At 60.4% G+C, this 57,671-nt stretch carries 48 protein-coding genes (2 of these 48 cut by a window edge); 17 read left to right on the top strand and 31 right to left on the bottom strand.

All coding sequences use genetic code 11. The features are described from left to right. The 4 genes from cmoA to lon all read right to left on the bottom strand — a co-directional run. Positions 1–573, bottom strand: partial view of a carboxy-S-adenosyl-L-methionine synthase CmoA gene (gene cmoA / locus PFEN_RS14325; protein ID WP_191487460.1) — the 5' portion only. It extends 171 nt beyond the left edge of the window; the window shows 573 of its 744 coding nt (coding positions 1–573); it begins with the start codon at positions 571–573; the stop codon falls past the left edge of the window. 190 nt (positions 574–763) lie between these two features. Beyond that, positions 764–1,399 carry a lysoplasmalogenase gene (locus PFEN_RS14320; protein ID WP_191487459.1) on the bottom strand — a complete coding sequence of 212 codons (636 nt, stop codon included), beginning with the start codon at positions 1,397–1,399 and terminating at the stop codon, positions 764–766. A 1-nt stretch (position 1,400) separates the two neighbouring features. Then, positions 1,401–1,793 carry a protease inhibitor I42 family protein gene (locus PFEN_RS14315; RefSeq protein ID WP_191487458.1) on the bottom strand — a complete coding sequence of 131 codons (393 nt, stop codon included), beginning with the start codon at positions 1,791–1,793 and terminating at the stop codon, positions 1,401–1,403. Between the two features lie 292 nt (positions 1,794–2,085). Beyond that, positions 2,086–4,518, bottom strand: a complete 2,433-nt coding sequence (gene lon, locus PFEN_RS14310; protein WP_224770959.1) for an endopeptidase La — start codon at positions 4,516–4,518, stop codon at positions 2,086–2,088. Between the two features lie 379 nt (positions 4,519–4,897). On the opposite strand from lon, the gene PFEN_RS14305 reads away from it, so the two are divergent. The 7 genes from PFEN_RS14305 to PFEN_RS14275 all read left to right on the top strand — a co-directional run bounded on the left by PFEN_RS14305 (position 4,898) and on the right by PFEN_RS14275 (position 12,932). Continuing rightward, complete coding sequence (locus PFEN_RS14305; protein ID WP_191487457.1) at positions 4,898–7,261, top strand: putative bifunctional diguanylate cyclase/phosphodiesterase; 2,364 nt, start codon at positions 4,898–4,900, stop codon at positions 7,259–7,261. An 83-nt stretch (positions 7,262–7,344) separates the two neighbouring features. Next, the gene (locus PFEN_RS14300; protein WP_191487456.1) at positions 7,345–7,986 is read left to right on the top strand and encodes a Pr6Pr family membrane protein; all 642 of its coding nucleotides are present in this window, start codon (positions 7,345–7,347) and stop codon (positions 7,984–7,986) included. A 152-nt stretch (positions 7,987–8,138) separates the two neighbouring features. Beyond that, positions 8,139–8,792: a Pr6Pr family membrane protein gene (locus tag PFEN_RS14295; protein ID WP_191487455.1), complete on the top strand. Its 654-nt coding sequence runs from the start codon at positions 8,139–8,141 to the stop codon at positions 8,790–8,792. A 378-nt stretch (positions 8,793–9,170) separates the two neighbouring features. Continuing rightward, the gene (locus tag PFEN_RS14290; protein WP_191487454.1) at positions 9,171–10,628 is read left to right on the top strand and encodes a hypothetical protein; all 1,458 of its coding nucleotides are present in this window, start codon (positions 9,171–9,173) and stop codon (positions 10,626–10,628) included. Positions 10,629–10,724: 96 nt separating this feature from the next. Next, a complete protein-coding gene (locus tag PFEN_RS14285; protein ID WP_191487453.1) occupies positions 10,725–11,687 on the top strand; it encodes a DUF2599 domain-containing protein in 963 nt (320 codons plus the stop codon). 346 nt (positions 11,688–12,033) lie between these two features. Continuing rightward, positions 12,034–12,264 carry a VF530 family DNA-binding protein gene (locus PFEN_RS14280; protein ID WP_040070571.1) on the top strand — a complete coding sequence of 77 codons (231 nt, stop codon included), beginning with the start codon at positions 12,034–12,036 and terminating at the stop codon, positions 12,262–12,264. A 62-nt stretch (positions 12,265–12,326) separates the two neighbouring features. Next, positions 12,327–12,932, top strand: a complete 606-nt coding sequence (locus tag PFEN_RS14275; protein WP_191487496.1) for a Pr6Pr family membrane protein — start codon at positions 12,327–12,329, stop codon at positions 12,930–12,932. Between the two features lie 154 nt (positions 12,933–13,086). Here the strand turns inward: PFEN_RS14275 and PFEN_RS14270 are convergent, their stop codons facing one another. Together PFEN_RS14270 and PFEN_RS14265 are read right to left on the bottom strand one after the other, a co-directional pair. Then, on the bottom strand, positions 13,087–13,869 hold the full coding sequence (locus tag PFEN_RS14270; RefSeq protein WP_191487452.1) for a siderophore-interacting protein: 783 nt from the start codon (positions 13,867–13,869) through the stop codon (positions 13,087–13,089). Further along, positions 13,866–14,450, bottom strand: a complete 585-nt coding sequence (locus PFEN_RS14265) for a PadR family transcriptional regulator (protein WP_191487451.1) — start codon at positions 14,448–14,450, stop codon at positions 13,866–13,868. Before PFEN_RS14265 ends, PFEN_RS14270 begins: the two co-directional genes overlap by 4 nt. 308 nt (positions 14,451–14,758) lie before the next feature. Here PFEN_RS14265 and PFEN_RS14260 point away from each other — a divergent pair, with 308 nt between their 5' ends. Beyond that, entirely contained in the window at positions 14,759–15,205 is a 447-nt protein-coding gene (locus PFEN_RS14260) for a C40 family peptidase (RefSeq protein WP_412071443.1), read from the top strand. A 16-nt stretch (positions 15,206–15,221) separates the two neighbouring features. On the opposite strand, the gene PFEN_RS14255 is transcribed toward PFEN_RS14260, so the two are convergent. Beyond that, complete coding sequence (locus PFEN_RS14255; RefSeq protein WP_191487449.1) at positions 15,222–18,323, bottom strand: transglycosylase domain-containing protein; 3,102 nt, start codon at positions 18,321–18,323, stop codon at positions 15,222–15,224. Positions 18,324–18,496: 173 nt separating this feature from the next. Beyond that, complete coding sequence (locus PFEN_RS14250; RefSeq protein WP_191487448.1) at positions 18,497–19,621, bottom strand: OpgC family protein; 1,125 nt, start codon at positions 19,619–19,621, stop codon at positions 18,497–18,499. Between the two features lie 323 nt (positions 19,622–19,944). On the opposite strand from PFEN_RS14250, the gene PFEN_RS14245 reads away from it, so the two are divergent. The 5 genes from PFEN_RS14245 to PFEN_RS14225 all read left to right on the top strand — a co-directional run bounded on the left by PFEN_RS14245 (position 19,945) and on the right by PFEN_RS14225 (position 25,893). Further along, positions 19,945–21,369: a UbiA family prenyltransferase gene (locus PFEN_RS14245; RefSeq protein WP_191487447.1), complete on the top strand. Its 1,425-nt coding sequence runs from the start codon at positions 19,945–19,947 to the stop codon at positions 21,367–21,369. Positions 21,370–21,457: 88 nt separating this feature from the next. After that, positions 21,458–22,774, top strand: a complete 1,317-nt coding sequence (locus PFEN_RS14240) for an FAD-binding oxidoreductase (RefSeq protein WP_191487446.1) — start codon at positions 21,458–21,460, stop codon at positions 22,772–22,774. Continuing rightward, positions 22,771–23,499, top strand: coding sequence for an SDR family oxidoreductase (locus PFEN_RS14235; RefSeq protein ID WP_191487445.1), 729 nt, complete (start codon positions 22,771–22,773; stop codon positions 23,497–23,499). The genes PFEN_RS14240 and PFEN_RS14235 overlap by 4 nt, the downstream gene beginning before the upstream one ends. Beyond that, positions 23,496–24,443 carry a lysylphosphatidylglycerol synthase transmembrane domain-containing protein gene (locus PFEN_RS14230; protein ID WP_191487444.1) on the top strand — a complete coding sequence of 316 codons (948 nt, stop codon included), beginning with the start codon at positions 23,496–23,498 and terminating at the stop codon, positions 24,441–24,443. The genes PFEN_RS14235 and PFEN_RS14230 overlap by 4 nt, the downstream gene beginning before the upstream one ends. 43 nt (positions 24,444–24,486) lie before the next feature. Further along, positions 24,487–25,893, top strand: coding sequence for a glycosyltransferase family 39 protein (locus PFEN_RS14225; protein WP_191487443.1), 1,407 nt, complete (start codon positions 24,487–24,489; stop codon positions 25,891–25,893). A gap of 185 nt (positions 25,894–26,078) precedes the next feature. Here PFEN_RS14225 and PFEN_RS14220 read toward each other — a convergent pair whose 3' ends face one another. The 6 genes from PFEN_RS14220 to PFEN_RS14195 all read right to left on the bottom strand — a co-directional run bounded on the left by PFEN_RS14220 (position 26,079) and on the right by PFEN_RS14195 (position 36,250). After that, the gene (locus PFEN_RS14220) at positions 26,079–27,698 is read right to left on the bottom strand and encodes an FMN-binding glutamate synthase family protein (protein WP_191487442.1); all 1,620 of its coding nucleotides are present in this window, start codon (positions 27,696–27,698) and stop codon (positions 26,079–26,081) included. 156 nt (positions 27,699–27,854) lie between these two features. After that, positions 27,855–29,261: an ATP-binding protein gene (locus PFEN_RS14215; protein ID WP_191487441.1), complete on the bottom strand. Its 1,407-nt coding sequence runs from the start codon at positions 29,259–29,261 to the stop codon at positions 27,855–27,857. Further along, a complete protein-coding gene (locus PFEN_RS14210) occupies positions 29,261–31,072 on the bottom strand; it encodes a DAHL domain-containing protein (protein ID WP_191487440.1) in 1,812 nt (603 codons plus the stop codon). The genes PFEN_RS14215 and PFEN_RS14210 overlap by 1 nt, the downstream gene beginning before the upstream one ends. Then, entirely contained in the window at positions 31,069–32,040 is a 972-nt protein-coding gene (locus PFEN_RS14205) for a cytochrome-c peroxidase (protein WP_412071442.1), read from the bottom strand. The genes PFEN_RS14210 and PFEN_RS14205 overlap by 4 nt, the downstream gene beginning before the upstream one ends. Before the next feature lie 38 nt (positions 32,041–32,078). Beyond that, complete coding sequence (locus PFEN_RS14200; protein WP_191487438.1) at positions 32,079–33,953, bottom strand: putative bifunctional diguanylate cyclase/phosphodiesterase; 1,875 nt, start codon at positions 33,951–33,953, stop codon at positions 32,079–32,081. Next, positions 33,950–36,250 (bottom strand): EAL domain-containing protein, encoded by a 2,301-nt coding sequence (locus tag PFEN_RS14195; RefSeq protein WP_412071434.1) that lies wholly within the window; start codon positions 36,248–36,250, stop codon positions 33,950–33,952. The genes PFEN_RS14200 and PFEN_RS14195 overlap by 4 nt, the downstream gene beginning before the upstream one ends. Positions 36,251–36,444: 194 nt before the next feature. Between PFEN_RS14195 and PFEN_RS14190 the strand changes: the two genes are divergently transcribed. Continuing rightward, positions 36,445–37,800 (top strand): HD domain-containing phosphohydrolase, encoded by a 1,356-nt coding sequence (locus PFEN_RS14190; RefSeq protein ID WP_191487437.1) that lies wholly within the window; start codon positions 36,445–36,447, stop codon positions 37,798–37,800. A 4-nt stretch (positions 37,801–37,804) separates the two neighbouring features. Next, on the top strand, positions 37,805–38,221 hold the full coding sequence (locus tag PFEN_RS14185; RefSeq protein ID WP_191487436.1) for an NUDIX hydrolase: 417 nt from the start codon (positions 37,805–37,807) through the stop codon (positions 38,219–38,221). Between the two features lie 91 nt (positions 38,222–38,312). Here PFEN_RS14185 and metR read toward each other — a convergent pair whose 3' ends face one another. After that, the gene (gene metR / locus PFEN_RS14180; protein ID WP_191487435.1) at positions 38,313–39,230 is read right to left on the bottom strand and encodes a transcriptional regulator MetR; all 918 of its coding nucleotides are present in this window, start codon (positions 39,228–39,230) and stop codon (positions 38,313–38,315) included. A 329-nt stretch (positions 39,231–39,559) separates the two neighbouring features. Between metR and PFEN_RS14175 the strand changes: the two genes are divergently transcribed. Continuing rightward, entirely contained in the window at positions 39,560–40,552 is a 993-nt protein-coding gene (locus tag PFEN_RS14175) for an alpha/beta fold hydrolase (protein WP_191487434.1), read from the top strand. A gap of 156 nt (positions 40,553–40,708) precedes the next feature. Here PFEN_RS14175 and PFEN_RS14170 read toward each other — a convergent pair whose 3' ends face one another. From PFEN_RS14170 to PFEN_RS14145, 6 genes are read right to left on the bottom strand one after another with little or no spacing between them, the layout of a single operon-like run. Further along, the gene (locus tag PFEN_RS14170) at positions 40,709–42,106 is read right to left on the bottom strand and encodes a sigma-54-dependent transcriptional regulator (protein ID WP_191487433.1); all 1,398 of its coding nucleotides are present in this window, start codon (positions 42,104–42,106) and stop codon (positions 40,709–40,711) included. Beyond that, positions 42,096–43,889, bottom strand: a complete 1,794-nt coding sequence (locus PFEN_RS14165; protein ID WP_191487432.1) for a sensor histidine kinase — start codon at positions 43,887–43,889, stop codon at positions 42,096–42,098. The genes PFEN_RS14170 and PFEN_RS14165 overlap by 11 nt, the downstream gene beginning before the upstream one ends. After that, positions 43,889–45,013 carry a GNAT family N-acetyltransferase gene (locus PFEN_RS14160; RefSeq protein ID WP_191487431.1) on the bottom strand — a complete coding sequence of 375 codons (1,125 nt, stop codon included), beginning with the start codon at positions 45,011–45,013 and terminating at the stop codon, positions 43,889–43,891. Before PFEN_RS14160 ends, PFEN_RS14165 begins: the two co-directional genes overlap by 1 nt. Before the next feature lie 10 nt (positions 45,014–45,023). Continuing rightward, on the bottom strand, positions 45,024–45,890 hold the full coding sequence (locus tag PFEN_RS14155) for an alpha/beta hydrolase (protein ID WP_191487430.1): 867 nt from the start codon (positions 45,888–45,890) through the stop codon (positions 45,024–45,026). Next, positions 45,887–47,281 (bottom strand): aspartate aminotransferase family protein, encoded by a 1,395-nt coding sequence (locus PFEN_RS14150; protein WP_191487429.1) that lies wholly within the window; start codon positions 47,279–47,281, stop codon positions 45,887–45,889. The genes PFEN_RS14155 and PFEN_RS14150 overlap by 4 nt, the downstream gene beginning before the upstream one ends. After that, on the bottom strand, positions 47,274–47,978 hold the full coding sequence (locus PFEN_RS14145) for an MtnX-like HAD-IB family phosphatase (RefSeq protein ID WP_191487428.1): 705 nt from the start codon (positions 47,976–47,978) through the stop codon (positions 47,274–47,276). Before PFEN_RS14145 ends, PFEN_RS14150 begins: the two co-directional genes overlap by 8 nt. A 231-nt stretch (positions 47,979–48,209) precedes the next feature. On the opposite strand from PFEN_RS14145, the gene PFEN_RS14140 reads away from it, so the two are divergent. Then, positions 48,210–48,983 (top strand): MipA/OmpV family protein, encoded by a 774-nt coding sequence (locus PFEN_RS14140; RefSeq protein WP_191487427.1) that lies wholly within the window; start codon positions 48,210–48,212, stop codon positions 48,981–48,983. Between the two features lie 87 nt (positions 48,984–49,070). On the opposite strand, the gene PFEN_RS14135 is transcribed toward PFEN_RS14140, so the two are convergent. The 10 genes from PFEN_RS14135 to glpD all read right to left on the bottom strand — a co-directional run. Further along, positions 49,071–49,472: an EamA family transporter gene (locus tag PFEN_RS14135; RefSeq protein ID WP_191487426.1), complete on the bottom strand. Its 402-nt coding sequence runs from the start codon at positions 49,470–49,472 to the stop codon at positions 49,071–49,073. A gap of 31 nt (positions 49,473–49,503) precedes the next feature. Further along, positions 49,504–49,878: an EamA family transporter gene (locus PFEN_RS14130; RefSeq protein WP_191487425.1), complete on the bottom strand. Its 375-nt coding sequence runs from the start codon at positions 49,876–49,878 to the stop codon at positions 49,504–49,506. A gap of 159 nt (positions 49,879–50,037) precedes the next feature. Beyond that, positions 50,038–50,367, bottom strand: a complete 330-nt coding sequence (locus tag PFEN_RS14125) for a GlpM family protein (protein ID WP_191487494.1) — start codon at positions 50,365–50,367, stop codon at positions 50,038–50,040. 24 nt (positions 50,368–50,391) lie between these two features. After that, the gene (locus PFEN_RS14120) at positions 50,392–51,717 is read right to left on the bottom strand and encodes a sigma-54-dependent transcriptional regulator (protein ID WP_191487424.1); all 1,326 of its coding nucleotides are present in this window, start codon (positions 51,715–51,717) and stop codon (positions 50,392–50,394) included. Continuing rightward, positions 51,714–53,615, bottom strand: coding sequence for a sensor histidine kinase (locus PFEN_RS14115; protein ID WP_191487423.1), 1,902 nt, complete (start codon positions 53,613–53,615; stop codon positions 51,714–51,716). Before PFEN_RS14115 ends, PFEN_RS14120 begins: the two co-directional genes overlap by 4 nt. 232 nt (positions 53,616–53,847) lie before the next feature. After that, the gene (locus tag PFEN_RS14110; RefSeq protein WP_191487422.1) at positions 53,848–54,582 is read right to left on the bottom strand and encodes an amino acid ABC transporter ATP-binding protein; all 735 of its coding nucleotides are present in this window, start codon (positions 54,580–54,582) and stop codon (positions 53,848–53,850) included. Then, positions 54,579–55,250: an amino acid ABC transporter permease gene (locus tag PFEN_RS14105; RefSeq protein WP_191487421.1), complete on the bottom strand. Its 672-nt coding sequence runs from the start codon at positions 55,248–55,250 to the stop codon at positions 54,579–54,581. Before PFEN_RS14105 ends, PFEN_RS14110 begins: the two co-directional genes overlap by 4 nt. Then, on the bottom strand, positions 55,250–55,996 hold the full coding sequence (locus tag PFEN_RS14100; protein WP_191487420.1) for an amino acid ABC transporter permease: 747 nt from the start codon (positions 55,994–55,996) through the stop codon (positions 55,250–55,252). The genes PFEN_RS14105 and PFEN_RS14100 overlap by 1 nt, the downstream gene beginning before the upstream one ends. A gap of 199 nt (positions 55,997–56,195) precedes the next feature. After that, entirely contained in the window at positions 56,196–57,110 is a 915-nt protein-coding gene (locus PFEN_RS14095; protein WP_191487419.1) for a glutamate/aspartate ABC transporter substrate-binding protein, read from the bottom strand. 554 nt (positions 57,111–57,664) lie between these two features. Beyond that, on the bottom strand, positions 57,665–57,671 hold the 3' portion of the coding sequence (gene glpD, locus PFEN_RS14090) for a glycerol-3-phosphate dehydrogenase (RefSeq protein ID WP_191487418.1). It continues 1,532 nt past the right edge of the window; only the last 7 of its 1,539 coding nucleotides appear in the window; its start codon lies beyond the right edge, outside the window; the stop codon is at positions 57,665–57,667.

Below are 57,671 nucleotides of genomic sequence, written 5' to 3'. Positions count from 1 at the left end.
GCGTTTGAAGGCGACGTGCAGGTCGCTGAGCAGCGCCTGTTCTTCGCCGTCATTGAAGCGCAGTTTCTCCGAGAGGATCAGCGCGCCGCCGGGCAACAAGGCCTGGCGGATGCGCCCGAGCAGGGCCAGGCGTTGTTCGGGGGCGATGAATTGCAGGGTGAAGTTCAGCGCCACCACCGAGGCTGGCTGGAATTCCAGGGCGAGGATATCGCCCTCGATCACCTCCACCGGCAGCAGCTCCTGGAACATCGAGTCCTGGCCGTTGAGGTATTGGCGGCAGCGTTCGACCATGGCCGCGGAGTTATCCACCGCGATGACCTTGCAACCATCGCTGCGCACGTGGCGGCGCAGGGCTTGGGTCACCGCGCCGAGGGAACTGCCGAGGTCGTAGAGCACGCTGTGCGGCTGGGCGAACTGTGCGGCCAGCACGCCGAGGTTCTCGACAATGGTCGGGTAGCCGGGCACCGAGCGCTTGATCATGTCCGGGAAGACCCGCACCACGTCTTCGTTGAAGACGAAGTCCGGCACCTGGGCCAGGGGTTGGGCGAAAAGGCGATCGGGTTCTTTGCTCACGACGGTTCCGGCGGATACTGAAAAGGCCGGCATTTTAGCCAAGTTGGCGTCGCGATGCGCGCTTTGTCGGATAAAACGCCAAGCCAACTGTACTGCCATTCAGCTAAGGAAATTTAAAGCCGGGTGCGGTCCTGTGGCGTCCCGACAAGCCCGCTCGCCACAAGCCCGTGCTAGACAGCAAATGGCCCGCTCAGCGCGGCTTTTGGCTGAAGGCAGAGGCCGCAATGCCCCACTGTCCCAGCCAGTAGGCAATAATGATCAGGTGCGGCGCGGCGGCGAACTTGACCACGAAGCGATCAATGCCGATCAGGCTGTCGGAGAAGACGAAGCTCAGTGCGCCAGCGGCCGCCAACAGGGCGGAGCGCCTGGGCACGTCGGTGCCCAGGCGGGCCAGGGCGCGCCAGAGCATGGCGCTGATGGCCAATGCATAAATCGTGACCGGGATCAGCAGGTCGCCCAGGCCCTTGGACATCAGAATGCCGAGCAACCCGGCGCCGATCAGCAGGGCCAGCAGCAAGGGCAGGGGCGCCAGCCGCCGACAGTCGCTCAAATAGGCCTTGAGATAAGCCAGGTGCGCGACCAGGAATGCCGCCAAGCCGAACACGAACAGATCCCCCGGCCAGGCCAGCAGTACATCTCCCAGCAGGGAAAAGATCAGGCCCAGGCCGATCCAGCGGCGATAGTCACCCACCGGTGCATCGTGCAACCAGCCGAGCAGGGCCAGCACCGGCACCGGTTTGGTCAGCAGACACAGCAGTGGCGACTCGATGCTGACCCCGTAGAGGAACGCGGCGGCGCCCATCAGGGCGAGGATCAGCCAGGGCATGTCAGTTCACCGTGATCGGGCAGTCGAAGCTTTGGGCCGGCTCCGCTTCCGGTTCCCAGGGTTGCTGGTAGGTCAGGCGCAAGCGCCCGGTGCCGGCGGCAAAGGCCTGGAAGCGCCAGCTCGATTGGCCTCCGCTGCCCACCAGGCCGCTGTCGTCCGGATTATGGTAGACCTCCGGCCCAAGGCTTTTCAGCACTCCGCCCGCCGAATCCTGGATGGCCCAGCGATAGCCGGTGGTGGGGTTGCTGGGCAGGCTGAGGATCATGGTTTGCCCGGTCTTGAGTTGCATCGGGCAGTCACTTTGTTTATCCAGCGTCACGTTCTGGCGCGGTTGCTGGGCACAGGCGGCGAGCAGTGCAAGGCTTAACGGCAGCAGCAGGCGAGTCGGGGTCATAGTGTCTCCAATCATTACAACGATGACCGAGCATAACCTGTGGAGCCGAACTTGCACCAATGCCTGTGAATCAAGACTGAATAGGCTCCTGTAGGAGCGAGCTTGCTCGCGAAGAGGCCCGTGAGGCCGCCAAAAGCTTCGCGGCGGTGCGGCGATCCGACGAGCCCTGCTCCTGCAGTTCACTGTCGAACACGACATCCGCGCACGACATCATCCTGTAGGAGCAGAGCTTGCTCGCGAAGAGGCCCGTGAGGCCGCCAAAAAACTCGCCGGCAAGCCAGATGCCTGCTGCTTAGAACAAGATCTTCGCCACATCCGAGAAACGCTTGGCGAAGTGCACCGTGATGCCTTCCTTCAGGTAATCCGGCAACTCCTCGAAATGCCCACGGTTGGCGTCCGGCAGGATCAGTTCGAAGAGCTTCTGCCGCCGCGCCGCAATGACCTTTTCCCGCACCCCGCCAATCGGCAACACATGCCCGGTCAACGTCAGTTCGCCGGTCATCGCCACGCCTTTTTTCGGCGGCTGGTTGCGCGCCAGGGACAGCAGCGCGCTGGCCATGGTCACCCCGGCGCTCGGGCCGTCTTTCGGTGTGGCGCCTTCCGGTACATGCAGGTGCACGAAAGCCTTGTCGAAGAACTCCGGATCGCCGCCAAACTGCTTGAGGTGCGAGCTGACATAGCTATAGGCAATCTCCGCCGACTCCTTCATCACCTCACCCAACTGCCCAGTGAGTTTGAAGCCACGGTTGAGCGTGTGGATACGTGTCGCTTCGATCGGCAAGGTGGCGCCGCCCATGCTGGTCCAGGCCAGGCCGGTGATCACGCCGACCCCGGACAGTACCTGCTCGTTGCGGAATACCGGCATGCCCAGCGAGGCTTCGAGATCCTTGTTGCCGATCTTGATCGCCGTGTCCGGAGCATCCAGCAACTTGACCACGGCCTTGCGCACCAGTTTGCCCAGTTGCTTCTCCAACTGACGCACCCCGGCTTCCCGGGCGTAACCGTCGATCACCGCGCGCAAGGCTCCGTCGCTGATGCTCAGGCGGTTTTTGTTGACGCCGGCCTTTTCCAACTGCTTGGGCCACAGGTGGCGCTTGGCGATGGCGAGCTTTTCCTCGGTGATATAGCCCGACAGGCGGATTACTTCCATCCGGTCCAACAAGGGCCCGGGGATCGAGTCCAGGGTGTTGGCGGTGCAGATGAACAGCACCTTGGACAGATCCAGGCGCAGGTCCAGGTAGTGGTCGAGGAAATCCACGTTCTGTTCCGGGTCGAGGGTTTCCAGCAGCGCCGACGCCGGGTCGCCCTGGTAGCTCTGACCCATCTTGTCGATCTCGTCGAGCATGATCACCGGGTTCATCACCTCGACCTCTTTCAACGCCTGCACCAGCTTGCCCGGCTGGGCGCCGATGTAGGTGCGACGGTGGCCCTTGATCTCGGCCTCGTCGCGCATGCCGCCGACGCTGAAACGATAGAACGGTCGCCCAAGGGATTCGGCGATGGATTTGCCGACGCTGGTCTTGCCCACCCCCGGTGGTCCCACCAACAGGACGATGGAACCGCTGATCTCACCCTTGTAGGCGCCGACCGCGAGGAATTCGAGAATCCGCGCCTTGATGTCATCCAGGCCGGCATGATGCTGGTCGAGCACCTTGCGCGCATGCTTGAGGTCGAGCTTGTCCTCGCCATACACCCCCCAGGGCAGGGCGGTGGCCCATTCCAGGTAGTTGCGGGTGACAGCGTATTCCGGCGAACCGGTCTCGAGGATCGACAGTTTGTTCATTTCCTCGCTGATACGCTTTTGTGCTTGAGCCGGCAGGACCTTGTCCTGCAAGCGCTGTTCGAACTGTTCGACATCGGCGCTGCGGTCGTCCTTGGTCAGCCCCAGCTCCTGCTGGATGACCTTGAGCTGTTCCTTGAGGAAGAACTCGCGCTGATGCTCGCCGATCTTGCGGTTCACCTCGGCGGAGATTTCCTTTTGCAGCCGCGCGACTTCGACTTCCTTGCGCAGCATCGGCAGGACTTTTTCCATGCGCTTGAGCATCGGCACGCAGTCGAGTACTTCCTGCAGCTCGTTGCCGGTCGCCGAGGTCAGGGCGGCGGCGAAATCGGTCAGCGGCGATGGATCGTTGGGACTGAAGCGGTTGAGATAATTCTTCAGCTCTTCGCTGTACAGCGGATTGAGCGGCAACAACTCCTTGATCGCATTGATCAGGGCCATGCCGTAGGCCTTGACCTCGTCGGTCGGCTCGCTCGGCTGGTGCGGGTATTCGACCTCCACCAGGTAGGGGGGGCGATGGTGCTTGAGCCAGGTGCGAATGCGCACCCGGGTCAGGCCCTGGGCGACAAATTGCAGTTTGCCAGCTTCGCGACTGGCATGGTGGACCTTCACCAGGGTGCCATACTCGGGCAGGGCCTGGGTGTCGAAATGGCGGGTGTCTTCGCTGGGTGTGTCCATGAAGAACAACGCCAGGCAGTGGTGATCGGACTTGCTCACCAGTTCCAGGGTTTCGGCCCAGGGTTCTTCATTGACGATCACCGGCAGCACCTGGGCCGGGAAGAACGGGCGGTTGTGAATCGGAATGATATAGACCTTGTCCGGCAGATTCTGCCCAGGCAGCGCCAAGCCTTTGCCGGCGGCGCTTGTGGCGGGGGCATCGTCAACGGTGTGTTCGGTGTCGGCCTGTAGGGTCGGATGTTCAGGGAATTCCTGCTGCTCGCTCATGAGGCACCTGCACAGTGATGTATGCCAATTAGATGGGGCGAGCCGCTGGTGGTTTCAATGGGCAGGGGGTATAGCTTTGTGAAAGTCGCTCAATAGTTCATCCATTAACGTTGTATATAAATGTTTTTATATAGAAGTTTTGCTGGCAAGCGCTGGTTGGTCGGCTTTGTCAAAATAGTGGCCATTTGCCTTGAATGCGGCGTAGTCTTCTCTGCGATACCCGCGGATCGACACCTGCAGAACCCTTTCATGCCAAGGTCGGCTCTCACGTTCATGAACCTATGAGTAGTTGCTGCATGGTCCATCCCATCACTGTCGCCGGACGAACCGACGGCGCCGGCTGCGAGTGCTTTCGGCGATGTCTTCGATAAAACTGTCCGTGAAATTGCGAAGCAGCTTTCAGGCGCGGGTCGCCTGTGTCCTGATCCTGCTATTGCTGGTGGTGATCGGTGCGCTGTATTTCAGCGTCAAGGCGGCCACCAACAGTGCGATCCGCAGCCAGGCCAGCGAGCAATTGCAGCTCGGTACCCGGATGTTCGAGCGCTTGCTGGACATCCAGGGCCGGCGCCTGAGCGATGGCGTGCAACTGCTGGCGGCGGATCTCGGCTTTCGCGATGCGGTGGCCAGCGGCGATTCGGCAACCATCCGCGCGGTGCTGATCAATCACGGCAAACGTATCAACGTCAGTGACATGATCCTCCTGAGCATGGATGGCAAGGTCCTGGCCAGCAGCCTGGCCGACTTGCCCGACGGTTCGCCATTCCGCTACGACCAGGCCCTGCGCGAGGCGCGGCGGCTCAAACAATCGACCCTGATCGTGCCCTTGCAGGGCGAGCCGCATCTGCTGGTGGAAGCACCGGTGCTGGCGCCCTTGCCGATCGCCCGGGTGGTGATGGGGTTTTCCATGGACAGCGCGTTTGCCCGCGAGCTGCGTTCGTTGAGCAATCTGGAAGTGTCGTTCCTGACCGTGGACCGCCAGCACCCCGGGCAACTGGTGAGCACCCAGCCGCCGGCCATGGCTCACAGCCTTGAGCAGATGATGCTCGCCAACGCCACGGAACATGCGCAGGTACTGACCGAGTACGAGCAACACAGCTTCCTGAGCAAGACGCTGATGCTGGCCGGCAGTGCCGACGAAAACGACAATCAGGTCATCGCCCTGTTGCAAAGTCCTCTGGATGCGGCGATGCAGGCGTTCGCGCCGCTCGACCAGAATATCCTGCTCATCGCTCTGGTATCGCTCCTGGCGTCCCTGGCCGGTGCCTTGTTGCTGGCGCGCAGTGTGTCGCAGCCGGTGCGGGCCCTGGCCCAGGCGGCGGAGCGTATCGGCCAGGGCGATTACCAGACGCCGCTGGCGCTCCCGCGCAGTGACGAACTGGGACTGTTGGCCACGGCCTTCAATTCCATGCAAAGCGGCATCGCCGAGCGTGAGCAACAACTGGCGCACAATGCCTTGCACGATGGACTCACCGGCCTGCCCAACCGGGCGCTGGCCATGGAGCGCCTGGGCAGCGCGATCAGCGCCGGGCGGCCGGTGGCCCTGGTGTGCCTGGCCATCGACAATCTGCGGGCGATCGGCGACGCCGGCGGTCCCGATACGGTGGACCAGGTGTTGCAGCAGGTCGGCCAGCGGCTGTTGGCGGCCCTGCGTGCTGGCGATACCGTGGCGCACCTGATCGGCGGCGAATTCCTGTTGTTGCTGCAGAATGCCAGCAGCGACGGTGCGGTCGCCACGGCGGACAATCTCCAGCAACTGTTGCTCAAGCCCCGGCGGATTGGCGGGCATGACGTGGCCCTGGATTGCCGGATGGGGATTGCCGCCTTCCCGGGGGATGGTCTGGCCGCGGAGGCGTTACTCAGTCGCGCCGCCATCGCCATGAAAGACGCCGAACAGATCCCCGGCCGTATCCAGGTTTACGAGCAGGGGCGCGACCTGGCGCACCGACGTCAGGTCACTCTGATCCGTGACCTGCGCCATGCCGCGGCCAATGGCGAGCTGCTGCTGTATTACCAACCCAAGCTGGATCTCCGCCTGGGGCGCGTGCATCAGGCCGAAGCCCTGTTGCGTTGGCAGCATCCGCAGTTCGGCATGGTCTCGCCAGCGGAGTTCATCGTCCTGGCCGAACGTACCGGCAGTATCCAGACCCTGACCCGCTGGGTCGTCGAGGAGGGCATACGCCAGTTGTCGGAGTGGAGCCAGCGGGGGCTGTGCCTGCAATTGTCATTGAATATATCCGCGGACGATCTGCTCGGTTCCGACCTGGTCGACCGTGTCCTGGCGTTGCTCCAGGCCCACCGGCTGCCGGCCGAGCAATTGATTTTCGAGATTACCGAAAGTGCGGTGATGCGCGAGCCTGAGCAGGCCTTGAAGGTCTTGCATCGGCTGCGCGAGTGCGGCATCAGCTTGTCGGTGGATGACTTCGGGACCGGTTACTCGTCGCTGGCTCACCTCAAGCGCCTGCCCGTGCAGGAGCTGAAGATCGACCAATCCTTCGTCCGCGACCTGGATGAAACCAGTGAGGACGCGGTGATCGTCCGCTCGACCATCGAGATGAGCCACAACCTGGGGCTGAAGGTGGTTGCCGAGGGCGTCGAATACGCCCACAGCCTGCGCTTGCTGGAGCGCTGGCACTGCGATACGGCCCAGGGGGACCTGATCAGCCAGCCGTTGACCGCGGCGGCGTTCGAGGCCTGGGTTGCCGTGCCTCTGAGCGCGTCGCTTCGCTCAACGCCACTGCTGTAGGAGAAGGCTTTCGCCAATCGGCGCTTTCCGGGAATCGATGACGAACGGCTATGCTTCAGTAGAGAGAGCCAGGAGCCAAGCTCATGAGCGATGACTGGGTGTTGACGCACGGCTGGCGTGGGATCGCCCTGAAAGGGGCGGCCTTTCTGGGCTGGGTTGCATTGGCCATTGAGCTCTATCAGAACTGGCAGACCGAGAAGAGCCTGCTGGGCGGGCTGGATCTCTTCTTCAGTTATTTTACGGTGCTGACCAATATCCTCGCGGCGGTAGTGCTGAGCTACGCGGCGACAGCGGGGCGTTCGGCTGGGCGTCGGTTCTTTCTCAAACCCTGGGTTCAGGGCGGCGTGTCGGCCAGCATCGTACTGGTCGCGCTGGTGTACAACCTGTTGCTGCGCGTTCCGGTGAGCGACCGGGAGTTCCAGTGGGTACCCGATGAGTTGATGCACGATGTGATGCCGGTGCTGTTTCTGGTCTATTGGTGGTGCTGTGTGACCAAGGGGCGCTTGCAATGGTGGCATATGGCGCTGTGGCTGATCTTTCTGCTGGCCTACTTCGTTGACATCCTGGTGCGCGGCCGGCTGATCGATGCCTACCCCTATCCCTTCATTGAAGTCGACAGGCTGGGTTATCCCCAGGTGTTTATCAATGCCGGCTGGGTACTGCTGGGATTCGTGCTGGTGTCACTGGCAGTGATTGCGCTGGATCACTGGCGCGGTCAGCGCTGATCGGTTGCCGTTGGTCAGGACTGTCATTTCTGACAGTAGAGTCTTGTCCCGCATTCTTCTAGGGTCTTGCTCAACAGACAACCTGTTGCATGAGCGCCCAACCGATTGGGGCTTTGCCGTCGCAGGTGTCGCGTAGCCAGGAGCCAGGGGTCATGAACGACGAGATGGTGCTGACACAAAGCGCGGGTGGGATAGCGGTGAAAGTCGCGGCGGTGCTGGGATGGTTTGCCTTGATCCTCCAACTCTACCTGATCCTGATGTCACGCTGGCAGGCAGGGAAAGGCCTGTTGGGTGGGGTGGACATTTTCTTCAGTTATTTCACGGTGCTGACCAATATCCTGGTGGCGCTGGTGCTGACCTGCGCGGCGACGTCGGGGGATTCGGCGCTTCGGCGTTTCTTTCTCAAACCCTCGGTCCAGGGCGGCGTGGCCGCTGCCATTGTGCTGGTCGGGCTGGCGTACAGCCTGCTGTTGCGCAACACCTGGAACCCCCAGGGCCTGCAGTGGGTGGCCGACGAGCTGCTGCACGACGTGATGCCGGTGCTGTTCGTGATCTATTGGTGGTTCTGCGTGCCGAAGGGCACCTTGCAATGGCGGGATCTCTGGCCGTGGCTGCTCTATCCGTTGGTCTATTTCATTTATGCCCTGGTGCGTGGCTACTTTGTCGGCTCCTACCCCTATCCTTTTATCGAAGTGGACCAGTTGGGTTATCCACAGGTGTTTATCAATGCGCTGATGGTGCTGGTGGCGTTTGTGGTGATCTCTCTGCTGGTGGTGGCCCTGGACCGGTGGAAGGGCAAGCGCTGATCACATCGGCGCAGGGACATGAACCGGAGGGGATGCTTCCGGCTGTGCCTCGCGTATCGCAATCGTCGGTGTTACTCCCGTCCCATGTTTCCTTGGTGCGTGGCGAGGCATCACTACCGTTGGTCAGGACTGTCATTTCTGACAGTAGAGCCCTGTATTGCGTTCTTCTAAGGTATTGGTCAACAGACAACGTGTGTCATGAACACTTGACGTTATTCAATTTTTTCGCGCTCTTGCAAGGTTGATGGAGTTTGCTGTGCTGTTATAAGCAATGAATTGAATAATCGTTGGTCGTCGTATCGCCGTATGAACCACTGGGTGAAATCGTTGCAATGGAGTGGGTGTTCTCACTGTTATGTAATGGACGAAGGTGGTTTCATGAAGAAGATACTATTTCTTTTGGGGCTTGGCCTGTTTGCGCTGTGCCATCAGGTCTCTGCTCAGTGGGTTTCAGGTAATCCGGGCAGCTCGTTGGATGACGCTAATACGGTATTAGCCGATATTCGCGCTCGCTATTCCAATTTGGCTGAGAATTGCGGCACTAATAATAGGCCGGCCTTTCTCTGCAGTGGTGTAATTCTCCGGGTCAGCAAAAAATCCGATCGCTATCGGGTTTGGGATCCCAGCCCACCCTCCCGGGAGCGCGGTGGCGTGGCCTTTTCCTATCTGAGGGCAGATGCAAAGTTTCAGACGTTTGCCTGGGGCTTTACGAATGGCTACATTTTTTATCCAAAATTGTCTGCCCCGGTTAATAAGCTCTCTATCGGTGTTATTTGCTCGTTCCCCATGGATTCATGGGATTGGCATCGTGACGTCTTGTGTGGAAGCATTACGCTGGAGAATAATAAGTACAAGGATGTCAGCCGCCCTTGTCAGGCACAAGGTATTGTCAATGCGGATCAATGGGCGACTCACTGGAATCAGTCGACCAGTGGTAATGCACATTTGGAACAATGTGGTTTTGATGTGGCGAGCGGTACGTTGGACAGTGCGGTTTTTTTTAACGAGTCTCTCAAGGCCAAGCAAAAGGTCAATGGTTTCTACGAGTGGAATGAATTGCAATTGACGACCTGGCCTCAAGGCAGTGCCAGTACGCTACCTCTTCAGGCATTCTTTTATTCTGATTCTGCCGGTCTGGTGGATGCCAGGTCCAATCAGAAAGAATTTTATACCGATAGTGGGGGAATCGTCGTTCCGGTTATAAAAGTCAGCCTTCCTGCCTCGTCGAATCAGGATGTCACCTTCGAATTTTATCCCCGTGATCAGGAAGTCACCGCGGGACCAGGGACAATGCCGGCGTATTCAGACTCTCCGTGGATTTTCAGTCCGGTTGACGGCACGATTGCAACATCACCCTTCAGAATCTCAGGGAAAAGCGCGGCGGGCGCGACCGTTGACGTGTGTCTGGAAGGCGGCGGGTACTGTTTTGACAAGCGTGTGGCCGATGCCAATGGATACTGGTTCATCGATGTCGCTCAGTTCGACTCGGGCACTTATAAGATCACGGCACGGCAAACACTCAATGGACAGGTATCGAGCTGGGCGAATAACCGAGCCTTCATGCTGTTGGATCCGTCCAGTATTTCCAGTCCCACTGAAGGATCGCCTGTGTCGTCACCCTTCATGATTTCAGGGAAAAGCGCGGCGGGCGCGACCGTTGACGTGTGTCTGGAAGGCGGCGGGTACTGTTTTGACAAGTCGCTGGCCGATGGCAATGGAAACTGGTTTATCAATGGCGCTCAGTTGGGCTCGGGCACTTATAAAATTACGACACGGCAGACACTCAAGGGGCAAACCTCGAGTTGGGCCAGTAACCGAACGATCACGGTCCCCTGAGTTCTGGAAAACAAGGGGCCTATTCGAAGTCGCCCTGGTGGTTGATTTTTGCCCGGGTGAATGATCAGGTCGGCCGTTGGCGGACAGGGAGTGAAAATGAGAACTTATATTTTTGTGTTGTTGTTTGTCATACGTATTTCTTATGCTCTGGATCTCAGTCCCAATGCCATTGGTGGGCAGGGTAATATACCGGCCAGGGACAGTGTCATAAATTTCAGTCTTGCGGATGGGGATTTCTCATCGAATCTCAGTTTGCCCGATGCGGCGCCTGATGCAACACGCATTACCATTAATTCGAATGCAACTTATAAAAGCGTGCTGTCCTTGAAAAATACCGATGTGGGCGTTGATGCCATCAGTGTTGAGAAAAAAGACAGCTTTTCATTTGTCTATAGTGCTTCGCGCCAAAAATGGCGGGTGCAAACGGTCAGTTATAGCCCCAATAGCCAGGGCAGTACCATTCCCGATCTTTCCGGGCAAAAAATCATTCGCTATAGCGTCGCCGATGGTAACTGGGCAGCTGCCGTGACCTTGCCGAACAGCGCACCTGACGGAAGTGTTGTGTTGTTTGATAGCACGGCTACTTACAGTTCGCAGATCAGTCCGGTTAATACCAGTACTGGCAAGCTGGAGGTGAAAACTGGCGAGCGTTACTCATTGGTGTATCGGGCCGATTTGAAAAGCTGGTCGGCGCTGCGGCGGGACGCGAACGATTCGCCTGTCGCGGGGGATACTGGCGTCTGTACGCAATATATAGAGTCGGCTTCATGGATACAGCGCTACGACCCCGGGACTCAAAAGAATGAGTGGAGCTTGTCGGTAATACCCACAACCTGCGGTAGGGCCATACAATCTGATCAGACCAATGCCGAATATGCTGAGCTTGTTCGGAAATTTGGCAATGATTGGCAATGGAAAAACAATGATGGTGGAGGGATGCGCCGCCAGTTGGTTTGCCATCTGACGATTGCTCGCGATAAAACGCCTTGGAATCTGGAACCCTACAGACCCGATGTGACACATGACGTTTCGATCAGCAGCGGTTGCAATCCACATTGAGACGTTGCTGCCTTGTTGTGCCGTTCTCCGGCACGGTGCAGGGGCTGGGAGAGACAATCAGCAAGGCAGTGACCAGCGATATTGGCTGAGCGCGCGGAGAAGCACAAAACCAGAGGCTTTTCCGGTTCCAGCACTAAACTTGAAGCAAGAGCTGCCGCGGTGCTGATCGCCAGTCTGTCGGCTTGCGCATGGATTGTCGCTTGCACGCACGCCGCGCGCCGTATCAGAGCGCTCCCACAGTCATTTCAGCTGCGGGACGGCTTGTCTTCGCCCGTGGCTCTTCCCCCCGCCCCACGGCTCGGCTAAGGTGCGCGGCTTCTTCCCTTTCCTGACCTGAAGGCCTGGCATGACGGCATCGAACAACAACCCTTTGCATGGCGTGACTCTGGAGCAGATCCTCAATGCCCTGGTGGCCCATTACGAATGGGAAGGGTTGGCGCAACGCATCGATATCCGTTGCTTCAAGAGTGACCCGAGCATCAAGTCGAGTCTGACTTTCCTGCGCAAGACGCCATGGGCACGGGAGAAGGTCGAGGCCCTTTATATCAAGCTGGCACGGACCAAGCGCGAGTTGTGAGGGCGGGCGAAGCGATACGCCGCGCTGTGCGAGCATCGGGCGGTTGGCGGCGGGTCCTGTTGATGGGGGCGGCGCTGCTGGGGTGGAGCGGGCTGGCGATCCAACTGTACCTGCTGCTGATTTTTCGCTGGCGGGTGGAGGCCAGCCTGATCGGCGGCCTGGTGACCTTTTTCAGCTTTTTCACGGTGCTGACCAATACCCTGGCGGCGACGGTGCTGACCTGCGAGGTGATGTCACGAGACTCAGCGGGCCGCCGTTGGTTTCTCAGGCCGACGGTGCAGACTGGCGTGACGGCGAGCATCGTGGTGGTCGGGTTGGCCTACAACCTGTTGTTGCGCCATCTGTGGCATCCCCAAGGGTTCCAGTGGTTGGCCGATGAGCTGCTGCACGACGTGATGCCGCTGCTGTTCGTGGTCTATTGGTGGGGCTGCGTGAAGAAGGGCACTTTGCGGCTGTCGGATGGGCTGCCCTGGGCGATCTATCCGGTGGTCTATTTCGCCTATGTGCTGTTACGCGGACAACTGATCGGGGTGTATCCGTATCCCTTCGTCGATGTGGATAAGTTGGGTTATCCACAGGTGTTTATCAATGCCGGGCAGATTCTGTTGGGGTTCTTGCTGGTGTCGGGGGCGTTGATTGGGGTGGATCGGTGGCGGGTTGGCAGGTAGAGCTGCGGTGTCTGTACTGACGCTTTCGCGGGCAAGCCCTGCTTCTACAGTTTCGCGGTGTCCACTGACCTTTTGTGTACGACACAAACCTGTAGGAGCAGGGCTTGCCCGCGAAGAGGCCCTTGAGGCTTGCATCAACCTCTCTGTTGTCTGATCAGTCTTCGGCGCTGTCGTCCAGCTTCCAGTAGCCGACCGCTTTGAGAAACTCCTCGTTCAAGCCATGGCTGCCCAGCAGCACCTTGCGGATCTTGCGTGACAGTGCCGCCTCGGTCGCCACCCAGGCATACAGGCGGCCTTCGGGGAGGCTCAGCTGTTCGATGCTGCGCAGCAGATCCTGCTCCGGCGCATCACGCCGCACCCAGGTCACCTCGACCTGCGCCGGGCTCTTCAGTACCTGTTGTTCAGCAGCGTTCTCCACCTCGATCAGCACCCGTGCCCGCCGGTTGGCCGCCAGGCCTTCCAGGCGCCGGGCAATGGCCGGCAGCGCGGTTTCGTCGCCGATCAACAGGTAGCTGTCGAAGATATCCGGCACCACCATCGAGCCGCGTGGCCCGCCGATAGTGAGGTACTGGCCGGGCGTGGCCTGGGCCGCCCAGGTTGAAGCCGGACCATCACCGTGCAGGACGAAATCGATGTCCAGTTCGCCGATCTCCAGGTCATAACGCCGTGGGGTGTAGTCACGCATGGCCGGCAACGGGCCGTTGTCCTTGGCCCCCAGCACCATGGTTTCCAGCGCGACCTGTTCGACGGCGTTCTGTGGGAAAAATACTTTCACATGGTCATCCGTGCCCAGGCTGACAAAGCCCGCCAGCTCCGGCCCGCCCAGGGTGATGCGGCGCATGCGCGGGGTGAGGTCGACGACTCGCAACACCTCCAGGCGTCGGCGCTTGATTTCGTGCATGACGCGGTGAATCCCTTGTTGGCTGACTGCATTCATTCCGATTTCTCCGAGCATGCCGGGGCGGATACCGGCCCATCGACGATGGCCTTGGCGGTATTGTTCAGCAGGTCGCGAACCCGCAGGATTTCTTCCGGGCTCCAGCGGCCGTTGTGCAGTTGCAGGGCGTGGCGCAGGTTGTGCACCGCCTCGTGGATTTCCAGTGGCCGCTCATGGCCGCGCAGCGAGCGCTTGCTGACATCGATGCGCATGCGCACGCCGTCAAGGGCCACGGCCTGTTCGATCAGGGACTGGCGTCCCGCGTCGGTCACGGTGTAGCGCTTTTTTCCGGCGGCGGCGTCGCCGATGATCAGTTCGCTTTCTTCGAGGAAGGTCAGGGTCGGGTAGATCACGCCGGGACTCGGGCTATAGGCACCGTCAAACATGCCTTCGATCTGGCGGATCAGGTCGTAGCCGTGGCACGGCTGCTCGGCAATCAGCGCCAGCAGCAACAGTTTCAGGTCGCCGGGGGCAAAAACCCGGGGGCCGCGCCCGCCGCGTTCGCGGCCTGGGCGGCGTTCGAAACCGTCATGGCCATCGCCGAATTCGCGAGGGTGGTGGTGATGGGGGTGCTCTCTCATTGCTCTTCTCCTGTCTGGTTAAGATATACCTTAAGATATATCTTAAGTGCGCGGCAAGAAAAAATGACGAACGGACGCTCGGCTTGGTTGCGCTCGTAGACTTGGTCGACATTTGTTGTGTTTTCCGTTTGCCTCTAGAGATTTCCCCTACGCAAATCGAAGAAAAACACTCTAATCAAGCGTCGGGACAGCTCTTTACCATGCCGCCTCGTGTCAAAAAGGCGGGACTTATCGTGTCCAGTTTCTTGTTAGGAGCACTTCTGTGGGTGTCGCCGGGCCTGTTCCTGTCGGCTCATGCCGCCCTTGATGTGGCAAACCCGGGTTCGTCGGTCAAGGTGGTCCAGGGGATGCGGCCCAAGGCCGCGCCGGCACCCATCGACAATGTCGTGGGGCGTGCCCATGAGCTGATCGGCACGCCCTACCGTTGGGGCGGGATGTCGGTCAGTGGCTTCGATTGCAGCGGCTTGCTGGTCTACCTCTTCCAGCAGGAGGCCGATATCAAGCTGCCGCGTACCACCGTGGCGATGCGGCGTTCCAACGCCAAGACCATCGAGCGGAAAAACCTCAAGCCCGGCGATGCGGTGTTCTTCCGGCGCAATGGCCAGAACAACGTCAATCATGTCGGGCTCTATGTCGGCGGGGGCCAGTTCATTCACTCGCCCCGCAGCGGCAAGACGGTGCGTATCGATTCCCTCAGCAATAGCTACTGGAAAAAGAACTACACCCTCGCCAAGCGTTTTCACAGCGCACGCTGAGGCTTTTCTCGCGCCGTCAGCGTGTTTGCGCGACCTTCTGCGCGCTGCACAAGGTATTGCTGCCCGGCTGCAGGTAGGGCGTCAGGATCGGCGCCATGCCCTTGAGCACTTGGACCGGCAAGGCCGAGGTGAATTTGAACGACTCGGCCGAGCGCCCTGGCACGAACGCGGTCAGGGTGCCGAAATGATGGTCGCCGATATAGAACACGAAGGTCGCCGTCCGGTTGATCGACTTCGAACTCAAAACCCGCCCACCGGGGCCGATGGCCTCGATGCGGTTGTCACCGGTGCCGGTTTTCCCGCCCATGGCCAGCGGTGTGCCATCTGGCTGTTTGAAACTGCCGGAGACCCGTCGCGCGGTCCCCGCATCCACCACTTGTGACAAGGCTTCGCGCAGGGCCGTGGCGACCTCCGACGGCAGCACCCGCTTGCCTTTGTCCGGGTCGTTGACCAGGCGGGTTTCGTAGGGTGTGTCGGCGGCGAAGTGCAGAGTGTCGATGCGCAGTGTCGGCAGGCGCACGCCATCGTTGAGAATGATCCCCACCAGCTCGGCCAGCGCCGCCGGGCGGTCGCCGGAGCTGCCGATGGCGGTCGCCAGCGATGGCACCAGGTGATCGAAGGGGTAGCCGACCTGTTGCCAGCGCTGATGGATATCGAGGAAGGCCTCGATTTCCAGCATTACCCGGATCCGGCTGTCGCGGGCGCTCTTGTGCTTGCTCTTGAACAGCCAGCCGTAGACTTCCTGGCGTTCGAACTCGCTGGCGGCGACTACCTGGCTGAAGCGTGCCTGGGGGTTGTTCAACAGGTAGCCCAGCAGCCACAGGTCCAGTGGGTGAACCTTGGCGATAAAACCCTGGTCCGGCAGGTCGAAGGTGCCGGGACCGTAGCTTTTGTACAGTTTGGCCAGGCGTTCGTCGGTGACTTTCTCGGTTTTCAGGTGGGCCCGCACGAAGGCGTTGAACGCCGCTTGCGGAGCGTTCGGCAGCAGGTAGCGATGCACGGCGGCGAGGCGAATCGGCGTCGGGTGCATGCCGTCGAGGAAGGTGTCCAGGCGTTCCTGGGATGTCTTGTTCTGGTATTTCTTCCAGAAGCGCAGCATGAAGGCCGTGCCTTCGCGGTCGGCGAAGCGCGCCAGGTATTCCTGGCGACGTGGCTCAGTGTCGTCCTTGAGCAGTTCGGCGCTGTTGTTCGGGCCCTGGTAGGTGCTGTAGCGCACCAGGTCGCGCATCAGGCGGATAAACGGCAGGTTGATCGACTCGCGCAGGGCTTCACGCAAGGTCGGGCTGCGGCCGTTGTCTTCCTTGCGGAAGTTGTGGAAGTGATGCAGGCCGCCGCCGGTGAAGAAGCTTTCGCCTGGGTTGGCCGAGTATTGTCGGCTGAGGGCCGCGTCGAGCATTTTCGGCAAGGAACGGTCGCTGTTCTGCGTCAGATAGTCCGCTGCCCAGCGGGTGATCGGGTCCTGGGCGTCATTGGCGACTTTCTTCAGCTCAGTGGTGGACTGGTTGCCATAACGATCATGCAGTTCGGCGATGATCTGCAGATAGCTGGTCAGCACCCGCAGTTTGGCGGTGGAGCCCAGTTCAAGCTTGCTGCCTTCATTGATGTCGAAAGGTTGGTCGGTGCTGTCGGTCTGCACTCGCACCCGTGCACTGTCGGGGGTGAGTTCGAAGAGGGTGAAGCTGTAGCGCACCTGTTGCGTGCTGGTCGGAGTCAACAGGTGTTCGCCCAACAGGCCCAGGGACTTGGCGAACTCGGGGTCGGCCAGACGCTTGAGGTAATCGCTGGCCTGGCTTTGCAAGTCCGACTGCAGGGTGCTGGTGGCCGAGAGGTCAAGGCGGTCGAGATCGTAGAGCGGCCGGTCGAGCATGGCCGACAGGCGGCTGCGGGCCACGCTGATGCCCTTGTTCGACTCCACCGGCTGGATCGTCGGCTCCTGCTGCCAGTCGCGGTAGGTCACCTTGCTGGCCAGGGCGGCGGCGGCCAGGGGCGCGTCGATCACCCCGTTCTGGGCCAGTAGGCGGATATGGCTGTCGGTCAGTTCGGCCAGTTCATCGCGGCCGCGGGCCAGGTAGTGGGAGGGGCGGCGCTGGGCAATCATCAGCGACAACACCTCGCGCAGGGCCAGACCACGTTGGGCCAGGCTCAGGGGATCGCTGGCAACGCTGTTCAAGCGGGCGTTGACCTGGGCGAAATCGGCGCCGTACCAGACCCGCAAGCCTTCGGCCATGCCATGGACTTCGCCATGGCCGGGGACGGCGGACAACGGCACGCTGTTGAGGTAGTCGCGCACCACGTCCTGCCGGGCTTCCAGGGTTCGCGGTCCGCCCTGATAGGCGCGCACGCTGGCGGAAATCATCTGGCGGATCTTTTCACCGCCGGAGAGGGTCAGGCCGTCCGGCGAGTGACGGTATTTTTCCAACTGGGTTGCCAGGGTGCTGCCCCCGGCGGTCTGGCCACCGATGTGCAGCACCTTGCCGATCTGCGACAACACCGCCTTGCCGAAGCGTGGCCAGTCCACGGCGGGGTTGGCCTCGGGCTGTTTCGGGTCGAGCAGGTCACGGTTTTCGATGAACAGCAGGCTGTTGACCACCAGCGGCGGGATGGCGGCGAAGCTCGCATACAGTTGTTGCGGGTAGTCGTAGTGGTAGAGATCGGTGCCGCGGCAATCGGTGATCGACAGCCCCGCCTGGATTTTCTCCTTGTAGGGCACGAAGAAACCGGCCTGGCTGTAATCCAGCAGGGCAGGGGAGAAGCGGGCCTGGGCCTCGATCAGGTAATTGCGTTTCAACAGGCGCGGCAGGAATTCGCCGAGCGAGCTGTAGCCCAGGCGCTTGTCGAAAGGTCCGGCGCCGGGATACAGCATCGAATCGCTGGGGCCGGATGCCACTGAATAGCCCAGGTCCGCGGCGAGACGGCTGAATTCGCGCGCCTGGAGCTTGGAGCTGCGCATTTCCCGCGAGGCGGCAAACCCCAGTAAAACCAGGGCAATCAGCAGCACCAGCCAGAACAGCCGCCACCATAGCCTGCGCTTACGCGGTTTTTTCGGTAAAGGCGCTTCATCCTCCCTGTTGGCTGGCGCCACAGTCTTGCTCGTATCGGATTGCCATAAAGCGCCCATAGTCGATTCATCCATTCACGCAGATTGATCGCACTTGCCTGAAGCTTAGACGCTGCTTGGGGGCGGGGAAGAATATGTGAGGCAAGTCAGGTTTTTTCTATCGGCCATTGGTGTGTTGGCGCTGATCCGGGGCAGAGGGCATGACCGTCGCACTGACAAAGACGTCGATCCTGTCAGGCGCTGACCACCTTTGTGCCCTGGCCCAATCGCTGGTTGAGGTCCAGCCAGCCTGCCAGCGCCGCCATCAACGCCACCCCCAGCAGTGCGCTGAACAGCTGAATCGGCCAGGCATCCCCGGCCTGGGCGTTGAACATGTCCGCCAAGGGGGCAAGCAACACGCCGAAGCAGAACACTTCCAGTGAGTAACGGCCCATCCGGCAGGTCTGTCGGGCCAGCCAGTGATCCAGCCAGCCATCCTTGGGCAACAGCGTCGCCACTACATAGGCCAGTGCGAGGAAATGCAGCAAGCGCGCCGGCGACAGATCGGTCTTGCTGATCGGATAGAGCCATTCGCCCAAGAGCTTGGGCATGAAGGCATCATGGGCCTGCGGCCATCGCCAGGACAGGGCGATCACCGCGCAGGCGAACAGGTAGACCGCGCAGGTCATGAACAAAGGCTGCCGCGAAAGGGCGCGGGTCCGCGGACGCGTCTTGCGCTGTCCATGGATCGCCGCCGCACTCCCCAGCACGAACAACAACTGCCAGGCCAGGGGGTTGAAGAACCACACGCCGCCCTCCTGGGCGGCCAGGTTCCACTGGAACCAGGGGGCCAGCAGGTACAGCAGCACCGACAGCCCGACCACGTATTCGGCCTTGCGCAACAGCATCGGCAGCACCAGCGGCAAGCCGAGCAGGAGCAGGATATACAGCGGCAGGGGGTCCATCAGGTTGGGTTTGAAGCGCAGCAGCAATTCGTCCACCAGTGCCTGCTGCGGATGGGTGAGGAAATACTGCAAGCCCATTTCCTGCACCAGGTCACGGGTTTCCACCTGGCTGTTGGCAAAGAACACGATGCCCATCAGCAACGCCAGCAGGAAGATATGCACAACATAAAGCACCCAGGCGCGGCGCAGGATGCGCACGCAGGCAACCAGATAGCCGTCACGGCGGACGATCTTGCCGTAGGCCAGGATCGCGGCATACCCGGCGAGGAAGACGAAGATTTCCGCCGCGTCGCTGAAACCGAAATTGCGCACGGTGAAATGGCCGAGAGGGTTCTGCGGCAGGTGATCCCAGAAAATGAAGATCAGCGCCAACCCGCGGAAAAAGTCGATGCGGTGATCGCGTCCGTTGGACATCACGGGGAAGCTCTTGGGGGAATGTTGAATAGGGCTGTTGTGGCTGTAAGAAATTGCACGCCGTATGTCGGCGGCATGCAGGTTGGCGGGAATGGGAGGGAATTGCAAAACTGGGGTATTACTGAATGTCACAAGGCCTTCAAACGCCGGAATCTGGACTTACAGTGCTGTCAGTGGCTTCGCGAGTAGAGGCTGATAAATTCGTCTATACCTGTTATTTCTGACAGTTACACTCTCCTTGGATAAGGCATAGACTCGGCCCAATCAGCAACACCCTACGTCGCAGATACAATCAATGTTGGAACTCATGGAAGGATTCAGGTATGGCGGTCATTCCATTTGTCGTCGACTTGGATGGCACTCTTCTCAGATCCGATCTTTTGTTGGAAAGCGGTATGGCGTTTGTGCGCAGCCAACCGCTGAATCTGTTCAGAACACTGAGTTGGTTGAGACAGGGCAAGGCCCATCTGAAAGCACATCTGGCTGGCGTCAGTGAAATCGATGTATCGCTGTTGCCCTACGATCCCGTGATCATTTCCATGATTGAAGAACAGCGGCGCACGGGGCGCAGGGTTGTCCTGGCCACGGCCAGTCATCATTTTCTGGTGGATCGTATTGCCGGGCATCTCGCGTTGTTCGACCAGGTGTTGTCCTCGAGCGCGGAGCGCAACCTTTCAGGGACGCGAAAGCGTGATGTGCTGGTCGAGCTTTACGGGGAGAAAGGCTTTGACTATGTCGGTAATTCCCGTGATGACCTGGTTGTGTGGCGTTCCGCCAACCTGGCTTATGTTGTCAATCCGCTTCCAGGCGTCGAGCGTGCGGCCAGATCGATGGGGAACGTCGAGCAAGTTATCCACTCCAGATCGGTTGGTTTCAAGGTGTGGAGCAAGGCGTTGCGGATTCACCAATGGGTGAAGAACGCGTTGATATTTGTTCCCTTGTTGGCTGCTCATCAGTTGGGCAACCTGTCTTTACTCTGGAAAGGCGTATTGGCGTTTCTGTTGTTTGGATTATGTGCATCGGGTGTCTATATTCTCAACGATCTACTCGATCTTGGCGATGATCGACGACACCCCACTAAGCATCGACGACCCTTTGCCAGTGGGGAATTGTCGATCCAGTCGGGGCTGGTGGCTTTTCCGATATTGCTCGCGATCGCTTTTGGCGGGGCGATATGGTTGTTGCCTGGGCAGTTCTCGACGGTGCTGGTTATCTATTATCTGCTGACGCTGGGCTATTCGCTGGCACTGAAACGGGTCATGGCGCTCGACGTGGTTGCCTTGGCACTGCTTTATACCCTCCGCATCGTCGCGGGCAGCGTGGTGTTCGGGCTGGAGTTAACCGTTTGGATACTGGCGTTCTCGATGTTCATGTTTCTCAGTCTGGCCTTGGTCAAACGTTATTCAGAACTGAGTGTTGCGTTAAGCAAGGGAAATGAAGGCGCGATCAGTGGTCGTGATTACTTTACCGTTGATCTGGAAATGCTGTCGTCCATGGGAACGGCGTCGGGGTATCTGTCAGTGTTGGTGCTGGTGTTGTATATCCATGATGGTGGCACGCTCTCATTGTATTCTCACCCTCAATTTATCTGGCTGGCCTGTCCATTATTGCTGTTCTGGATTACTCGTATATGGATACTGACTCACCGTGGGTTGATGAATGAAGACCCAGTCGTTTTTGCACTTCATGATTATATAAGTTTGGCGGTCGGTGGCCTGTTCTGTCTGATTTTCTGGATGGCCATTTGAACATTGGCGTTGCCATCCTCTTTCATTTTGGAAAAGGCAGGGAGTAGCTCATGTGTGTCAGATATCGGGATATTTCAAGGGCGATGCGGTGAGTCGCCTTCTGCTCTCCTGGGCCGGTTATCCCCAAACGCCGCAAACCGCTCATCCGTGTCGCTGGCGTAATGATCTGGATGAGCAACTGCGTGGCCTGGCTCGCCAGCATGGCACGACGCTGCCATTCGGCAACGGACGCAGCTATGGCGACAGCTGCCTGGCCAGTAGCGGTCAGGTTTTGCTGATGGGTCCACTCAATCGCTTCATCGAGGTGGATTGGGAAAATGGAGAAATCTGCGCGGAGGCCGGAGTGACTCTGGGAGAGATTCTGGAGTTGGTCATTCCCAGAGGCTGGTTTCTGATGGTTACCCCCGGCACTCAATTCGTGACGTTGGGCGGTGCCGTCGCCAATGACGTGCATGGCAAGAATCATCATGTGCGAGGTACTTTTGGCCATTCGGTCCAGTGTTTTGAACTCCATCGCTCGGATTGCGCGCCCCTGCGTTGTTCGCGGCAGGAGAATCCGGAGTGGTTTACCGCCACTATCGGTGGGCTGGGGCTGACAGGTGTGATCAGTTGGGTGTGTATACGCTTGCAACCCATTGTCGCCAGCCAGATCGAAACCACGCGCGTACGCTTTGGTCACCTGAATGAGTTTTTCCACCTGGCGACCGAACTGGATCCTCTGCATGAATACAGCGTTGCCTGGATCGACTGCATGGCCAAGGGCGACCAACTGGGCCGAGGTGTTTTCGTGGTGGGTGACCATGCGCGCAATGGGACGTTGACGGTGGAGACTCCCAGTCGTTTGAGCGTCCCGATAACACCAGCGGTTTCTCTGATCAATCGTCTGTCACTCAAGGGCTTCAATCGGCTTTATTGGCATCGGCAACCGACAAGCCGGTTGCGGGAAGTCAGCCCGTACACACATTTTTTCTACCCGCTTGACCGTATCTCGCACTGGAATCGGATGTACGGGCGTCACGGGTTCCAGCAGTTTCAATGCGTGCTGCCCAGCGCCTTGGCCGAGGCCGCGCTGGCTGAGTTGCTCGACGCCGTAGCCGGCAGCGGTACAGGCTCATTCCTCGCCGTACTCAAACGCTGTGGCGACCTCCCGTCTCCTGGGTTGTTGTCGTTTCCGATGCCGGGTACATCGCTGGCCCTGGATTTTCCACAGAGTGCGAAGCCCGAACAAACGCTCTTTCGACGCCTGGATGCAATTGTCCGAGAGGCGGGAGGCCGACTGTACCCTGCAAAAGACGCGCACATGAGCGGCAACGACTTTCGTCAGGCTTACCCCGCCTGGGTACGTTTGCAAGCCCTGCGCGATCCGGCGTTGTCCTCACGTTTCTGGGAGCGTGTCACACAATGAAGAAGATCCTTGTCATGGGCGCCACCTCCACGATTGCCTTGGCATGTGCCCAGCTTTGGGCCCTAGACGGCAGCGAATTTTTCCTGGTTGCACGCAATGTCCAGAAGCTGCATCAGGTCGCCGACGATCTTCGAGTCCGAGGCGCAGGCCGGGTGATCGATGCCGCCGACATCGGTGCCCATGCGGCCATGTTGGGGCACTGTCTGGAGGGGTTGGGGCACATCGATATTGTGCTGATTGCTCATGGCACATTACCGGACCAACAGGCCTGTGAGCAGGATGTTGCCCTGTCACTACGCGAGTTTGCCAACAACGGTACTTCGGTGATCGCGCTGTTGACTCTCCTGTCCAACCAGTTGGAGGCGCAGCGTCATGGCGTGTTGGCGGTCATCTCCTCGGTTGCGGGTGAGCGGGGACGCCCCTCCAACTACTTGTACGGGGCCGCCAAGGCCGCTATTTCGACATTTTGCGAAGGGTTGCGGGCCCGTCTATTCAACGCAGGGGTTTATGTCACGACAATCAAACCCGGTTTCGTCGATACGCCCATGACCCAGGGCTTGAAGTTCCCCGCGATGCTGGTTGCCGAACCGGATCGGGTGGCCCGGCGGATTGTGATGGGTATCGAACGTCGGGCTGCGGTGCTCTACGTTCCCGGTTTCTGGGCGCTCATCATGCTGGCGATTCGTTCTATCCCGCAGCCATTGTTCAAAAGGCTGAAGCTATGACCGAATCGATATTTCCATCCGGCTGGCGTTATCGGGCATTGATCGGCTCCGTCGTACTTTCGGCCACCGGCTACTTGGGGTTTTCCCTGTGGGGCGGCGGGTATGCCGTCTACCGGACGATGAGCCGCGTCGGAGGGGGCGGTATTGTCGTAATACTGCTGTTGGTATTGACCAACTACTGCCTGCGATTCTTGCGATGGCGGGTCTATTTGAGGGCTTTGGGGCATGTATTACCCGGGTGGCCGGGTTTGAAAATCTACCTGGCCGGTTTTGCTCTTACCACGACACCGGGCAAGGTCGGTGAGGCCTTGCGCAGTGTATTGCTTAAACAATGGCATGTTCCCTATGCCCAGAGTTTTGCCATCTTGTTCAGTGAGCGGCTTTCAGATCTGGTGGCGGTGGTAGTGTTGGCGCTTTTCGGCCTCAGCCTTTATCCCGAATCACGTTCAATCATCCTGTTCGGCGCATTGTTGGTGGGATTCGGGCTGCTGGTGCTTTCCCGAAAGGCATTTATCGACGCCTTTGAGCGACGAATACCCAGGTCCGACGCAAAGCCATTCGTGTTGTTACGTAGCCTATGTCATGTCGTACATCAGGCAAGGCGATGCCATACGCCCGGAATGTTGCTTGGCGCGACCTTTTTGAGTTTGCTGGCCTGGTGGGCGGAAGCGCTTGCCTTGCATCGGATATTGATAGGAGTGGGCGGGGATATCCCGCTGGTGTTCGCGATATTTGTCTATGCCGTATCCATGCTGGCCGGTGCACTGAGCTTTATGCCGGGTGGTTTGGGCAGTACAGAAGCGGTCATGATCGCTCTACTTATCTGGAAGGGTATGCCGAACCCCGAGGCCATTGCAGCGACGTTGCTCTTTCGACTGGCCACGCTGTGGTTTGCCGTCGGCATCGGTGTGGCGGTTCTGTTGATACCCCGATCTATCCGATAGCCGGATTTGAAATGGACACGGTGCAGTGTTGGAAGAGATCTATATGAATACATTGAATAAGGGGAAAAGACCCAGGAAGGTTTATTGTTTACTGTTGATGATCATCGGCTTAGGCGTTTATTTTCGATTTTATGATACGTTGTATCAAAGCTTGTGGATGGATGAGCTGTTCAGTGCTGGGTTTAGCGATCCGGATAATAGTTTGTCCGAAGTTTTTCGTGTGACAGTTGAAGATGTGCATCCACCACTTTATCAGATGATACTTTGGTGTGCTTATAAGATTTTTGGTTACCATGAAATGATAGGGCGCTATCTTTCCCTTTGCTTCGGAATTGTGCTGATTCCTGCGATGTTTATGTTGGGGCGGCGGTTGTTTGATGACAAGACGGGGCTGTTGGTGGCGTTTCTTTCAGCAGTCAATATTTTCTTAATACTCAGCTCGCAAGAGGTACGTTCTTATTCGCTATTGATCGTATTGACGGTGCTGTCATTTGTGACGTTTCTCGATTTGCTGAGGCAGCAAACTATCAGATCCATGATGATCTATATGGTGGTGGGCGCACTGCTAGTCAATACTCACTATTTTGGATTTTTTCCGATTATGGTGCAGGCTGTATTGTTGGGCTATGAGAGCTTTCGTGAGGGGTTCAAGAAGCGCTTGTTTTACAGGGCTCTGGTCTCAGGAGGAGGCATGCTTGTCAGCCTGCTTCCCATTGTCCCTTACATTATTATTAATGCAGGAAAAAAGGCGGTGTGGATACACAGACCGGTCAATGATTTTGTAGAGATCGCTTTTTTAAAGCATTTTGGAAATGCCACGCTAGGGGTGTTGTTTGTCGGGTTGTTGATTATAGGTTTGAGCCAAATGCTTCAACATGACAAACATCGAGATGCACTCAGGTTGTTGGTGCTTTGGTGGACGGGGACCTTGGCGATTTCCTATATAAGGTCGACTTTTCAGACGCCTATCTTATCCTACCGAAATACGATTGTTCTTTTGCCAGTCACTTTGTTGGTGGTCGCGTATGCGATACGCTCGGTACGTGACAGGTTTACTCGGTATACCATAGTGGTATTTATTTTGTCCATGTCGATGGCTCACCTGTGGGGGGAGAGAAATTTACCGAGTTTTGAAAGAGCGGCTTTGGATTGGCGGTCGGCTACGCAAAAAGTGATCGGTGATAATAAAAATATTCCAGTTTATGGTTATGGTAGTGATCTCTATACGACCTATTTCAAGTTGCTGGGCTCTTCTATCAAGGTTGAGCCAACGGAAGTTGTCGAGGAAAAAATGAAGCGTCAAACAGCGCCCGAGCACTTTTATATTCTTGACCTTTCTGAGAATTATGCCATGAAAAATAACTATCCTGGGCAGTATGCGGTGGTGTTGATCGCGCATACCGTTTATGACGGTACGGCGGTACTTGAGTTTAGGTCACTTCAGCGATGACGGACGGGCGTCAATTAATTAATAAACGGGAGAAGTCGCCTCGCTGGAGAAGGACGGAGCGGTGATGTCGAATGCCTGGTAAAGGCTCCGAAGTATCGGGAGAGACAACGATACTCTGTTGACCTCGACATTGACGAGGCGGGCTAACCGGCGCTAAGTCTTGCGCCGGTATCGCCGGTTGGGTCTCAGGCCACCGCTTCGGAGTTGGCCTCGAAACTATCCGCCCGCGCCATCTGCCACATGCGCGAATAGAACTCGCCATTGACCTCGCCGGTCAGCAACTGACCCGGCTTGAGGAACACATGCAACTGCGAAAACAGCTTGATCTCGGTCGCCGACATCCGCCGTACCAGATGCTTGGCTTCCAGTTGCGACGGATGCTCCAACCCCGCCGCCGCCAGCATCTCGGCCAACGCCTTCAAGGTATTGCGGTGGAAGTTGAACACCCGCTGGGCTTTATCCGGTACCACCAGCGCGCGTTGACGCAGGGCATCCTGGGTCGCGACGCCAGTCGGGCATTTGTTGGTATGGCAGCTCTGCGACTGGATGCAGCCGATGGCGAACATGAAGCCACGCGCCGAGTTGGCCCAGTCGGCGCCAATGGCCAGGACGCTGGCGATATCGAAAGCGCTGACAATCTTGCCGCTGGCGCCGAGCTTGATCTTGTCCCGCAGGTTCAAGCCCACCAGGGTGTTGTGCACGAACAGCAGGCCGTCGCGCATTGGCACGCCGATATGGTCGGTGAATTCCACCGGTGCCGCGCCGGTGCCGCCTTCCTTGCCGTCGACCACGATAAAGTCCGGGAGGATGCCAGTTTCCAGCATGGCCTTGGCAATGCCCATGAATTCCCACGGATGGCCCAGGCAGAACTTGAAGCCCACCGGCTTGCCGCCGGACAATTCACGCAGTTGGGCGATGAAGTGCATCATTTCAATCGGCGTGGAAAACGCGCTATGCCGCGACGGCGATACGCAGTCCTCGCCCATCAGGATGCCGCGGGTTTCGGCGATCTCGCGGGTCACTTTGTGCTTGGGCAGAATGCCGCCATGGCCGGGCTTGGCACCCTGGCTCATCTTGATTTCGATCATCCGCACCTGCGGGTCCCGCGCCTGGGCGGCGAAGCGCTCCGGGTCGAAGCGGCCGTCCGCGGTGCGGCAGCCGAAATAGCCGCTGCCCAGCTCCCAGGTCAGGTCGCCGCCGTTCTCGCGATGGTAGGGGCTGATGCTGCCCTCGCCAGTGTCGTGGGCGAAGTTGCCGAGCTTGGCGCCCTGGTTCAGGGCGCGGATGGCGTTGGCACTCAGGGAGCCGAAGCTCATCGCCGAAATGTTGAACACCGAGGCCGAGTACGGTTGCTTGCACTGCGGGCCGCCGACGATGACGCGAAAGCCGCTCGGGTCGCTCAGTGGTGCCGGACGCATGGAGTGGCCGATAAATTCGAAACCGCCCTGGTACACATCGATCAGGGTGCCGAAGGGTTTGTCGGCGCTTTCGTTCTTGGCCCGGGAATACACCAGCGAACGCTGGGCACGGGAGAAGGGCAGGGCTTCGCTGTCGGATTCGAGCAGGTACTGGCGAATCTCCGGGCGAATGCCTTCCACCAGGTAGCGGATATTGCCCAGGACCGGGTAGTTGCGGCGCACCGCGTGGGGACTTTGCAGCAGGTCGAACAGGCCCAGCAGGCTCAGCAGGCCGGTCACCAGGGTGAAGGGCCAGAGCCAGTCATGCCCCAGGAACGGCAGGCTGGCGAGGGTGAAGATCACACAACCGGTAAAGAAGGCGTAACGACTGAGAAGGGACAGGCTCATACGGTTTCCTTGGATTCGGGCTCATCAGGTCAGTCAGGCATTCTGCGCCAGGAGAAAAATCGAGAACAGCTCGAAGTGGGATTTGATTCCCACTCAGCCGGGAAGGATTTCCAGGACTCGGCCTGCTGAGACGCCAGCGGCAAGCGGGTCGTTGGTTCAGGCCGCTTTGTTCTGCCGGATCGGCAACTCGATCCTGAAGGTGGTGCCGACCCCCAACTCGCTTTGCACCGTAATCTGCCCGGCATGTTTGCGCACGATGCCATAGGACAGCGACAACCCGAGGCCCGTGCCCTTGCCAATGGGTTTTGTGGTAAAGAACGGGTCGAAGATCTTTTGCACGGTCTCGGGGGCCATGCCCGAACCGGTGTCGGCCACTTCCAGCCAGATATGCTCATCCTGGGCACCGCCACGCAGGGTAATGGTGCCGCGCTCGGGTCCCATGGCCTGGGCGGCATTGACCACCAGGTTCATGATGACCTGGTTGATCTGTGACGGCAGGCACTCGATTTCCGGTAGTTCGGCGTAGTCCTTGACCACATCGGCCTTGTATTTGAGTTCGTTGGCGACAATGTTCAGGGTCGACTCGATACCCTGTTGCAAATTGCTCCATTGCCACTCCTGGTTCGAATCGACCCGGGAGAAGTTCTTCAGGTCCTTGACGATCTGCCCGACCCGGCCGATGCCGTCCTTGGACTCCTTGATCAGCAGCGGAATATCCTCCTCGAGGAAATCCAGCTCGACCCGCTCGCGCAGGCTCTTCAAGCGTGCCTGCAATTCGGGCTCGGCGATGCCTTTCTCGGCGTCCTGATAGGCCTGGAGCATTTCCAGCAGCTTGTTGAAATACCCCTCCAGGGTCCCCAGATTCGAGGAAATGAAGCCGATGGGGTTGTTGATCTCATGGGCGACGCCGGCGGCCAGTTGGCCGAGGGACGCGAGCTTCTCCGATTGCACGAGCTGCCCTTCCAGTTGCTTGCGCTCGTCGATCTCATGTTGCAAGGCCAGGCTGGTCTGCCTGAGGGCCTGGGTCCGCTGTTCCACCAGCTCTTCCAGCCGGTGCATCTGCAGATTGGCGCGTTCGGTCATTTCCCATTTGTTGGTGAGGGTGTTGGCCAATTGCTGGACTTCGATATTGTCGAAGGGCTTTTTCAGAATCACCAACCGGTCGTGACCGTGCAGGCGCTCCAGCAGGTCATCCCAGGAATAGTCGGTATAGGCGGTGCAGACCACCACCTGCAGGTTGGGGTCGACCTGCCACAGGTGTTCGATGGTTTCGGCACCGTCCCAGCCCTGGGGCATGCGCATGTCGACGAAGGCCAGGGCGTAGGGCAGTCCGCGGGCCACGGCCTGTTCGACTTTTTGCAGGCCTTCCTGGCCCTGATAGGCGGAGTCGAGTTCGAAAGGCAGGACGCTGCTGGCCTTGACCTCATGACCGAAGAGCGCGGCTTCCATCAGGTCCAGGTCCGGCGACTCCTCGACCGTGGGGGTGAGAATCTTGCGAAAGTCGTCGTGGATCGACGGGGTGTCGTCGACCAGTAGGATACGACGGTTGCGGAGTGTGTTCATTAGGCCCCCACGGCGGTTTTCAAAGGCAATTCGAGAGTAAAGATGGCGCCCTTGCCGGGGCCATCGCTGTGGGCGGTCAGGTGCCCTTTCATTTCGACCGCGGCCAGGGCGCAACTGTGCAGGCCGAAGCCATGGCCTTCCTTGCGGGTGGTGAAGCCATGGGCAAAGATCCGTGTCATGTTTTCCGCTGGGATGCCTTCGCCGGCGTCCTTGACGCTGATGCGCAATGTGCTGTCCTCGACCGCCGTGACTCGCAGGGTGATCTCGCGCGGGCGGTCGGAGAGGTTGGCCATGGCCTGCTTGGCGTTGCTGATCAGGTTGATCAGGATCAGTAGCAAGCGGTGCTTGTCGGCCATCACCCGGGGGACGTCGTCATATTCGCGGATCACGGTGACGTTGTGCCGGTTCAGGGCGCCGGAGTTCATGCGCAAGGCGTCTTCAAGCAAGTCCCGAATATACAGGGGTTCCTCCATGGTCGAGATGCCGGCATAGGATTGTTGGGTCGAGACGATGTCCTTGATGTGCTCGACACTCTTGCTCAATTGGGTCAGTTCGTCGCTCATGCTCTGCTGTTCCGTGGCAATGGCCTCGGCCAGTTGGTTGAGGTACCCAGGCAACAGCTTGCCACGTTCGTCGCCGGTAATGAACTCGCCAAGATCGTGGCGATGCTCGTTGAGCATCGCCACCGCCTTGGCCAGGCCCTGGGTCTTGCTGGTGCGCAGCTTGCGGGCCACCAGGTCGGCGGAGATATTCACGCTGTTGAGCACATTGCCGACGTTGTGCAACACGTTGGTGGCGATCTCGGCCATGCCGGCCAGGCGGGCACTTTCCATCAGTTCACTCTGCGCCTCGTGCAGTTTGCGGGTCCGCCGCTCCACGCGTTGTTCGAGGTGGGTGTTGGCGGCTTGCAGGGCGCGGTTGACCCGGTTGATTTCGGCATAACTGCGGATCAGGCGGCTGGCGAGGTACAGCAGCAGGACGAGCAGCAGGGCCGAGAAAATCAACAGGTACAAATGGTGACGCTGGTTGAGGCTGTCGGCCTGTTGCTGGTCCTGGTTCAGTTGATCGGTGATGGCGTCCAGGCTTTCGGAGAGCGGTATCGCGTCGATTTCTTCAATCAGTGCATTGACCCGGGGTTGCTCGCGCAGGATCAGGTTGACGTGGTTGAGCAGGATGGCCACCGGTTCCTTGAACGAAGGCGGCAGGCGTTGCGTGTCGACCAGTACCTGATTGAGCCCCAGTTCGATGCCGTGGGCGCGTTCGTCGGTGGTGTTCTGGGCGAACTCCAGGGCGCTGAGCAGCAGGTCATAGATGTCGTTGGACATGTCCTGGAGCATCAGTTTGTCCTGGTCCTGAAGCGCGTTGAGGGGGTGCTGGATATCGTCTTCGGCGGTCGGCAGGAAGGCCAGGGAGTTGCGCAGTATCGCGTTGCGGGATTTGAACTGTTCGACCAGGCGCGTTTTTTCGTCGAGCGTCCGGGTCAGGGTTTCCCGGCGGTCTTTCCAGGCGTCGGCGGCCTGGTGTCTCTGGCCGGGTTCGATGGGGGTGAACGTCTGCAGGAGCCGGTGCATTTCCTGCGGGGGCTTGACCAATGGGTCGTAATTGCGCGCCACCGCGATCCTGGCCTTGAGGATTTCGGTGTCCCATTGCGCATCCAGCTGTTTGATCTGGGCGATCAGGTCACGGGCGCGAGCATAGTCCGGGGTCGGGTCGGAGCTGGCCATAAGGTACAGGAGCACCAATACCGACGTGAGCAGGACAGCCAGGCGCGGCAGGATGACCCGGTTCAGGATGCTGCCTGTTACCTTCATAGTGGCTTACCTCCCAACTCGCCGGTCAGGGTCTTGAGAAACAGCACGATCAGGCGGATGTCCTCGGTGGAGGGGACGCGTCCCAGTTGGTAGATGAACATGACGTGGACGGCGTCCTCCAGGGTCTTGGCCGAGGCATCGTGAAAATACGGTGCGGTGAGCGCTACGTTGCGCAAGCTGGGAACCTTGAACACGTTGCGGTCTTCTTCGACGCCGGTCGCGAGGAAACGTCCCTGGTCAGCTTCGGTGGGATTGCCGCGGTCCTTGAAGTAGTCGCCCATCACGCCGAACTTCTGGAACATGTTGCCACCGATATTGACCCCTTGGTGGCAGGCTATGCAGCCGTAGTCCTTGAAACGCTGATAGCCGTATTTTTCGTCGAGGCTGAGGATGTCGGTGTTGCCTTTGAGGTACTGGTCGAAGCGCGAGTTGGGGGTCAGCAGGCTGCGCTCGTAGCTGGCCAGGGCATTCTGCACGTTGGCGATGGTGACACCGTCGGTATACGCCTCGTGGAAGGCTGCTTGGTAAGCCGCGGTCTGGTTGAGGGTGTCGACGACGTGGGGCCAGGTGTTGCCCATCTCTGTCGGGCTTTTCACCACGCCCTCGATCTGCGCCTCCAGCGTCTCGGCGCGACCATTCCAGAACTGCTTGAAGTTCAGCGCCGCGTTGAGCACGGTCGGCGTGTTGATCCCCAGGGTGTCGCCCTGGAAACCGATGGAGAACGGCTTGTCGTCCACCCCGCCGTGATCCAGATGATGGCAACTGGCGCAGGATGTGGTGTTATTGATCGACAAGAGTTTCTCATTGAACAGCTGGCGCCCCAACTCGACTTTCCGCGGATCCTGTACCGGGACATCCGGCAACGGCTTGAGCGGCTCGTCCAGCGGTGCGGCGACGAGGGGCGTGCTGAGGAACATCTCGCAACAGACGAGCGATATCGTCAGCAACGACAGCAGTACGCGAGGCATCATGAGCAGGTCCTTGGCAAGGAAGGCGGGTTCAGGGATCAGGCCTGTGCCGGTTGTTCGAAGCGTTTGTCCCGCAACAGGCGCAGGAACGTTTCGGCGTCGACTGCCTTGCTGAAGTAGTAGCCCTGGCCTTCCTCGCAATCATGGGCCTTGAGGAAGGCCAACTGGTCCAGGGTTTCCACGCCTTCGGCGATGATGTTCAGGTTCAGGCTCTTGCCCAGGCTGATGATCGCGCTCACCAGCGCGGCATCGTTGCTGTCGCCATTGAGGTCACGCACGAACGATTGGTCGATCTTCAGCACATCGATGGGGAAACGTTGCAAGTAGCTGAGGCTTGAATAGCCGGTGCCGAAGTCATCGATGGCGAGGCGGATGCCCAGGGTCTTGATGGCCTTCAGGGTGGCGATGGTATGGTCGATATTCTGCATCAGCACGCTTTCGGTGATTTCCAGTTCCAGCAGGCTCGGCTCCATGCCGGTCTCTGTCAGCACCTGGCGGATGCCCTCGAGGAAACCGCGCTGGCGGAAGTCCATGGCCGAGATGTTGAGCGACAGGATCAGCGGCGCGTGGGTCTGCCCCTGCCAGGCCTGACCTTGCAGGCATACCTGGCGTAATACCCAGCGACTCAGCGGCACGATCAGGCCACTGTCTTCGGCCACCGGGATGAACTCCGCGGGGTAGATCAGGCCGCGCTCGGGGTGCTGCCAGCGTATCAGCGCCTCGGCGCCGACCACTTTTCCGCTCTTGAGGTCCAGCTTGGGTTGGTAGTGCAGCACGAACTCATCACGTGCCAGGGCCAGGCGAATGCCGGATTCGATGGATTGCTGCTCGCGGGCCCGCAGGTTCAGGTCTTCGACGAAAAACCCGAAGTCGTTGGTCCCCTGTTCCTTGACGTTGCGCATGGCGGCTTCGGCTTTCTTGATCAGCACCAGCGCATCGTCGCCGTCGCCGGGGTAGAGGCTGATGCCCAGGCTTGCGGTGACCCGCAGGTCATGTCCGGCGGTCTCATGCGGGGCGTTGATGGCCGCGAGGATTTTCTCGGCGGTGCCACGGGTCTGTTCCGGGTGGCTGAATTCGGGCAGGACCAGGACGAACTCGTCGGAGCGATAACGAAACACCGAGTCCGATTGGCGCAAGGCCGCCACCAGGCAGTCGGCCACGTGCTTGAGCATTTCATCGCCCGCCGGATAGCCCAGGGCATTGTTGATACGCTTGAAACGATCCAGGCCGATGAACATCACGGCCACCTGTTCGTCGTGACGTTTGGCCAGGGCGATGGCCTGGCCCAGACGGTCGCCGAGCAGGGTGCTGTTGGGCAGTTCGGTGAGCACATCGAATTGCAGCAGCCGCGAGACCTGCAACAGTTCCTGGACGCGTTCCTCTATGGTCTGCTCCAGGTTGGCCATCCTCGAGGCGATATCCCGCGCCAGTTGCCACTTCCAGGTCAGGGCGCTGGCCATCTGGCGGATCTCCAGCGCGTCGAAGGGTTTTTTCAGGATCAGCATCTGGTCGCCGAAGGCGATGCGTTCGTCCATCGACTCCCAGGAGTAATCCGAGTAGGCGGTGCACAGGGCGATTTGCAGTTCCGGGTCGACGGCCCACAGTTGCTCGATGGTTTCCAGGCCATCCCAGCCCGGCGGCATGCGCATGTCGAGGAAGGCCATGGCGTACGGGCGCTCGGCGGCCAAGGCCAGCTTTACCAGTTCCAGCGCCTCTTGCCCCTGGTAGGCCGAGTCGATCTCGAAACTCTGGCGCTGGGGGACGGTGGTACCGAACAGCAGGTGTTCGGCGGTGTCCAGGCTCAGTTTGTCTTCTTCTTCGGGCCCGAGGATCTTGCGAAAGTCCTGATGAATCGAGGCGGTATCGTCGATGATCAGGATGCGCCGGTTGGCGGCACCGGCAGCATTCTTCATAGGCGGCTCTCTGATGTGGGCGAGGGGTGGGGGGCGATATGGCCGGCGTGCAACAGCTCGGCGGCGCGCTGGCTGTCGACGGCCTTGCTGAAGTAAAAACCCTGGGCGGCCATCGGCGAGCCGGTGGCCATCAATGAATGGCGCTGCTCCTGGGTTTCCACGCCTTCGGCGATGATGCCGATGCCGACTTCCCGGGCAAAGTTGATGATCGCCCGCAGGGTGGTGGCGCTTTCCGCGTCCTGGGTCGCGTGGTTGATGAACGACTGGGCCAGTTTCAGGTGGTTGACGCGGTAGGTCTTGAGGTAGTCGAAGGAGGAGTAGTCGGTGCCGAAATCGTCGATGGCGATCTTCACCCCGAGTTCGCGCAGCCTGGGCAGTACGTCATTCTGGGTCCATTTGGTCTGGGCCAGGGTGGCTTCGGTGACGTCGAACTCCAGATCCGCGGGTGACAACCCCCATTTGGCCGTGGTCTCGATCACGTCGCGAAGCAGCTCGCCGCCACTTTTGAGTTGGGCCAGCGACAGGTTGATCGCGATCACTGGCGGGGCCATGCCTTCGTCGCGCCATTCGCGCATTTGTCGGCAGGCGTGCTCCAGCACCCAGTGCCCGAGGGCCACGATGGTCCCGGTCTTTTCCGCCGCGGGGATGAACAGTTCCGCGCCGAGCAGGCCGCGCTCGGGGTGGTTCCAGCGCACCAGGGCTTCCATCCCGAGGATCTTGCCGCTGCCCAGGTCGACTTCCGGCAAGTAATGAAGCTCCAGCTCGTCCTGTTCGATGGCCTTTTTCAGGTCTTGGGTAATGGCGATCCGCTCGATGACTTCCTGGTTGATCTCCTCGGAGTGGAAGTGGTACTGGTTGCGGCCGTTTTCCTTGGAGCGATAGAGCGCCATGTCGGCCTGGACCAACATGGTATCGGCGCTTTCGCTGTCCACCGCATAGGTGCTGATGCCGAGGCTGGCGGAAATCCGCACCTCATTGCCTTCCAGGTTGTAAGGCTCCACCAGCGCATTGAGGATCTTCTTTGCCAAGTCGCCGGAACTCGCCGGGTCGAGCATTTCCGATTGCAATACCGCGAACTCATCGCCGCCCAGGCGCGCCACCACATCGATTTCCCGGGTGCACTCGGTGAGGCGCCGGGCAACGGCTTGAAGCAGCAGGTCGCCCACCGGGTGTCCCAGGGTGTCGTTGATGTGCTTGAAGTGATCCAGGTCCAGATAGAACACCGCGAACGGCGAGGCACCGCGCCTGGCGGCGGCAAAGCTCTGGTGCAGGCGCTCGATCAGGGTCGAGCGGTTGGCCAGCCCGGTGAGGCCGTCGGTGCGGGCGAGTTGGGCGATTTTCTCTTCGGCCAGCTTGTGTTCGGTGATGTCGATGATGATGCCTTCGACTTCCAGCAGGCGTCCTTCCGGGTCGCGTACCGGTACATAGCGGTTTTCCACCCAACGCCAGCGGCCATCGCCGGTCTGCAGGCGAAACTCGATCGAGGCGCCCTCGGCGTCCTTGTCCAGGACCTTGGCCATGGCCGCGTCGACCTTGTCCTGATCGTCCGGATGGATCAGCTCGGTGGTCCAGTCGGGCGAGGCCAGCAGGTCCTTGGCCACATGTCCGAACTTGGTGATGTTGTGGGAAATGTACATCAGCGGGAACGACGGCTCGCCGCGCAGGCGATAGAGCAGGGTCGGACTGTTCTGTACGATGATGTTGGCGTCGGACAGCTCGCGGGTGCGTTCTTCGACGGCCTGTTCGAGCTGGTCCATTTTCAGCGCGGCGTTTTCGGTCATCTGCCATTTGGCGGTCAGGGCGCTGGCCAGTTGGCGGATCTCGATGGCATCGAAGGGTTTCTTCAGGATCAGCAGGCGGTCGCCCATCTCGACCCGCTCGTTCATCTCCTCCAGGGAGTAATCGGAAAAGGCGGTGCACAGGGCGACTTGCAGCTTGGGATCGGCTTGCCAGAGCCGTTCGAGGGTTTGCAGGCCATCCCAGCCCGGTGGCATGCGCATGTCGATAAAGGCCATGGCGTAAGGTCGCCCTTGCAGCAGGGCCTGTTCGACCTTGGCCAGGCCTTCCTGGCCCTGGAACGCCGAATCGAGTTCGAACGTTTCTACCCGACGGCTGATGGTGTCGCCGAACAAGGCCTGCTCGGCGCTTTGCAAGTCGTCCTCGACGTCGTCCGGGCAGAGGGTCTTGCGAAAATCCTCGTGGATGGACGGGGTGTCGTCAATGATCAGGATGCGGCGGTTGGCATGGGCGACCGGCACGACTCCGGCCATACTGACAGCTAGATGTACCGAACTCATGTGGAGCTCCCTTCCTGATAACCACGCTGCCATTGCGCGCTAGATTGCTTGCAGCATAGATCGGCTTGTACTGATTTGCCGATAAAGATGATGCCAATTGATGGTCGAACATCTACCCTTAGCGAAAAAGACAGGGACCGTCGGGCCATTCACAGGTCCCTGGATCAAAGCCCCACGCAGACATGAGGTGCTCCATGGATGAATCCACAGTTGATGTCGTGATCAAACCCCGTGTCCTGCTGGTCGACGATGAAGAGTCGATCCTCAATAGCTTGCGTCGTTTGCTGCGTAGCCAGGGTTACGAACTGTTCCTGGCCGACAGTGGCGCCCGAGCCCTGGAAATCATGGAGCAGCAGCCCATCGACCTGGTGATCAGCGATGCGCGCATGCCGAACATGGACGGCGCCAGCCTGCTGGCGCGTATTCATGAGCTGTATCCGGCCTGCCTGCGGATCCTGCTGACCGGTTATGCCGACATGGACATGATCATCAAGGCGATCAACGAAGGGCGGATCTACCGCTACATCAGCAAACCCTGGAACGATGAAGAGCTGCTGTTGACCATCACCCAAGCGCTGGCCTTCCAGCATTCGGAACGTGAGCGCCAGCGTCTGCAGGTGTTGGTCCGGGAGCAGAACCGGCAGTTGCAGTCGCTCAACGCCACCCTGGAAAAGCGCGTGGTCGCGCGTACCAGCGAGGTCCAGCAGACCGCCGACATGCTCGACCTGGCCTACGAGGAGCTCAAGCGTAGCTACGCGGTCACGGCCGAGGTGTTTTCGCGGATGGTCGAGTGGCGCCTGCCAAAAGACAAACAGACCAACCGGGCGATCATCGATCTGGTCAAGGTCTACTGCAAGACCCATGTCATGAATGAAGCGGTCAGTCGCGACATGGCCATGGCCGCGGCCCTGCACAACATCGGCAAGATGAGCTGGACCGACAGCATGATGGGCGCGCCGGCCGACCTGTTGCACCACACCGATCGCGAACGTTACCGAGGTTATCCGAAGCAGAGCGAGTCGCTGTTGATGACGCTGGAGCCGATGCAGGATGCGGCCCGGCTGATCCTGCATCATCAGGAGCGCTGGGATGGCAGCGGGTTTCCCGATCATCTCAGGGGCGAGGCGATCCCCCTGGGGTCGCGGGTGCTGAAACTGGCGGTGGACTTCATCGAGTTGCAGCGCGGCCTGATTCTCGAGCGGCAGATGAACAGCGACGAGGCCCTGATATTCATTCGCAAGTACGCTGGCAAGCTCTACGATCCGGGATTGGTCGAGGACTTCGTCAAGGTCTGCTCCGAGTACCTGAACGATGTGACCCTGGGCGACCCGTCGGTCAAGGTCCTGGGCACCCGCGAATTGGCGGCGGGCATGATCCTGGCGCGCAACCTCAATGCCGATAACGGCATGCTGCTGCTCAACGCTGGCAAGCTGCTCAGCGCGGCTCTGGTGGAGAAGCTGATTGCCTTCGAATCCATGGAGGGCGCCAGGTACAGTGTGTTCGTCAAGATTCCGGAGGAAGTACAGGCGTTGCTGGAACGGACCGAATAACACCATGACTGCCAAAACCATCCGCATCGCCGCCGCCCTGTTGATCGGCCCCGACGGCCGTACCCTGTTGGTACGCAAACGCGGCACCCGGGCCTTCATGCAGCCGGGCGGCAAGATCGAAGCCGGCGAGCAGCCGGTGCATGCCCTGGCCCGTGAGCTCGAAGAGGAGTTGGGCTTGCTCATCGACACGGCTGCTGCGACCTACCTTGGCCAGTTCGCGGCCCCGGCGGCTAACGAGCCGGGTCACGAAGTGCTGGCCGAGCTGTTCCGGGTGAACAGTGGCGCGGCGCTGGCGCCCGCCGCCGAGATCGAAGAGGTGGTGTGGATCGATCCCGCAGGCGATGGCGGCCTGTTGCTCGCGCCATTGACACGGGATCTGATCCTGCCGTTCCATCGAGCCTCTCTGGTGACCGCCGTCTGAGGTCCTTCGACCAGGGACTGCTGTCGTGTCTGCTGCTTGAACCGCATGCTGCGCCGTGGCGTTGGCGCCGGTGTGCCGATGCCAGGAGGCTTCAGCGCACCGCGCTGACCCCGTCAAGCGTCGAGAACGAGGTGTCCTTGGCCGTCAGCAGGAAATCGCGCATGTATGGCGCATCCAGCATGTCGGTGCGGATCGCCGCATACAGCGTGGCGAACAGGCCTTTCTCCCCCAGCCGCTTGGCCTTGACGTAACCACGCGCGCTGTATTCGTGCAGCGCCCAGTGCGGCATGCCGCAGACACCGCGTCCGCTGGCTACCAGTTGCATCATCATCACCGTCAGCTCGGAAGTTCGCACTTGCGCCGGCTCGATGTCCGCAGGCTCCAGGAAGCGGGTGAAGATATCCAGTCGGTCGCGCTCCACCGGGTAGGTGATCAGGGTTTCCTTGAGCAGGTCCTCGGGCACGATGTAGGGCTTGTTGGCCAGCACATGTTGATTGGCTACCGCCAGCATGGCTTCGTAGGTGAATAGTGGCACGTAGGTGATGCCCGCCAGTTCCACCGGGTCGGAGGTCACCACCAGGTCCAGGTCGCCACGCGCCAGGGCCGGCAGCGGGGCAAAGGAAAATCCCGAGGCCAGGTCCAACTCGACTTCCGGCCAGGCATCGCGGAACTGGTCGATGGTTGGCATCAGCCACTGGAAGCAACTGTGGCATTCGATCGCCATGTGCAGGCGCCCGGCGGTGCCGCCGGCCAGGCGCGCGATATCCCGCTCCGCCGCGCGCAGCAGCGGCAGGGTGGCGTCCGCCAGTTGCAGCAGGCGCAGTCCGGCGCTGGTAAAGCGCACCGGCTTGGTCTTGCGCGCGAACAGTGGCAGGCCCATGCGCTCTTCCAGTTCCTTGAACTGGTGGGACAGGGCCGACTGGGTCAGGTGCAGGCGCTCGGCGGCTTCCACCAGGCTGTCGGCCTCACGCAGGGCGTGAAGGGTTTTCAAGTGACGGATTTCCAGCACCTGGGGCTCCATGAGTAAATTTTGTGAATGGCGGTTGGGGGATGAGTTTGTCTCATGTTGCCCTGGCTGTCGACAAGAGTGCTATCGCTTGCTTGACGCGAACCCGTAGGCGCCAGCTTGCGGGCGACGCGATCCAATAGTCGACATTGTGCTCGCCTGGACAATTGCCATCGTCAGCAAGCCCCCACAATGTCCATGTCGGCCTGGGAATTCGTCTACGCAGGCAGCGCTTGGCAATCTTCATCAAACTGTCACTGAACTGTGGCAGCGCCATTGAACAAATAACATCAAACTCGCGCCTCAATGGGGTTCTGCGTTTCGGTGTTTTCATGCGTTTAGTAATTTTCCTGGCCGCACTGCTGTTCGGCCTGCCGTCTTTTGCGGCTTCAAGATGTGATGTCAATGTTCCGACCGAGCGGGTCGATCTGGATAGCGTCAGCCTGGCCTACCAGAGTATCGGGCGGGCCTCGGATCCAGCCTTGCTGCTGGTCATGGGCCTGGGGGGGCAGTTGATCCACTGGCCCGACGAAGTGGTGGTCGCGCTCTGCCAGCAGGGTTTCCGGGTGATTCGCTATGACAATCGCGATGTCGGCCTGTCCACCTGGCGTCAGCCCCCGGCCAGCGCCAATCTGACCTTCGAAGTGCTGCGCTACAAGCTCGGCCTGCCGGTGGCGGCGCCTTACACCCTGACCGATATGGCCGGCGATGCCCTGGGCCTGATGGATGCGTTGCAGATCCAGCAGTTCCATGTGCTTGGCGCCAGTATGGGCGGGATGATCGCCCAGCACCTGGCCGCGATGGCACCGCAGCGGATCGAGAGCCTGACCCTGGTCATGACCAGTTCCAGTGCCGAGGGTCTGCCGGCGCCGAGTGCCGCGCTGGTGCAGTTGCTGTCCCGGCGTGGCGCGCCGAACCGCGAGGTGGCGATCGAGCAGCAGGCGGACCTGTTGGCCGCCCTCGGCAGCCCCACGGTCCGTGATGACCGGCGCAAGCTGTTGCAGCAGGCGGCGGTCGCCTATGACCGGGCTTTCAACCCCGAGGGGGTGAAGCGTCAGATCATGGCGATTCTCGCCGAGCCGAGCCGCGTGCCGTTGCTCAATCAACTGCGGGTGCCGACCCTGGTGGTCCATGGCACGGCCGATCCGTTGTTGCCGGTGATGCACGGGGTGCACTTGGCGGCGCATATCCAGGGCAGTCAACTGGTGCTGATTCCAGGGCTGGCCCATCGGTTCCAGGAGGCATTCAAGGCGCCGTTACTGGCGGCGGTGCTGCCGTACCTGCGTCTGCATCAGGGCGATGTCAGTCGTTGGGCGCAGCTCTGAAGGGCGCGCGTCATTGCGGCCAACTCCGTCCTCCGTCCTGTAGGAGCAGCCGGTCGACGCTCGATTGCTCGCGAAGGGGCCCTTGAGGCCGCTAAAAGCTTCGCTGGCAAGCCAGGCTACAGGTTAAGCGGTGTTTTCCACATCGCCGTTCAGAGGTCAGCGGATGATCTTGTCGACGTGGATCGCCAGCTTCTTCAGGCGATACCAGAAGCTGCGTTCGGAAATCCCGATCAACTGCGCTGCCGCTGCCTGCACGCCATTGCTTTCCTGCAGGGCCGCGAGGATATAGGCCTTCTCCACGTCCGCCAGGGCCGCATCGAGGTCTTTCGGTAAGCCGGGGGCCACGCCGGGCAGTGGCGCGACGCTGCTCTGCGGCGGCGTCGATTCGAACAGATAAGCCGGCAAGTCCGTCACTTCGATCATGTGGCCGGCCGCGACGATGGTCGCCCGCTCCACACAGTTTTGCAGTTCGCGGATGTTGCCCGGCCACGGGTAGTTGAGCATTGCTTGCAAGGCCTGCGGGCTGAAACCATCGATACGTTTACCGGCCGTGGCGCCCAGGGTGTGGGCGAAATGCCGGGCCAGCGGGGCGATGTCCTCGACCCGCTCGCGCAGGGCGGGCAGGGGAATCGGGAAGACGTTCAGACGGTAATACAGGTCTTCGCGAAACTCCTTGTCGGCCACGGCTTGCAGCAGGTTCTTGTTGGTCGCGGCAATTACCCGCACGTCGACCTTGCGCTCGCGCGGATCGCCCACCGGTTCGATGATCCGCTCCTGCAGCGCACGAAGGATCTTGGCCTGCAACGCCAGCGGCATGTCACCGATTTCATCGAGAAACAGGGTGCCCTTGTCGGCCTGCATGAAGCGTCCGACCCGGTCCGACACGGCCCCGGTAAAGGCCCCCTTGCGATGGCCGAACATCTCGCTTTCCAGCAAGCCTTCGGGAATCGCCGCGCAGTTGACCGCGACAAACGGCATGTCGGCGCGGTTGCCGTGTTTGTGGATGGCCCGGGCGACCATTTCCTTGCCGGTACCGCTCTCGCCGGTCAGCAGGATGGTGGCGTTGCTCTCACGCACCGAGTCCACGGCTTGCAGGACCCGGCGGAAGGTCGGACTGTCGCCCACCAGGCTGTCGATCTGCTGGTGCTCTTCGAGTTCGGCGCGCATGCGTGCGTTGTCCCGCAGGATGTCGCGAAACTGCAGGGCTTTGTTGACGGTGATGTCCAGCTCGTCGATGTCGAAAGGCTTGGCGATATAGTCGAAGGCGCCGTTGCGCATTGATTGCACGGCATTCTTCACGGTGCTGTAGGCGGTCATCACGATGACCGGCAGCTGCGGGAAGCGCAGCTTGACCTCTGCCAGCAACTGCGGCCCGTCCATGCCCGGCATGCGCCAGTCGCTGATGACCAGGTCGATGTCTTCCTGTTCCAGCACCACCAGCGCTTCCAGGCCGTTGCCGGCGGTAAAGACCTGGATATCGTTCTGGCTCAGCGCCGAGCTCAGCAGGTCGCAGAGCTTGGGCTCGTCATCGACCACCAGGACGTTATGCGTCATCTTCTTCTTCCTCATCCTCGTGGTCCAGGTTGCCGCCATGGGCCGGAATGTACAGGTTGAAGGTCGCGCCGGCATCTTTTTCGCTGATGCACTCGATCCGCCCGTCATGGTTCTCCATGATCGAATAAACCTTCGCCAGGCCCAGGCCGGTACCCGAGGCCTTGGTGGTGACGAACGGCGTGAAAATACGTTCGATCATGTCCGGCTCGATGCCCTGTCCCGTGTCGGAAACACTGATGATGGTGTAGTGCGAGTCCTTGGCGATGCCGAGGGTCAGGCGCCCGCCCTTGGGCATGGCGTCGATGGCATTGAGGATCAGGTTCAGGCAGGCCTGTTTCAACTGCCGGGAGTCGGCATACAGGGTGGCGCCCGGTGCCTGATCGTCGATCTGCGCGTCGATATTGTGGGTTGCCAGTTCCGGTGCGCAGAACCCGAGGACTTCCTCGGCCAGCTCCCGCGCCGGGTAGAGCGCGCGAATCGGTGCGCTGGGCTTGGCAAAATCGAGGAATTCGGTGATCAGGTCGTTGATCCGCGAGACTTCGCTGATCACGTATTCCAGATGTCGTTTATCGGTGTCCGGCAGGTTGGCCCGACGGTGCAGCAACTGGGTGGCGGTCTTGATGATGCCCAGCGGGTTGCGGATTTCGTGGGCCAGGCCCATGGCGACTTCGCCCAGGGCGTGCAGCCGGTCACGGCGGCGCAACTGGGCTTCGAGGTGATGCAGCTCACCCAGGCGTTCGGTCATATGGTTGAAGGTATGGCTCAGCTCCGCCAGCTCATCGCTGCCGATCACCGCGATGCGCTTGCTGTAGTCGCCGGAAATGACCGCGCCGACGCCATCGGCCAGGCCGCGCAAGGGCAGGGTCAGGCGCCGCGAAACCAGCCAGCCGGCACTCAGCGACAGCGCCGAGCCAAGCATGAAGATCAGGATGAACAGGTTGCTCTGGTTGACCAGGCCGACCAGGCTGGTATGCCGCAACAGACCACTGAAGATTACCCCCTGCAGCTCACCGGTATCGTTGAAGATCGGCCAGTACAGGCCACTGTAGCGGTTGGTGAAGACTTCGCTGGGTTGGCGGGTTTCACGCAGGGTTTCGGTGATGCTCTCAGGCATGTTGCTGGGGCGATCCTCGAAGCGCTGGGTGGAGAATATTTCGGAAAACCCCTGGGGGTTGGCCAGGTACAGGCGCAGGTCCAGGGAATGCACGTCGGCGACACTGTTGAGGAAGCCGTTGTCCAGGTAGGTCGCGATGATCATCTGGTAGTCGACGCCGTCCTGGGTGGTGTCGAAGGTCGAGACCACCACGCCGGTGGTCACGCCCGAGATCTGGATGGTCTGCAATACGGCATTGGGCGCGGTGCTGATCTGCGAGACGATGTCATCGGGTTGGGTGGTGAACACCACCTTGTGATCCTGGCTGCGCACCAGCGCGACCAGGTCGATGCCCATGGCATCGGCGATATCGGCGGTCAACTTGTCATGCTTGGCGGCCCGGCGTGAGCTGGGCGGACGGGTGTAGAGCAGGAACAATTGCGCGACCCGGGCGTTAGAACGCTTGATCTCGCTGATTTCATCCTTGACCACCTTGGTCGACTCTTGCAGCCAGATGCGCACGTTGCTGTCGAAAATCTCCGACAGGGTGGTGGCTGCCAGCTCCGCGGCGATCATGGTCGGCACCACGCTGACCAGCCAGAACGCCAGCAACAATTTACGTTGCACGCTCCAGCGCGAGATCGAGAAGGGGCGGCGTCGTTTACGGCGGCGTTCTGGCGTGTTGGTCATCAAGTTTCGCTTATCGCAGCAGACATGGCAGGGTCGAATCGATCCGGGCGAACCAACAATTTGACCCCTCTGAGGACATTGTTGACCAGCCAGTTGCGATGATGGAAAAACATGTTGTTGCCCTGGAAGTTGCAGCCCAGGCGAATCTTGCTGGCGTAACCGGCCTGCCCGGATTCGTAGAGGGGGATTTCGTGGCGAATGCAGTACTCGACATTGGCCAGCCAGTTGCGGAAATAGAGAGTGGGTTCACGGCTTTGGTTCACCTCATGACCGAAAAATTTGTCGATCAAGCGTTCGCCGTCGAACAGCACCAGGTTGAACGCCACCAGCCGGTCGCCGGCCCAGTACAGGACACAGGCCGCGCGCTCATCCATGTGTGCGAGCACGTTGCTGAAGTAACCCGCCGGCAGCCGTTCGAATTGCAGTTCGCTGCGCGCCAGTGTCGCCTGGTACAGGTCCATGATCCGTGGCAGTACATCGTCGATGTTGCGGCGCCATTCGATCCGCGGTCCGGGGGCCCGCAGCTTGCGCCGCAGGTCCTTGCGGGTGGTCTTGTCCAGGGTACCCAGATAGGCGTCGATGGAGCCGAACGGGATGGGCAGCAGGGCGCTGGGCAGGCTGGGCATCACCTGGTAGCCGGCGGCCTTGCAACTGCGGCTCCAGTCATTGTCCAGGCTCGGCGCGTCCTTGACGGCGATCAGGCGGATACCCAGGTGCCGGGCGTCATCGCGGGCCAGCGCCAGCAGTTGGTCGAGCAAGGCCTGGCGCCGTTCTACCGCGACATGGCTGGCCGTTCCGACCGTGCAACGCTCCGCCACGGGCGAGCCGATGGCGTAGAGCGGAAATTCGAGTACACCGGGCAGGCATCGATTGATCCAGCCGGTGATGCGCTTGACCAAGCCCTGCACTGTGGTGTCGAGCTTGTAAGAGGTAATGAAGGCGGGGGCGACCGCCAGCAGACGACCGTCTTCGAACAGGGCCAGGTAGCGCCATTCGAAGTCTTCGATGCCGGCTTTCTCCACCGCCAGGTAGTACTCCCAATTCTCCAGTACACCGACAAAGCAATCGTTCCAGGCGTTACGGTCGATAGCCTCGATGGTCGAGAAGGCTTGGGCGCTGATCACGGGGCTTTCCTCAGGCCTGTTGCCGCTGTACTTCAGGCTCGCTCGAGACGCCGCTCAGGCGCTCGACATAGTCGGCGCTCAGCTCGATCACTTCCTTGTATTGCAGGTCGACAGTGATCATGTGATAGCAGTTGTCGAGCATGACCTTGGTGACCGGGCCGCCCAGGTGCCGCTCGACGTAGTCGGCGTTCCACGGGCTGGTGATATCGTCCTCGACGGAGTGGATCACCAGGGCTGGGGTCTTGATCGAGGGCATGCGCCGCATGACCACGGCGTTCATCCGGTGCAGTTCGCGCACGGTGATGCCTTCCATGGTCAGCAACCCGGCATCGCTGCTCTGGCCGGCCTTCATCTGGCGCTCGACGATGGCCCGCAGGCGTTCGTTCTTGATGCCGTACGGTGGCTTTTCCTCGAAACGACAGATGTGCACGCCGAACGGAATCTTCATCAACAATGGCGTGAGGAACGCCAGTTTGTGGATGCTCCAGCCGTCGTAGCGCAACGTTGTCGAATACATCAGCAGTCCGGCGATCTGCCCCGGATGCTCGGAGGCCATGTACATGGACATCACCGCGCCCATGGACAAGCCGCCGACGAAAACTTGTTCGTGGCGCTGTTTCACCGCCACGAAGGTCTTGCGTACGCCTTCATACCAGTCCAGCCAGCCGGTGGCTTGCAGGTCTTCGTTACCGCCGCAGTGCCCGGCCAGGGTTGGCACGTAAACCGTGCAGTTGCCCTTCTTGGCCAGGCCCTGGGCCACCCGACGGAGTTCCGTCGGGGTGCCGGTCAGGCCGTGGATCAACAAGATCCCGACCGGACCCGAGCCGAGTACGAAGCCGGCATCGCCTTCGCCCAGATCGATAGGTGTCATGTTCACCGCTTCATGGCTCGGTTCAGCAGTTGCTCGAGCAGTTTCAGGCCCAGGTCGATTTCCGGGTAGCTGATTTCCAGCGACGGCGCCAGGGTGATCACGTTCTTGTAGTAGCCGCCCACGTCGAGGATCAGGCCGAGTTTCTGACCGTCAACCACCATGTCGCCCTTCATGCCTTCCTCGACCATATAGTCCAGGGTCGCCTTGTCCGGGGTGAAGCCGTCGGCGGTGCAGATTTCGCAGCGCAGGGCCAGGCCCAGGCCATCGACGTCGCCGATGATCGGGAAGCGTTTCTGCAGCTCTTGCAGGCCTTCGAGGAAGTACTTGCCCTTGGCCATGACCATGGCGCCGTAGTCGACTTCGCTGGTCATCTTGAACATTTCCAGACCTACCGCGGTACCCAGTGGGTTCGAGGCGAAGGTCGAGTGGGTGGAGCCTGGTGGGAAGATCTTCGGGTTGATCAGCTCTTCACGGGCCCAGATGCCGCCCAGCGGGTTCAGGCCGTTGGTCAGCGCCTTGCCGAAGACGATCACGTCCGGCTTGACGTCGAAGTGTTCGATCGACCACAGCTTGCCGGTACGCCAGAAACCCATCTGGATTTCGTCGACGACCATCAGGATGCCGTGCTGGTCGAGGACCTGCTTCAGTTCGCTGTAGAAGTTCATCGGCGGGATAACGTAGCCGCCGGTGCCCTGGATCGGCTCGACGTAGAACGCGGCGTATTCGCTGGAACCGACTTTCGGGTCCCAGACACCGTTGTATTCGGTTTCGAACAGACGGGCGAACTGCTGCACGCAGTGGCTGCCGTATTCTTCCTTGGTCATGCCTTTCGGGCCGCGGAAGTGGTACGGGAACGGGATGAACTGCGCGCGCTCGCCGAAGTGGCCGTAGCGGCGACGGTAGCGGTAGCTCGAAGTGATCGAGGACGCGCCCAGGGTACGGCCGTGGTAGCCGCCTTCGAAGGCGAACATCAGGCTCTTGCCGTTGCTGGCGTTACGCACGACTTTCAGCGAGTCCTCGATGGACTGCGAACCGCCGACGTTGAAGTGCACGCGACCGTCGAGGCCGAATTTGTTCTTGGCGTCGACCGCGATCATTTCCGACAGTTCGATCTTGCCTTTGTGCAGGTACTGGCTGGCGATCTGCGGCAGGGTGTCGATCTGTTGCTTCAGGGCGTTGTTCAGACGTGGGTTGGCGTAGCCGAAGTTGACCGCCGAGTACCACATTTGCAGGTCGAGGTAGGCCTGGTCTTCGGTGTCCCAGACGTAGGAACCTTCGCAGCGGCTGAAAATGCGTGGTGGTTCGATGTAGTGAACTGTATCGCCGTAGGAGCAATATTTGGCTTCTTTTTCCAGAAGCACCTGGTCTTCGGCTGTAGCGATACGAATATCAGACATGGTGGAAGAGTTCCTGTTGTTCAAGATCGATAGAGAAGGTGCCGGCGTTCGCCGCGATTTCGTTCGGCAGCAGGGCCAGCAGGGCCGGCAGCTCGGCGAAGGAATCGAAGCGCGCGTAAGGAATATTGTTGCGTTCGCAATGTTCGGCCAGGCGGCCCTTGGCGAAGACGAAGTCGGCGGTGCCGGCCACGCACATGTCCGATTGACCGTCGCCGATCACCAGGATGCGCTTGCCCTTGGGCGCGGACTTGCATTTGCAGTTGCCGGAGGCGGCGCGGCAAGCGTCGCTGGAATACGGGAAATCGATGCGCCAGCTATTGTGATCGACCTGGCGCAGGCGGTTGGCGAGAATCGGCAACAAGGTCACGTAGTTGCGCGAGAGGACTCGCGCGATGCCTTGCTCGATACCGTCGCTGACCACTTCGATGGAAGCGCCCAGGCCCATGACATGATCGACGAAGTCCGGGAAGTCCGGGTCGATATCGATGGTGTCGAAGTACGCCAGCAGGTCGGCTGGCGAGGCCTTGACCAGCGCCAATTGGCGGCTGAGGCATTCGCGCGAACCGATATGACCGTCCAGCCATTCTTGCTCGATGCTTTCCCAGCTCGGGTCGGCGAAACGCTCGAGAATGTTGTCGATCGCGTCGGTGCGGGAGATGGTCCCATCGAAGTCACACACGATATGCCAGTGCATCATCTGCTTGTACCTGTTGGATAAGAGCGCACACTGCGCATGCCGTAGCGCAGAGCATGGAGTGTGCCAAGTGCTCGAATCCGCTATTCTTATCGAATATCCCCTCTCTGCATGTATTGGATTCAATACAGCAAGCTACAAAAAATGTAGCTTGCTACAAACAACATCAGTGCTTGCCTACAAAAAAGCGTGCTTATGATCACGTAAGGCATGTATCGACAAGGACTCTTTTTCATGAATCGGTTGACTCCCTCATTGCTGCTTGCCGGCCTGTTTTCCCTGGGCGGTCTGGTTCCAGCCGTCATGGCCGACGAGGGGATTACCGGACAGTTGGGGGCCGGGCTGGGCTATCTACCCTATGACCCCTCGGGCAGCCGCTATGAAGTGGTGCCGCTGCCGTATGTGGATCTGGACTGGGGCGATGTCAGCCTCAGTGGCGATGACGGCCTGAGCTGGGCGGCGTTCAGGGCCAATGGTTTTAATGCCGGGCCTTTTGCCAGCTACCTCACGGGGCGGGTGTCCAATGGCTCGTTGCGCGGTTTGCGTGATGTGCCGGACATGGTCGTGGCGGGCGGTTACGTGGAATACGCGCCGGATGACTTCTGGCGGCTCTTCGTCGCACTGGGCAGTGCCGTCGGCGGCGGTGGCGGCCAGGGTGGCCTGTCGGGGCGTTTGGGGGGCGAGCTGGGCTATCCGCTGGGCACGGGAATTATCGGCCGCAGCAACATCACCGCGCACTTTGCCGATGAGCGCCAGGCCCAGACCTTCTTCGGCGTCAGTGCCCAGGAGGCGCGGGCTTCGGGAATCAGCCAGTACCATGTTGGCGGTGGCTTCCAGAATCTGACCCTGACCCAGAGCTTTGCCTTCCCGCTGGGTGGCAACTGGTCGCTGATGACCAGTGCCAGCTGGATTCATCTGGTGGGCTCGGTGGCGGACAGCAGCATCGTCAAACAGCGCGGCGACAACAACCAGCGCCAGGTCCAGACGGCGATCAGCTACAAGTTCTGAGGTCGGACCTTCCCCCTTGGGAGCGCCGCTCGATACTCGATACTCGATTGTCGGCGATGGCGGTGTCACGTTCAGCGCCATCGCTGGCTAGTTCTTCTCACCCTCGGCCAGCAATGCAATCCCGCCAATGATCACCGCCACCCCGATCCAGTGCAGCAGGCTGATCTGTTCGTTCAGTCCCAGCCAGGACGCCAGCAGCACCGCGACAAACACCAGCGAACTCAGCGGAAACGCCAGCGACAACGTGCTGCGCCGCAGAATCAGCATCCAGACGAAAAACGCTCCGATATAACAACTCACTGCCGCCCAGACCCCGGGGTTGAGCAGCACCGCGTGGAGCCATTGCAGGCTGAAATCCGTCTGCCCCAACAGGTCGCCACCGATTTTGGAGGCGATCTGCCCGCCGCTTTCGCAAGCGATCAGCAAGGCCCAGAGCACGATGGTGCCGAAACGCCCATGCAGCCAGTCGATGTGTTTTGCACCGCTCATCAACAATTTCCTTCGAACATGAATGGAGCCCTCAAGCGCCGGAAATGGCTACCAGCATCACGCCAGCCGTGATCACCAGGGTGCCGAGCCAGCGGCGGCGGCTGACGGTTTCGCCCAGCACCACCTTGCCGACCAGCACCACGCCGCAATAGGCCAGGGCCCCGATGGGAAACACCAGGCTCAACGGTGCCCGGGACAGGGCTTCGATCCAGACAAAGAACTCGATGACATAGGCGCCGATCCCGCACCACAGCAGGGGGGCATTGAAGACCTGGCCCCAGAAGGCCGTCAGCCTGAAGCCACCGTCCAGCTCTGGCAAGCGGTCCAGGCCCATCTTGAAACAGAGTTGGCCGATCACGTCCAGGACAACGGAAAAAAGTACCAGCAAAATAACGCCAAGGGACACGGAAACAGCTCCTAGAACAACATGATCAACGCCTCATCGGGCGCCGAATCGCGCCGCCGCTCGGCGTCGGTGAAAAGCACACAGCGTAAGGACTTTGCCGGTGAATGCAAAGGGCGGGCCAGCACAGGGCGGCCGAGCTGTCCGGGCCGTGACCGCGACTCAGGCGTGAAAACGCAGCCAGAGGCTGACCAGCACGCTGGCCGCGACCAACCAGGCCAGTACCGCCAGCGCCAGCGATGCTTCGAGGCGCAGCCGGTCCACCAGTACATACAGCGTCGCCAGGTAGATGAAGTAGGGGATGATCGACCACATGCCGAACAGGATGGTGGTCTTCAGATCATCGATCGAGCGTCCCTTGCCGACGATGTAGTGCGCGATCAGAGCAAAGGTCGGGAACAGCGGTACCAGTCCGGCAATGTAGTAGTTGCGGGTTTTCGACAGGGCCGCCAGCAGCACCACGACCAGCGCGCCGAGCGCGGCCTTCAACAGTAAATCCATCGTGCTTGCCCGCCGTCAGTGACTCAAACCGTATTTCTTGACCTTGTCGAACAAGGTGGTCTTGGCCATGCCCAGCTCCTGGCTGGCCTGGGTCAGGTTACCGCCGCTGCGTTGCAGGGCATCGTTCAGCAGGTTGCGCTCGAACGCCTCCACCGCTTCGGCAAAGCCCAGTCCGCCGCCGCTGGGCGCACCGGCTTTCTTGAAGGCCGGCAGGCCCAGGGCGAAACGTTCGGCGACGTTGCGCAGTTCGCGCACATTGCCCGGCCAATCGTGGCTCAAGAGGTTGGACAAGGTCTGGTTGTCCAGCTCCGGCACGGCGCGGTCGAAACGCAGGGAGGACTGCTGCAGGAAGTGCTCGAACAATTGCAGGATGTCCTCGCGCCGCTCGCGCAGGGGCGGCAGCTCCAGGGTCACCACGTTCAGCCGGTAATACAGGTCGCTGCGAAATTCGCCGGCGCGGCCCAGTTCGTCGAGGTCGGACTTGGTGGCGGCGATGACCCGGCAATCGACGGCCACGCTCTGGTTCGAGCCCAGGCGTTCCAGCGTGCGTTCCTGCAACACCCGCAGCAATTTGATCTGCAAGGGGATCGGCATGCTTTCCACCTCGTCGAGGAACAGCGTGCCGCCATGGGCGTGCTCGATCTTGCCGATACGCCGTTTGCCGGCGCCAGTGAAGGCGTTGGCTTCATGGCCGAAGATTTCGCTTTCGAACAGGTTCTCCGGCAGCCCGCCGCAGTTGAGGGCGACGAACTGTTGCGACTGGCGTCGGCTGAAGTCATGCAGGCAACGGGCAACCAGTTCCTTACCGGTACCGGTCTCGCCTTCGATCAGCACGTTGGCCGAGGTGTCGGCGACGTTGGCGATCAGTTCCCGCAGGTTCTGCATAGCCGGCGAGCGCCCGATGATCCGCCCTTCCAGCGAGTCGCGCTCGGCCAGTTGCCGGCGTAGCGACCAGACCTCACGGGCCAGGCCGCGCTGTTCGAGGGCGCGACGGGCGACGTCGACCAGGCGCTCCGGCGAAAAGGGTTTTTCCATGAAGTCATAGGCGCCGTTGCGCATCGCGCCGACGGCCATGGAGATATCGCCGTGGCCGGTGATCAGCACCACCGGCAGGCTGCGGTCGCGGGCCTTGAGTCGGGTCAGCAGTTCCAGGCCGTCGATGCCCGGCAGGCGGATGTCGCTGATGACGATGCCGGGGAAGTTGTCGCCGATCCGCGCCAGGGCTTCTTCGGCGCTGCCGACACCTTCGCTGGGGATATCTTCCAGGGACAGTGCCTGCTGGCAGCCGAGCAGGACATGCGGGTCGTCTTCGACAATCAGGACAGTGAGGTCGTTATTCATATCGGCTCGGCCTTGGCAGGGGGAACCCGCGGTAAAGTGAGGACGAAGGCGGTGCCGCCACTGCCGGGGTGCTCGACCCCTAAGTGGCCGCTGGCCGCCGCCGCGAGGCTGGCGGAGAGGGTCAGGCCCAGGCCCAGGCCCTGTTCTCCCGGCTTGGTGGTGAAAAAGGGCTCGAACAGGTGCTTGCGCGCCGCCGGTTCGATACCGTGTCCGTTGTCGCGCACCCGCAGGCGGTATTTGCCCTCGACGAAGTCACCCTCCAGCCATAGCTCGGGCAGGGGCTGGGACTGCATGGCATCGAGGGCATTGCCGATCAGGTTGACCAGGATCTGCTCCAGGCGGGTCTGGTCGATGGCCAGTTGCACGTCGTCGAAGTCGCGATGGACTTCCAGGTGCAGGGTTTCGACCCGACTGCCGAGGACCTGCAAGGCGGCGTCGATGGCCTTGCCCAGGCTCGACTCGCCCTTGTCGTCGCCGCGCCGGGCAAAAGCGCGCAGGCTGGCGGTGATCCGGCCCATGCGGTCGATCAGATCGTTGATGGTGCGCAGGTTGGTGCTGGCGGTGTCCAGTTCGCCACGCTCGAGAAAGCGCACGGTGTTGCCGGACAAGGTCCGCAGCGCCGCCAGTGGCTGGTTGAGTTCATGGGCGATGCTGGTGGACATCTGGCCGATGGCGGCCAGCTTGCCGGCCTGGACCAGTTCGTCCTGGGCGTGGCGCAGGGTTTCCTCGGCCTGGCGCCGTTCGCGGATCTGGTCCTTGAGCCGCTCGTTGCTGGCACGCAGGTCGGCGGTGCGCTCGGCAATGCGGCGCTCCAACTGGCTGTTGGCTTCCTGCAAGGCTTCGCGGGCGGCCAGGCGGGTGGCGATGACCTTGCGCCGTTCATTCCAGGCGATCAGCAGGAAGGCGACCAGGGCGAAGGCCACGGCCACCAGGATGCCCTGGTTGGCGGCCTCGCGGCGCAGGTCCTGCAGGGGGGTGAGCAGGGTGAAGTGCCAGGGGGTGTCGCTCAGGCGTCGGGTCTGGGCCAGGTAACTGACGCTGTCGCCGTCCTTGGCCAGTTCCGTATTGGCCGGGAAGGTCAGGGTTTCCACGCCTTCGGCCAGGCGTTCGCGGGCCAGGGGTTGCAGCTCGTTCAGCGGCCACCAGTAATATTGCAGGCTGCGGGCCAGGCGCTCCTTGATCTCCGGGGTCAGCGGGCGCACGGACTTGAGACGCCGGGCCGGGTCGCTGGAGAGGATGATGATGCCGTTCTCGTCACTGACGAAGGCTTCCAGGCGGGCCCGTTGCCAGCGTTCTTCAAGGGCTTCGAGGCGCACCTTGATCACCGCCACGCCGATGATCTTGCCGTGTTCTTCCAGGCCATGGGCCAGGTAATAGCCAGGCTCGCCGCTGGTGCTGCCGATGCCGTAGAAACGTCCTGGCAGGCCGCGCACGGCGTCCTGGAAGTAGGCGCGAAAGGACAGGTCTTCGCCGAGGTAGCTGTCGGCGTCGCGCCAGTTACTGGTGGCCAACACCCGGCCGGTGGTGTCCAGCACATAGATGGCCCGGCTGCGACTGCGGCGGTTCAGGCCTTCGAGGTAATCGTTGACGGTTTGTCGGTGTTCGGCGTCTGGCTCCTTGAGCAGGGCCGAGACACTGGATTCAAGCTCCAGTAGGCTGGGCAGGTAGGTGTACTTGCTGATCTCGCTTTCGACGGTCCGGGCGTGCAGCTCCAGCTGGCGTTCGCCGTTTTCGCTGAGGGTGCGGATGCCATAGTGTTCGCTGACGCGATAGCCGACGTAGCCCAGGCCGATCATCAGCAGGACGATCAGCGGCGGCACGAACAGTTGGCGGATCAGGCGGGGTTTCACGGCGAGTGAGGGCGGCGTCGCGCGATAGAGGTTGGGGTCGCATTTCATCACGTTTGCCTTGGGTCAACCAGATCGTATTTCTTGTGGAAAAATGATCGGGGTTTACGCATAACCCGTGGGGGCAGCGCTTGTGTGGGAGCGGAGCTTGCCGAGAGGCCGCGAAGGCGACCTTGAGATCGCTAAAAGCTTCGCGGGCAAGCTCCGCTCCCATACAAGCTCCGCTCCCACAATGTTGTCCGTTCCCATGCCTCTATGGCGTTGCGATGGGAGCGGTGTCGTTTCAGTGCTGCAGGATCTTGTCGAGGAACTGCTGCGCACGTTCCGAACGGGCACTGATGTCGCCGAAGAACTCGTCCTTGTTGCAGTCCTCGATGATCTTGCCCTGGTCCATGAAGATCACGCGGCTGGCGACCTTGCGCGCAAAGCCCATTTCGTGGGTCACGCACATCATGGTCATGCCTTCCTGGGCCAGCTGTACCATCACGTCGAGCACTTCATTGACCATTTCCGGGTCGAGGGCGGAGGTCGGTTCGTCGAACAGCATCACCACCGGGTCCATCGCCAGGGCCCGGGCAATCGCCACGCGCTGTTGCTGGCCGCCGGAAAGTTGCCCCGGGTGCTTGTGGGCATGAGCCGACAGACCGACGCGATCGAGCAGTTGCAGGCCTTTCTTGGTCGCTTCTTCCTTGCTGCGGCCGAGGACCTTGATCTGCGCGATGGTCAGGTTTTCGGTAATGGTCAGGTGCGGGAACAGCTCGAAATGCTGGAACACCATGCCCACCCGCGAACGCAGTTTCGGCAGGTTGGTCTTCGGGTCGGCGATGGAGGTGCCGTCGACCACGATGTCGCCTTTCTGGAAGGGTTCCAGGGCGTTCACGCATTTGATCAGGGTCGACTTGCCCGAGCCCGAGGGGCCGCAGACCACCACCACTTCGCCCTTGCTGACCTCGGTGCTGCAATCGGTCAGCACCTGGAAGTCGCCATACCACTTGTTGATGTTCTTGATAGAGATCATACGGCAAACCTTTTTTGCAGACGCTTGACCAGCAGCGAGGCGGCAAAGCTGATTGTGAAGTAGACCAGACCCGCGAAGATCAGGAATTCATTGGAGCGGCCGATGATGTCGCCGCTGGAGCGCGAGGCGTTGAGGAAGTCCACCAGGCCCACGGTGTAGACCAGCGAAGTGTCCTGGAACAGGATGATGCTCTGCTGCAACAGCAGCGGGGTCATCTTGCGGAATGCCTGGGGCAGGATGATCAGGCGCATGGTCTGGCCATAGCTCATGCCCAGGGCCTGGGCGGCCCCCATCTGGCCCTTGGGGATCGACTGCACGCCCGCGCGGACGATTTCGCAGAAGTACGCCGCTTCGAACATCATGAAGGCCACGATGCAGGAGGCGAACGCACCGATCGGCGTGTCTTCGCCGGTAATCCAGCGCAGGACGAACGGTACCGCCAGGTAGAACCAGGTGATCACCAGCAGCAGCGGGATCGAGCGGAAGTAATTGACGTAGGCGCCGGCGATATTGGACAGCAGCTTGTTCGAAGACAAGCGCATCAAGGCCAGGAGCGTGCCGATGATCAGGCCGCCAATGACGCCCAGCACCATCAGTTGCAGGGTCATCAGCATGCCGTTCCACAGGCCTGGAATGGCCGGGACGATGCCACTGAAATCGAAGTCCATTATTTACCCCCCACGGAGATCAGGCCGGGCACCGCGACTTTCTTCTCCACCAGGCGCATCAGCAGCATCAGGCTCATGTTCAGGGTGAAGTAGATCAGTGTCGCCAGGGTGAAGGCTTCGAACAGGTTGGCGGAGAACTCGGCGGTCTGCTTGGTCTGCGCGAGCAGTTCCATCAGGCCGATCAGCGAGGCCACCGAGGAGTTCTTGAAGACGTTGAGGAATTCCGAGGTGAGCGGCGGAATGATGATCCGGTAGGCTTGCGGCAGCAGCACGTTCCAGTAGATCTGCGGCAGCTTGAAGCCCATGGCGCGGGCCGCGGATTCCTGGCCGCGGGGCAGCGCCTGGATCCCGGTGCGCACCTGTTCGCAGACCCGGGCGGCGGTGAACAGGCCCAGGCAGACCACGACGCTCAGGTAGGCCGAGGTGGTCGGGTGCAGGTCCTGCTTGTACCAGTCTTGCAGGTTTTGCGGCAGCAGGTCGGGTATCAGGAAGTACCAGACGAACAGTTGCACCAGCAGCGGCACGTTGCGAAAGACTTCCACGTAAACGGTGGCGATGCCCGCGACCACGCGGTTCGGTACGGTGCGCATCACGCCCAGCAGCGAGCCGAGGAGCAGCGCAACGATCCAGGCCACGACGGCGATGGCGATGGTCCAGCCCAGCCCGGAGATGTACCAGTCGAGATAGGTCTCGCTGCCCACGCCGGTGGACTTGAAGAACACGCCCCAGTCCCAGTTGTAATTCATTCGGGTCTCCCCTTGGATCAATCAATGGTCACGCACGTGCTTCCCGGGACTCCGCCCCGCCTGACAGGGTCAGTCAGGCACACGCGCACCGCTCGCGGTCCGAGTGTCTTTCCCATCTCAATAGAAGAAGCCAGTACAGCAGATGTCAACCGGCTCCCGAGGCCGCGTTCGCGCCAGCGGGAGCCGGGTCAGCGGTGAGTCAGAGCTTTTTTTCCGGCGCCGGCTTGTCGTTCGGATTGGCCAGCAGCGCCTTGAGCTCGTCACTCATCGGGAAGTTCAGGTTCAGGCCCTTTGGCGGAATCGGCTGGGTGAACCACTTGGCGTAGATCTTGTCGATCTCGTGGGATTTGTAGAGCCCGACGATGGCGTCATCCACGGCTTTCTTGAACGCCGGGTCGTCCTTGCGGACCATGCAGCCATAGATTTCGTAGGATTGCGCCGTACCGGTCACCGCCCAGTCGTCGGGCTTCTTGGCCTTGGCCATTTCCCCGGCGAGCAGCGCGTCGTCCATCATGAAGGCCACGGCGCGGCCGCTTTCGAGCATGTTGAAGGCCTCGCCATGGTCCTTGGCGGAGATCACGTTCATGCCCATCTGCTTGTCGGCGTTCATCGACTTGAGGATGCGTTCGGACGTGGTGCCGGCGGTGGTCACGACGTTCTTGCCCTTGAGGTCTGCGAAGTCCTTGTAGGGGGAGTCCTTCTTCGACAGCAGGCGCGTACCGATTTCGAAGATGCCGACCGAGAAGTCCACTTGTTGGGCGCGTTCGGCGTTGTTGGTGGTGGAGCCGCACTCGACGTCGACGGTGCCGTTCTGCACCAGCGGGATGCGGGTCTGGGAAGTCACCAGGTTGTACTTGACCTTGAGTTCCGGCAGGCCGAGATCTTTCTTGATGCCGTCGACGATGGCCAGTTGGATGTCGTGGGCGTAGCCCACTGGCTTGCCGGAGGCATCCGCGATGTAGGAGAAGGGGATGGAGCTGTCGCGATGCCCGAGGGTGATGGTACCGGAGTCTTTGATCTTCTTCAGGGTGCCGGTCAGTTCAGCGGCGAAAACTGGAGTACTGATCAGAGCAACAGCGATAGCTGCGCCCAGAAGCTGGGGAACGATGCGCATCAGATGATTTCCTCGAGATTGTTTTTCTTATGGAGCCGGTCAGCCGACTCTCGGGTACTTCGAACCGCTCATAGGGCCCAAGGGACGGCTTGAGCATTCGTTACAGAGTCTAGAGCACGACTCGTGCCAGGCTCGGGGGTTTGGTTTTAGCTGTTGATTTTAAAGGGAATTATTTTTATTTCGAGAGATTGTAGAGCGTTTGGCGTCCGGTTCGCCGAATGGCTGGCGAAGGGCTGTTCGGAAAACCGAATGGGAGGGGCTGTAGGACGGAGCTTGTATTTGAGGCTTTCTATGATCGTGAGGGGGCTTTTCCAGGATCAGCGCGATCTCAAGCCTGACGGAAATTTGTGGCGAGCGGGCTTGCCCGCGCTGGGGTGCGAAGCGCCCCTAAAACCGTTGAAATCGGTGCATCAGGTAGACCGAGATGATCGGTTTTGCGACTGCTGCGCAGTCGAGCGCGGGCAAGCCCGCTCGCCACAGGACGCGTTCGGCTTCAACTCTCCTGTATCAGGACGCGTTCGGCTTCAACTCTCCGGTATCAGGAAGGGCCTGAATCAGGCC

The organism is Pseudomonas sp. FEN, assembly GCF_904067045.1.
GTDB lineage: Bacteria > Pseudomonadota > Gammaproteobacteria > Pseudomonadales > Pseudomonadaceae > Aquipseudomonas.
Note: the sequence above shows the minus strand (reverse complement) of the source record. Positions and strands in the feature narration are given on the sequence as shown.

What these genes read in the sequence shown, in the direction of transcription:
- PFEN_RS14320 (WP_191487459.1), bottom strand. Translation starts at nt 1,399, where the DNA reads ATGCCCTGGCTGATCCTCGCCCTGATGGGCGCCGCCGCGTTCCTCTAC.
- PFEN_RS14315 (WP_191487458.1), bottom strand. Translation starts at nt 1,793, where the DNA reads ATGACCCCGACTCGCCTGCTGCTGCCGTTAAGCCTTGCACTGCTCGCC.
- lon (WP_224770959.1), bottom strand. Translation starts at nt 4,518, where the DNA reads ATGAGCGAGCAGCAGGAATTCCCTGAACATCCGACCCTACAGGCCGAC.
- PFEN_RS14300 (WP_191487456.1), top strand. Translation starts at nt 7,345, where the DNA reads ATGAGCGATGACTGGGTGTTGACGCACGGCTGGCGTGGGATCGCCCTG.
- PFEN_RS14295 (WP_191487455.1), top strand. Translation starts at nt 8,139, where the DNA reads ATGAACGACGAGATGGTGCTGACACAAAGCGCGGGTGGGATAGCGGTG.
- PFEN_RS14290 (WP_191487454.1), top strand. Translation starts at nt 9,171, where the DNA reads ATGAAGAAGATACTATTTCTTTTGGGGCTTGGCCTGTTTGCGCTGTGC.
- PFEN_RS14285 (WP_191487453.1), top strand. Translation starts at nt 10,725, where the DNA reads ATGAGAACTTATATTTTTGTGTTGTTGTTTGTCATACGTATTTCTTAT.
- PFEN_RS14280 (WP_040070571.1), top strand. Translation starts at nt 12,034, where the DNA reads ATGACGGCATCGAACAACAACCCTTTGCATGGCGTGACTCTGGAGCAG.
- PFEN_RS14275 (WP_191487496.1), top strand. Translation starts at nt 12,327, where the DNA reads ATGGGGGCGGCGCTGCTGGGGTGGAGCGGGCTGGCGATCCAACTGTAC.
- PFEN_RS14270 (WP_191487452.1), bottom strand. Translation starts at nt 13,869, where the DNA reads ATGAATGCAGTCAGCCAACAAGGGATTCACCGCGTCATGCACGAAATC.
- PFEN_RS14265 (WP_191487451.1), bottom strand. Translation starts at nt 14,450, where the DNA reads ATGAGAGAGCACCCCCATCACCACCACCCTCGCGAATTCGGCGATGGC.
- PFEN_RS14255 (WP_191487449.1), bottom strand. Translation starts at nt 18,323, where the DNA reads ATGGGCGCTTTATGGCAATCCGATACGAGCAAGACTGTGGCGCCAGCC.
- PFEN_RS14250 (WP_191487448.1), bottom strand. Translation starts at nt 19,621, where the DNA reads ATGTCCAACGGACGCGATCACCGCATCGACTTTTTCCGCGGGTTGGCG.
- PFEN_RS14245 (WP_191487447.1), top strand. Translation starts at nt 19,945, where the DNA reads ATGGCGGTCATTCCATTTGTCGTCGACTTGGATGGCACTCTTCTCAGA.
- PFEN_RS14235 (WP_191487445.1), top strand. Translation starts at nt 22,771, where the DNA reads ATGAAGAAGATCCTTGTCATGGGCGCCACCTCCACGATTGCCTTGGCA.
- PFEN_RS14230 (WP_191487444.1), top strand. Translation starts at nt 23,496, where the DNA reads ATGACCGAATCGATATTTCCATCCGGCTGGCGTTATCGGGCATTGATC.
- PFEN_RS14225 (WP_191487443.1), top strand. Translation starts at nt 24,487, where the DNA reads ATGAATACATTGAATAAGGGGAAAAGACCCAGGAAGGTTTATTGTTTA.
- PFEN_RS14220 (WP_191487442.1), bottom strand. Translation starts at nt 27,698, where the DNA reads ATGAGCCTGTCCCTTCTCAGTCGTTACGCCTTCTTTACCGGTTGTGTG.
- PFEN_RS14215 (WP_191487441.1), bottom strand. Translation starts at nt 29,261, where the DNA reads ATGAACACACTCCGCAACCGTCGTATCCTACTGGTCGACGACACCCCG.
- PFEN_RS14210 (WP_191487440.1), bottom strand. Translation starts at nt 31,072, where the DNA reads ATGAAGGTAACAGGCAGCATCCTGAACCGGGTCATCCTGCCGCGCCTG.
- PFEN_RS14205 (WP_412071442.1), bottom strand. Translation starts at nt 32,040, where the DNA reads ATGCCTCGCGTACTGCTGTCGTTGCTGACGATATCGCTCGTCTGTTGC.
- PFEN_RS14200 (WP_191487438.1), bottom strand. Translation starts at nt 33,953, where the DNA reads ATGAAGAATGCTGCCGGTGCCGCCAACCGGCGCATCCTGATCATCGAC.
- PFEN_RS14195 (WP_412071434.1), bottom strand. Translation starts at nt 36,250, where the DNA reads ATGAGTTCGGTACATCTAGCTGTCAGTATGGCCGGAGTCGTGCCGGTC.
- PFEN_RS14190 (WP_191487437.1), top strand. Translation starts at nt 36,445, where the DNA reads ATGGATGAATCCACAGTTGATGTCGTGATCAAACCCCGTGTCCTGCTG.
- PFEN_RS14185 (WP_191487436.1), top strand. Translation starts at nt 37,805, where the DNA reads ATGACTGCCAAAACCATCCGCATCGCCGCCGCCCTGTTGATCGGCCCC.
- PFEN_RS14175 (WP_191487434.1), top strand. Translation starts at nt 39,560, where the DNA reads ATGCGTTTAGTAATTTTCCTGGCCGCACTGCTGTTCGGCCTGCCGTCT.
- PFEN_RS14170 (WP_191487433.1), bottom strand. Translation starts at nt 42,106, where the DNA reads ATGACGCATAACGTCCTGGTGGTCGATGACGAGCCCAAGCTCTGCGAC.
- PFEN_RS14165 (WP_191487432.1), bottom strand. Translation starts at nt 43,889, where the DNA reads ATGACCAACACGCCAGAACGCCGCCGTAAACGACGCCGCCCCTTCTCG.
- PFEN_RS14150 (WP_191487429.1), bottom strand. Translation starts at nt 47,281, where the DNA reads ATGTCTGATATTCGTATCGCTACAGCCGAAGACCAGGTGCTTCTGGAA.
- PFEN_RS14145 (WP_191487428.1), bottom strand. Translation starts at nt 47,978, where the DNA reads ATGATGCACTGGCATATCGTGTGTGACTTCGATGGGACCATCTCCCGC.
- PFEN_RS14140 (WP_191487427.1), top strand. Translation starts at nt 48,210, where the DNA reads ATGAATCGGTTGACTCCCTCATTGCTGCTTGCCGGCCTGTTTTCCCTG.
- PFEN_RS14135 (WP_191487426.1), bottom strand. Translation starts at nt 49,472, where the DNA reads ATGAGCGGTGCAAAACACATCGACTGGCTGCATGGGCGTTTCGGCACC.
- PFEN_RS14120 (WP_191487424.1), bottom strand. Translation starts at nt 51,717, where the DNA reads ATGAATAACGACCTCACTGTCCTGATTGTCGAAGACGACCCGCATGTC.
- PFEN_RS14115 (WP_191487423.1), bottom strand. Translation starts at nt 53,615, where the DNA reads ATGAAATGCGACCCCAACCTCTATCGCGCGACGCCGCCCTCACTCGCC.
- PFEN_RS14110 (WP_191487422.1), bottom strand. Translation starts at nt 54,582, where the DNA reads ATGATCTCTATCAAGAACATCAACAAGTGGTATGGCGACTTCCAGGTG.
- PFEN_RS14105 (WP_191487421.1), bottom strand. Translation starts at nt 55,250, where the DNA reads ATGGACTTCGATTTCAGTGGCATCGTCCCGGCCATTCCAGGCCTGTGG.
- PFEN_RS14100 (WP_191487420.1), bottom strand. Translation starts at nt 55,996, where the DNA reads ATGAATTACAACTGGGACTGGGGCGTGTTCTTCAAGTCCACCGGCGTG.
- PFEN_RS14095 (WP_191487419.1), bottom strand. Translation starts at nt 57,110, where the DNA reads ATGCGCATCGTTCCCCAGCTTCTGGGCGCAGCTATCGCTGTTGCTCTG.